This window comes from Lentisalinibacter orientalis (assembly GCF_040706535.1).
Classification (GTDB): Bacteria; Pseudomonadota; Gammaproteobacteria; order Steroidobacterales; family Woeseiaceae; genus Lentisalinibacter; species Lentisalinibacter orientalis.
The window spans coordinates 173,015-228,384 of record NZ_JAPDRJ010000006.1; the positions used below are offsets into that span (position 1 = coordinate 173,015).

A 55,370-nucleotide genomic window follows, 5' to 3' on the forward strand; every position below is an offset into this window, starting at 1 on the left:
GGCGGGCTGCCGTGGGGGGCCGCGTACTTGAAACCGAAGATGAACAGGGCATAGCAGGCACCGGCGAGCAGTCCCTCCGCCACGCCCAGGAGCGTCACGTCGGCCGCGCCGGCATCGTAGACACGCGTGAGCAGTACGATGCCGACCATTACCAGCGCGATGGCGATCCACTTGCGGACGCTGGGTGTTTCCAGCCTCAGTGCGAAGGACACCAGGAAGACGAACACGGGCGCGCAGTACATCAGGGTGGCCGCGACCGCGACGCTGCCCTCCGCGATGCTGACGAAATAGAAGGTGAAGTTACCGGCGACCCCCAGGCCGGCGACCACCGACCAGAACCACAGACGCGGGTCGGACAGACCGGTGCGGTGGGGATGGACCACGAGCCAGCCCAGCACGAACAGGAGGCCGATGGCGCCGCGATAGAACGAGACCAGGTAGGCGTCCCAGCCGGCGGCGATGAGCATGCCGCCGATCCCGCCGGAGAGCCCCCAGCAGAAAGCGGCCAGTACGACGAACACCGTGGCCGCGATCGTGGTGCTGCCCTGTTCGCCCGTCACGGACGACCTGCCGACGGTCGGACAGGGCAGGTCGGGCAGGTCGCGGACAACAGAGCGCTGGCCCCCTAGCCCGTTTCGTCGTCGGAGTAGGTAGCGGCGAGGCGCAGCGCGCCATAGCCCTGCCACAGCGCCGCCTCGAGATCCTGCGCCGCGGCCGCCACCGCATCCGCGCCCCGATCCTTCTCGACGGCCTGTCTGAAGGCGACCAGTGCCTGCCAGATGTCCGGATAGGTCACGGTGGCCTTCGTCTCGATGGCGGCGTGCACGCCCACCTCTTCCCAGTGCCCGATCAGTTCGTCCACGCCGGGGCCGTCGCTGCCGCCGTCGGCGCGGGCGCCCACGATGCCGCGGACGTCGGCAATCAGTGCCTCGACCTCTTCTTCATAGTCGTCCAGATGCAGGTGAAACTCCTCGAGGTGTCCCTCGTCCATCTCACCGTGCGCCAGCGCGGGCGAGTCGGGGTGCACTGCCAGGCACAGGAGTATGAGAGCGGTGATCCAGTATTGCCGTGTCTGCATGGTGATCCTCGCTGGTGGGGTTCATGGTATGACTCCGCGGCAATCTGCGTCTGCCGCGGCTGTGGAAGTCCCATCAGTATAAACCGTAATGCGAATCATTTGCATCTAGATGGTATGGTCGGTGCCGATGAATGGTCTCAGCCCCCATGCCCGCGTAACAACACCCATGGCCGCGACAACGGTGCCGGACATGACCTTCGATCTGCGCCTGCCGGGCGAGGACATGGGCCGCGAGAACCCGTTCCGCTGGGAACCGACCGACACCGCGGAACTGTTCGGCGGGCGCCGCGTGCTGCTGCTTGCCTCGCCGGGCGAGATCCGCCCCGGGTGCGCCTCGACGCTCCTGCTGGATTACGAGAAACACTACGGGCAGTTCCTGCGGGCCGGGATCGACGAGATCTACTGTCTCTCGGTGAACACGGCGCCGGTGGTCTTCCAGTGGGCCTACAGCCTCGATATCTGGAACGTGCTGATGCTGCCGGACGGGGATGCGGAGTTTACCCGGGGCATGGATATGCTGGCGCCCGACGCTGCGGGTGAGACCGGCATTACCACCCGGCCGTACGCCGCGATTGTGGATGATCGGCGGATAGAACGAATATTTGCGGGGGGCGGTCCCGCCTGCGTCTGCCGGGCGGAGTCCTGCGATTCGCTCGGCGCCGACCGGGTACTGGACTGGCTCCGGCGCGGACCGGTGAGGCGGGCGTCGGCCGCCTCCTGGAGTTACGCCAGCTGCTAGCCGGGCGGTCCTGCCGCCGATAGAGGTGCCGGCGAGGCTGGTACGCTCATCGAGAACCGCACACCAGCCGGCGTATCAGGCTCGTGTTCGATACCATTGCCGGGTTCGTCTCGGAGCTCCAGGACCGCGTTACGGGTACACAGCGGGGCGGACCGTATCTTTCACAGGAGGATAGTCATGCGCCGAATCGTCTTTCTCGTCAGCCTGATCATTGCGACTGCCGGTGCCGCAGGCGGCGCAACGCCGACCGAGACCTCGGCACGGGACGCGGCCCCGGAGGCGCTGCGAATCTGGGTGGATGCCCGTGCCGGAACGGGAGAGCCTGTCCACTGGATTGCCGAGGGCGGAGTCTATTCCTACCCCTCCGGCGAGAAGCTCTTCGGCATGGTCGGGTTCGACAGCTCGACGGTGATCTGGCCCGACGAGCCGGGCGGTGAGGTCATCCATCTGACCCGTAAAACGTTCGCCTACACGGATCCCGTGACCGGCGACATCCTGACGGATTACCAGGGACGATCCGTCGAGCCCATTGCCTACCCTTACCAGCTCATCACTTATCGGCTGGAAGACGGAAAGATCTACGGCGACGTCGAACAGGGTGTCGGTGATCACATCCAGAAGATCAGGGCGAAGGACGGGATGCGCTATCGCATGCTGGGCGACGATACGATGGCGGTGACGGCGGCGATTTTCCTGGATTTCCCCTTGCCCGACGGACGGCGATACGAGGCCTGGGAGAATTATGATTTCTTCCTGCATCTCGACGACGGCATGGACGAGCCTCATCAGATGAGCTGGCAGCGCTACGGCGCGCTGCCGGCCTTCGCCGGCGAAGGCAAGGCCATTTATCACCTCCTGTCCTGGCGCGTGGAAAGTGAGGAGGAGTTTCCCCCCGCGTTGCTCGAATGGGCGAGGGCGGAAAAACCCATGTGGCTGAAGCCGCCGGCCGACCTTGCCGAAGTGCGGGCGCTGCAGTCGGGGGAAGCGGGCGAGGGATGGGCCCGGTAGAGTGCGCGGACCCTTGCCGGTGCCGATCCCCTTGTGACGAACTGCCATCGTGAGAACAGGCGTACGAATCTTCTGGCTGGCGGCAGGCCTGACGTCTCTCGCCATCGGCGCCGTCGGCGTGGTGTTGCCGTTGTTGCCCACGACGCCGTTCCTGCTGGTCGCCGCCTTCGCGTTCGCCCGTTCCTCGGAGCGGTTGGACCGCTGGCTGCGAGATCACCCTTCCTTCGGGGCTCTGATCGAGAACTGGCACCGCGAGGGCAGCATCGACCGCAAGACGAAACGGGTGGCCCTGGTTGTCCTGTTGCTGACGCCCATAGCCACCTGGCTTATCGGCGCTCCCTTGTGGATCATCGCCGTGCAGGTAGTGATTCTGAGCGGGGCGGCGCTATTCATACTCACACGCCCGTCGCCGTCGGCGGTTCATCATGAATAGAGATGATTTTCAAGACATGAAAGCTGTATTTCTTCTGCTCATCGTGCTCAGTCTCGCGATACTCGGCGCGCATTACCTGCGCTACGGTAACGTGTTCGGCGTTGCGGTATCGCTGGCACTTATCGGACTTCTCCTCGTGCGCAGCGCCTGGGCCGCCCGCGTCATCCAGGTGGCCCTGATTCTGGGCGCGGCCGAATGGGCGCACACTCTGTATGAGCTCATGCAGAGTCGTCTGGCACAGGGCGCGCCCGCCGCGCGGATGGCCGCTATCATTGGAAGCGTTATCGTCATTACGCTCGCTTCGGCGCTGCTGTTCCAGACCGGGACGATGAAGCGGATGTACGGCCTGCAACCCGGCGGCAGCACCTCCCGCAGCGAAGCAAATGGAGGGCAACACGAATGAGCAGCCGTGACGAGATTCGACGAAACGAACGCACCGTCGATGCCGGCGTGGCCGACGATGCACGGCTTCGCTTCATCGGCGAGATCCGCACGCCCTGGCCCGATCGGGACTCGTGCCCGCGGCAGGGCAGTTACGATGGCCCCGAGTGCCGCCTGGTGGTGGCGCCGATCTGGCGTCCCGCCCTGGAAGGGCTGGAAGGCAACGAGAAGCTCGAGGTGCTGTACTGGCTCGATCGCAGCCGACGCGACCTCGTGGCGCAGAGCCCGGGCAACGACGGCCGGACCGTCGGGACCTTCGCGCTGCGCTCGCCGAACCGGCCCAATCCCATCGGCACGTCGCTGGTGCGGTTGGTCGGGATCGAGGACGGTGTGGTCACCGTGCGCGGTCTCGACTGTGTCGACGGCACGCCGCTGCTCGATATCAAGCCGCACCGCTGTCCGCATGGCGGCAAGGCGGGATGAGGCCGGTAGGGGTTCTTACCTGTATGGCGCTCCGCGTTACCCGCCCGACCAAAGGCCGGGGTAGTCGACCGCGAACCCGAATTCATCGACCGAGATCTCGGCGCTGAACCCGCTGGCGCTTTGGTAGAGGACGGTGGAAGCGCTCCTTCGCGTGTACGTCTGGCGGGCAGGCCGGAGTTCGAGGTCCGGGAATACCAGCCACGCCGCATGCACCGCCACGCAGGCTCCGGTATCGCCGCCCAAGCGACGGACCGGCATCAGATTGGTGACCGGGGAGAAGCCGAAATCCACATCGGTGCAGCCGGAAAGAGAGTGATCGCTCGCGTTGTCACGTGACCATCGACCGGCCGCGTCGCGAGCAAGATCGAGTTGTCCGGAGGCGTCGCCGTGTGACCATCTGACCACCGCGTCGCGAGTAAACCACTCGTCGTCCAGCCGCACGCAGTAGTCCAGGCGCCACAAGCCCTCGGCGAAGCGGATCGCCATGCCCTCGAGGAGATACGTACGACCGCTGCGCCACAGGCTTGCGTACTCCGTGCCGCCGTCTTGCAGTGAGCGCCAGCACCGCTGTGCGATGAGGTTCACGGTGGATTCCCGGACTGATGATCGTCCATCTGGTTATCGCTTTCGGTGACCACGGCATCCATGCGGAAATCGTGCGCCTGAGGATAAACAGTAGGCATGTGCCCGAACTCATGACAAATGCCCACGGCAACGGGCCGCGGCTGCATGGCCGCGAGCGTACGATCGTAATATCCGCCGCCATTGCCCAACCGATGAAGACCCCGGTCGAATCCGATCATGGGGACGAGGAGCAGCGTCGGCTCCACCCGGCGTCGGCTGCACGGCCGCGGAATCGACCAGGGTCCATCTTCGGTCATCCGCATATCCGGTCGCCACGCCCAGAACGTCAGGGGCCTTCCGGGCTCCTCGATGACGGGCAGGGCAACTTCAATTCCCTGTTTCACCCAGGGATGCGCGAGCGGTCGGAGGTCAATCTCCCCCGGTAGTGGCCAGTAGAGTCCGATGCATTCATGACCCTCTGTCAGACGGGACGCGTGGAGTTCTCCGATGATCCGTGATGACGCATCCGCCCTGGCGTCGGCAGACAGTTGTTCTCGTCGGGCACGAAGGCGCTTTCGTTGGCCAGCTCGCCAGCGCCTGATGTCCTCGGCGCAGGATGACCGCGGAGTCTGCGCATCGGCGAGGAGATCACCGCCGTAATCGGGATCCATCTCGTGAAGGAAACACGGCGGTGAGGCGTATTCGTGGGGCTCCGACCGAGATTCGGAGGCTACCGACGCCGATTTATCACTTGAATAGACGGTCATTCTGCCGGATCCATGAATCCTGGACCTGCAACTCCCGGATAATGCGATGGTGTGCCGTTTGGCGGGAGTGCGCAACCATACCGATAGTCGAGAGGGTACACTCGGACGGCGAGCGAGCAACGCAACGAACGCGCAAAGTGCTCAGGGTATCGTCCGGACCCAGGATGCCGATTTCAAGGATCTCGATGGCGTGCACTTCCGGCACATGTCCAACGGGGAGTTGTTTTGGACTTCGCAAGATGAGCGGCTTGCATCATGATGCCCATGGGTGAGAGCCATGTGTACAGGCCGGCCATATGCTCGTATGGTCGGACGACCGATTGCAATGGAAGTCACAGGAGCGGCAGATCATGCTCAGACCGCGCGCGATTCTGGCGTTAGCGGCGTTACTGACCATCGTCGGCTGCAGCGATGAACGCGCCGACTCACTCTCGTTGCAGCACGCGCGTGTCGCAAATCCCCCCTGGCCGATCGAGACATTCGATCTCCTCGATCAGACTGGTGCATCGTTCTCGCGCGATGACCTGGAAGGTCGATGGACGCTCCTGTTCTCCGGCTTCACGCACTGCCCGGATGTCTGTCCGACCACCCTAGGAATCCTGAGAGCCGCGCAACGCGGACTCGACCGGAGTCAGGCGCTCCGGACGGTGTTTGTCAGCGTAGACCCGGAGCGTGATACCCCGGAACGCCTGGCCGAGTATCTGGCCTGGTTTGATGAAGACTGGGTCGGCCTGACCGGCGAACGCGAACAACTCGACCGACTCCTGGGCAGCCTGCAGATGGCCCACGTGCGCGTGCCCACCGGCGACGGGGAATACACCGTTGATCATGCCACGGCCGTGGCGCTGATCGACCCGCTGGGTCGAATGGCGGCCTACTGGCGACCGCCCTTCGACGCGGCCAAGCTGCGCGACGACCTCGCCGCGCTGCCTTCGCCCTGATTCCGCGCCCGGTGGGGCGTTCGGATTACAGCCGCGTCGAGACCAATTCGAAGTCCGCATGCGCCCAGGCGCGCTCGAAGCGCTCGGCCGCTGTGCGGGCCTCATCGTCTCGCTCCTGAGCTGCCAGCGATTGCTCCAGGCCCTTGAGCGACCAGCCGTTTTCCGGGTTGCGCTTCAGTTCGGCGCGGTATGCATTCTCGGCTTCGGCGGGCCTGTCCGCGTCCAGCAGTATCGCACCCAGCACCAGGCGGCCGGGGTGGTGCCACGCCGGCGGTTCGTCGTAGGGAAGTTCGTCCTCGATCGCAATGGCTTTGTTCATCGCATCCGTTGCGGCGTCGAGCTCTCCGGCATGCCAGGCGAGCTCGGCGGCCAGCGTGCGTTCGGCGATACGCACGCCGTGGATCAGCGAATAACGGTCCCAGGCGGTCATGGCCTCGATCGTCGGGCTATTCGCAAACTCGACCAGGCGTGCGTGATGACTCGTCGCGGTGTCGACGTCGCCCGTACGCAGCGCAGCGATTCCGCGGCCGTAGTCCCACATCGCGACCATGTATGGCAGGTCGTCGGCCGGTTTCGGCATCTCCAGCAGCTCTTCCCAGCGGCCGAACCGAACCCGCGCGAACAGCGGTGTGAGTGCGAAGTTCTGCATGGGCTCGAAGCCCGGCGTGCGCATCAGGTCCGGATCGCTGGTGCGCTCGCGGGTGGATGCCGCGGCCTCCATGGCGACGTCCTGCTCTCCGGCCATGGTTGCGGCAAACCACAGGAAGTGATGGTTGTGCGGCACATAGCCCAGCGGATAGATGCCGGGTCCCGGCCTGCATGCGGCGAGGTAAGCATCGTCGGCCTCGATCGCGCGGCGGTTGGCGATGACGGCATCGTGCCAGCGCCCGACCCGGGCGTAGATGTGCGCCGGCATGTGGACCAGGTGGCCCGAGCCCGGGATGAGCGTGCGCAGGCGGTCGGCCGCGGCGACACCGCGCTCGGGCTCGTTCGACGCCTCGACCGCGTGTATGTACAGGTGCAGGGCGCCGGCATGATCGGGGTTTCGCTCGATGACGCCTTCAAGCACGTCTACGATATGCAGCGTCTCGCCAACCGGTGCGCCCTCGGGCGTCCAGTAGTTCCATGGCTGCAGGTTCATCAGTGCTTCGCCGTAGAAGGTCGCGGCGTCGAGGTCGTCCGGGTAAGTTGCGACGATCCGCTTCATTGCATCGGCATAGGCGCGGTCGAGCGCCGTTCGGTCGCCGCCGGGGTTTTCCGCATAGCGTGCGCCCAGCGCGTCGATCCAGGCCTGTTCCCAGGGCTCGGCCGATCCCGCCAGGCTGCGAGCACGCTGCAGTCTTTCCCAGGCCGCGGCATTGTTGGCGGGGTCCATACCGGCATTGACATGCGGTCCCAGCACCAGCGCCGCTCCCCACCAGCACATGGCGCACTCGGGGTCCACCGAGATCGCCTGGAGGAACGATCGCTCCGCAGCCTGGTGGTTGAAGCCCCACGTCAGCATCAGCGCCTGGTCGAACCAGCGCTGCGCCTCTTCGCTGTCGGTGGTGATCTTGCGGCTATAGTTGCCCAGTCCGTCGAGCAGTGTTGCGCCGACCGGTGCAATGGGCGGGATGAAAGTCCCGGATTCTTCGGTCTGCCGTTCCGGGCCCGGAGAAATATCCGACAACTGGATGGCGGAGACTACAAGGGCGCCGGCAACGACGACGACAGCAAGCGTGAGAAGCGGGTGTTTCATGACGGCCCCCGTACAAATCCCCCTACAGAGACGCTTTCTATTGTCAGGTTGGTATACGCCTGCACAAATATGAAGTCAAACCGGGGACAGGGCGACGCTCGCGCCCGGGCATCATCGCGCTGGCGAAATGAAGTCGCTACGCGAGTAGCTGGCGTCACAGTTCTTGATTCACTGGCCGGATTGCCGGAATGTGGCTGTTACCATGTGAAGCACACCATGTCCGGAAACCCGAGTCGTTCCGCTCGCTTGATCAGGTAGTCCGGGATGTCGGCATATTGATTGGCGCCGGACATTGAGCCGAATTCATCGAATACTGGCATCACAGGGGATCAATAATGCCGAGGATCGCAAAAGCAACCGCCCTTGTCCTTGCCCTGTTCGTTACGGGATGCAGTCCCGAACAGGAGAACGCTGACGTCGCGCCGTATTCGTATTCCTGGCCTGATGATGACTGGATCGTCTCAACACCCGAGGCCGAAGGCTTCGACTCTGCCGCGATCAATCGCTTCGTAGAAGACCTGCGCTCGGGCAGGTATGGCCTGGTCGATCATTTCCTGCTGATCCGTCATGGGCGTGTCGTCGTCGACGAGAAATTCGTACGTGACTATGGGTCCATCGCTGCAACGGTTCGTCCGGATCAGAAGGTAGGCATCAATACGCGCGATCCGCAGTACGATTACGACAATACCGACTTTCATCCGTACTACGACGGAACGGACCTGCATTCCCTGCAATCGGTGACGAAGAGCGTGACCTCGGCGGCGCTCGGGCTTGCGCTGGAGGCAGGATATATTGAAGACATTGATGTACCGGTACTGCCTTTTTTCGCGGAATACGAATTCGACAATTCGGACCCCCGCAAGGCAGCGATGTCGCTTGCAGAGCTGCTGACCATGCGTAGCGGCATCGACTGGAAGACGGAAGGCGGTTATCAGGACAGTACGCACAGCACGGTGGCACTTGAGAACTCGGAGGCCTGGATACAATTTGTGCTCGACCGCCCTATGGATGCAGATCCCGGAACCGTCTTTGAGTACAACGACGGAGTGACTGTCCTCCTCGGCAAAATCGTCGGTGTCGCGACGGGGAAGAGAATCGACCAATGGGCAGAAGAACGGCTGTTTGCCCCCATTGGTATTGATACCTACTACTGGAAAATCACGCCGGACGGCGAGGCTGACAGTATGGGCGGCCTTTATCTGACTGCCCACGACCTCGCACGGATCGGCTATCTCTTTCTGCGCGGAGGAATCTGGCGAGACGAACGTGTGCTTTCGGAAGGCTGGGTTCGCCAATCGGTCACGTCGCATGTCGCCGACATTGCGCCCGAGAACAATGAAGAGAATACCGGCTACGGCTACCAATGGTGGCTGCCCGAGCGCAAGGTCGGTGAACCAATGGCGTATTTAGCGGGTGGTTTTGGCGGTCAGCGGCTGACAGTGATTCCCGAACTTGACCTTGTCGTTGTGTTTAACGGATGGGACATCCGCGCCGACTATGGCGTAGCGGAGCGAACATTTCGGCAAGAAGTTCTGCCCGCGGCGTTGATGCAGTAGCGATCGATAAAGGGCTCGTTGCGCGATGTCGCCAGCGTTGAACGAAGGTGCTGACAGTCGCGCAGCTTCGAAGACAGCATCATTTGCCCCCGCTCATCTCGTGCAGTTTCGCGACCGTGCGCCAGTTCCGCGCGGTTACCGGTGATCCTGCCAGCCGCTCGATGACGGCTGGCACGAGTTTCGAGCGGGCAATGCCCTGCGGGTAATGTATCCAGAGGGCATCGCCCTCCCTCAAGACGTGCTCCCCATGGGCAGCGCGTTCATTCAGCTTGGCCGCCACGTCGCTGTCCGGCGGGTGCTTGCTCAACGTGAGGACGACCCGATTGGCGTGCCGTTTCGACTCCTCGGGGAAGGGGTTGCTGTCAACGTAACGGCTCCAGTCGGACGCTGTGCGGACCAATACCGGCACGGAGAGCCGGCACTGTTGCTCGATAGCCTGCTCCAGACGCTGTTCGAGCTCCGTGGCCGCCAGTGCGGACGTGACCGCCAGATTGCCACTCTGAATATAGGTCTGGACGTTCTCGCACCCGATCTCGATACACAGGGCACGGAGGTCGGCCATCGGCAACTTGTTCTTGCCGCTGACATTGATTCCGCGAAGAAGTGCTACGAAGGTCTGTCGGGACATTCAGGATACTCCTCTGCCTGGAATCGGTTGACTATCCCCGCACTCGAGGGGGCCGGGGAACGGGTTGTTCGGCAATCTGCCTCAGTGCCCCCATATGGCCGGCGAAGGCCCTCTCACCGGCGCGCGTCAGGGCGAGCCAGGTCCGCTGTCGGCCATTGGCGGGACGTTTGGTGATCTGCAGGTATCCCGCCGCGGAGAGCGCGGCGGCCTGCTTGGAGAGCACCGAATCCGAGATGTTCAACTGGTCCGTTACCAGGGTGAACTCCGCCTCGTCGAAGGCGGAGAGCAGCGCGCATATTCGAAGGCGCGTCTCCGCATGAATGAGAGGGTCGAATCGCGCGCGGCTCACTGATTTTCGAGTTCGTGGCGGAGCGCCCGCATCCACGCGCGGGACAACCCCCAGGACAACAGGACCGCCCCCAGTGCGCCGGCAGCAACGGGCCAGAGCACGGAGTGGTAATGAGCGGCGAACCACGCCATCACCATGGTCAGATAGATCAGAACCGAGAGGGCGATCGCGATGCGTCGTGTCCGCCCGGGCCGAAATCCGGATATCCAGAGGCCATAACGGTTCCGATACGCCGACATCAGCCGATTCAGCAATGACACCAGCAGGGCAACGAGGAGCAGATTGAGCGGAAACGGCAGGGCCACCGCCACGACCAGAGCGCCGATGATGCCGAGCCATGCGGCCTCGTACCATAGCGGGGTCGCGGGGATGACGCGCGCGGAATCACGGCGGACTTCTCGGGCGGCTGCTTCTGTGCGTGCGGCAGCGTCGGGAGAAAGCGGTTCCTGGTTTGTCGATTCGGTCATTTCCGGCTGGTCTGTCCGTGACTTGCCAATCTGGAAAGTCTAGATTTTCACTTTCTATTCCGTCAAGTGACGATCGGGCTCTACGCGGGATGAACGGGAATCGTCGGGCGAAGCCAGGTCGATCCAAGGCGCCGCGTCTGGATCGTGGGGAGCTGAACAGATTGGGACAACGCGGATTCCAGACTATGGAGTTCTGGCTGGAGTCACTCGGGGCTCTTTCGGAAGCCCAACGCAGTCCACTCCTCGCGTACGAACCGGGAATGATCCGAGTCGGGACCGAACTGCGTCTGTATGCTGCGGCTGAAATCCGCCTGCCGTTCAAGGAAGCGCCGGCAGGCGGAATGTATGGCCACCTCGTCCCGTTCCTCCGGCACGCTTACATCGGCGCATAACAGAGCGTACGCGTACCACTGATCGATCTCCGGTCCCAGACCGGTCGGGTTCTGATCGCGGAGCTGTACGACACGCTGAACGAGCGTTGGCCGGGTGGAGAAGCAATCCGCCATGCCCTCATGCGCGACGACGGAGCGATCTTCCTCGTAGAGACACAAAGTCGCAACTACGTGCTCGGTATCATCGCGACCAAGCCGCTTGATGCTGTCCATGCTGTCGACGAAGTAGACAGCGAGGTGCTGCGCTGTCGGACTGTTCCAGGGCGCGCGCACCTGTTCGCTCTCTTCCAGCCATTTTCGAAAGAGCGCTTCGTCGTAAGCGGTGGGTGTGTAAACCCAGGCCTGATCCTGACCTTGCTGCTCGCCCCGCATGCTGTAGCCGTAATGGAACACGTGACCCGGTTCGACGCCCTGGGACTGGTATCCGAGCACATTAAAGGCGATTACGGCGACGGGTATTATCGGCGCAAGTGCGCTCTGGGCGAGGCTCGGTGCGGCGCCCCTGGCGATGGCGTAGATCAACACCCAGAAGGCATCACTGGCGACAAACAGGAAAACCGCCGTTCCCTCGAAGTCGATCGGGAAGCCGTGTGGCTCATAATCGGTGTACAGCCACAGGTTCAACTCACGGAAATCGATCTGAAGGACCAGCGCCGAGAGCATCACCGTTGCCGCGATGGCGCCAACCCAGCGTGAGCGTGACCCTTCGTTCGAATTCCGCAAGTAGCGCACAGCGAGCACTCCCACGGCGAATGAGGGCAGGTGGAGGAAGCCGCCGGTCACAGTGGACGGGATCAGGTAATCCAGGAACGCCGAGTTCGTGCCCCAGATACCGGTCCAGCCGAGTGCTCCCGCGATGATCGCCGGTGTGACCCACATCAGGACGAGAAAGATGATGTACATGCGCATACCTGCGAGATGGCGTGTTTGCTGATTCGGGGGATGCACCTTCTCCGGCGCCCGGTCACCAGGCAGACCGAGGTCGGCGATGAGCGTATGCCATTGGGGTAGGCTGCGCAATTTCCGTCGCAGCTCGCTGCGGCAGGCGGGCATATGCGCCGGACTGCATAACCCAATAACAAGAAATACGTTCCCCGCTCGACGCCGGGCCCGTACCGTGCGCAGACGGTGATGGCCGAGGCCATCGAAACGGGCCTTGCAGGACGGCGGAACATGAGCGGACTGGCAGCAGACAGGCTTGAGCCACCACTTACGGAGGGGCGGCGTGGGCAACTGGACTCGGCGGTCGCCGGGTTATCGGCGGACCAGCTGACCTGGGCGAGCGGCTACCTGGCGGGACTCGCCGCGGCGACGGGGCAGCCGCAGGGGGGCGCACGCAGCAACCCGACGGCGCAGAGCCGCGAGCGGCTGACAATACTGTACGGCTCGCAGACCGGGAACGGTCGTCGTATCGCGGAGGCGATGCAGAGCGAGGCGGATAAAAGCGGATTGACGGCCCGGCTCGTCAGCATGGCCGACTACCGGCCCGCCGAACTGCGACGCGAGACGCTCTTGGCCGTGGTGGTGAGCACCCATGGCGAAGGCGACCCGCCCGACGACGCCGAGATGCTGCACGAGTACCTGGCGGGGCCGAAGGCGCCCCGCCTCGAGTCCCTGCATTTCAGCGTGCTCGCGCTCGGCGACTCGAGCTATGCGGAATTCTGCCGTACGGGACGGGATTTCGACGAGCGGCTGAGCGCGCTCGGCGCCGTCCGCTTCGGGGAGCGCGTGGAGTGCGACGTCGACTACGACGAACCGGCCGCCCGCTGGCGCGAAGCCGTACTCAACTCCGCCCGTCAACGGCTCGGCGAGTCGCCGACGCCGCGGCTGCATGCGGTACCGTCCGGGCAGGATGCCGACGGGCTCGAGTCTGGGGCCGCCGCAGGCCCGGTCGTCGGGGAAGTGGTCGCCAATCAGCGCATCACCGGGCGGGACTCCGGCAAGCGCGTCCACCACATCGAGCTGGCGGTCGAGGGGCTTGCGTACGAGCCCGGGGACTCGCTGGCCGTAGTCACCCGCAATCCGCCGGCGGTGGTAGAGGCCATACTGATGCGCACCGGCCTGGACGGCGACGCCGTGCTGGCGGACGGCCGCATCCTCGCAGAAGCGCTCGCCGGCGACTGCGAGATCACCAAGGTCAGCGCCGGATTCCTCGAGCGCTACGCGCATGCGAGTGGCGCCTCTGCCCTCACGGCGCTGCTCGATAACGGAAATCGTTCGCAGCTGGCCGCGTACCTGGCCGACCGTCAGGTGATCGACGTGTTGCACGACCACCCGGCCGACCTGTCGGCGGAGGAGTTCGTCGGCTGCCTGCGCGGCTTCAAGCCACGGCTTTACTCGATCGCATCGGGTCCGCTGGCGAACCCCGAAGAAGTGCACCTGACGGTAGCGGCGGTCGAGTACGAGGCCTACGGCCGCGATCACCTCGGATCGGCGTCTACCGCACTCGCGGCGCTCGAGGTCGGGACGACGCTGGAGGTGCGCGTCGAGCCGAATCCGCGGTTCCGTCTGCCCGCCGATCCGTCGGCGCCGGTGATCATGATCGGACCCGGTACCGGGGTGGCGCCGTTCCGCGCCTTCCTGGAGCATCGCGAGGCGACCGGATCCCGAGGGCGCAACTGGCTGTTCTTCGGCGACCGGCACTTCTCGAGCGATTTCCTCTACCAGATCGAATGGGCGCGCTTCCGCAAGCAAGGCGTGCTCGAGCGCATGGACGTCGCTTTCTCGCGGGACCAGGCGGAGAAGATCTATGTCCAGCACCGCCTGCGCGAGCAGGCCCGCGACATCTACGGCTGGCTGGAAGAGGGCGCCCACGTCTACGTCTGTGGCGATGCCAAGCGCATGGCACCGGACGTGCATGCCGCCCTGGTTGAAGTCATCACCGCAGCGGGCGGCCGTACGGCGGCCGCGGCGGAGGATTACCTTAAGGAACTCCGTCGCGCCGGCCGCTACCAGCGCGACGTGTACTGAGGAGGCGGCATGAGCGGCATACCGAGCGACGTCGAACGGATCAAGACCGACAGCCGCAACCTGCGCGGCACCCTGGAGCGGAGTCTGGAGGACCGGCTGACCGGCGCCCTGGCCGTGGACGATACCCAGCTCTCCAAGTTCCACGGCATCTATCAGCAGGACGACCGCGATGTGCGCGGTGAGCGGCGTCGGCAGAAGCTGGAGCCGGCGTATTCGTTCATGATCCGCGCCCGTGTCCCGGGCGGCGTCTGCACCCCGGACCAGTGGCTGGCCATGGACGAGCTCGCGCGCACGCATGCGAACGGTACGCTGCGGCTGACGACCCGCCAGGCCTTCCAGTTCCACGGCGTCATAAAGACGCGCCTGCGCGAGACGATCCGGGGCATCAACGACTGCCTGCTGGATACGCTGGCCGCCTGCGGCGACGTCAACCGTAATGTAATGGCGGCGGTCAACCCGTGGCGCTCCGCGCTGCATGCCCGGGTCGCGGCACTCGCCGATCAGGTCAGCGCCCACCTCACACCCGCAACCGGCGCGTATCACGAGATCTGGCTGGACGGCGAGAAGCTGAACTCCGCGGCCGAAGAAGACGAGCCGGTCTACGGTCGGACCTATCTGCCCCGCAAGTTCAAGATGGGCTTCGTCGTGCCGCCGGAGAACGATATCGACGTGTTCTCCCAGGACCTCGGCTTCATCACCATCGAGGAAGACGGCCAACTCGCCGGGTTCGACGTGGTCGTCGGCGGCGGCATGGGCGCGAGCCACGGCGAGCCGGAGACGTGGCCGCGGCTCGGCGACGTGATCGGCTATTGCACGCCGGAGCAGGTGGTGGCGATCTCGGAGGCGGTCGTCACCACCCAGCGGGACTACGGCGATCGCACCAATCGCAAACACGCGCGGCTGAAATACACCATCGAGGATCGCGGCGTCGAATGGTTCCGCGGCGAGGTCGAGCGGCGGGCCGGTGTGCCGCTGGCGCCGGCACGGCCTTTCCGGTTCAAGACGACCGGTGATCGCTACGGCTGGATACGGGGCGACGACGGCAGCTGGCACCGCACGCTTTTCATCGAGAACGGACGCATTGCCGACCGGGAATCCGTAACGCTGATGACGGCATTGCGGCAGATTGCAGATCTCGGGCGCGGTCGCTTCATTCTGACGCCCAACCAGAACGTCACGGTGAGCGGGCTCGACGACGATGACCGCGAGCGGTGCGCGGAAATACTCGTGAGCAACGGCGTCGATGGGGCCGGGACGCCGTCACCTCTGCGCAGCCACAGCCTCGCCTGCGTGGGACTGCCGACCTGCGGGCTCGCCATGGCCGAGAGCGAGCGCTATCTGCCCGAACTGGTCGGCCGCCTCGAGGAGCGGCTGGCCGCCCACGGACTCGCGGACGTGCCGATCGTCATACGCATGACGGGCTGCCCGAACGGTTGCGCGCGGCCCTACGTGGCGGAGATCGGCCTGGTCGGCAAGGCGCCGGGCCGCTACAACCTGTATCTCGGCGCGGCCTTCAACGGCGAGCGGCTGAACCGGCTGCACCGTGAGAACATCGACGAGGCGACGATACTCGCCGAACTCGACCCCCTGTTCGCCCGGTACGCCGCCGACCGCTGGCCGGACGAGCACTTCGGCGACTTCCTCGTGCGCGCGGGCGTGATCCGCGCCGTGACCTCCGGGCCGGACTTCCGCGCCGACGAGGACAAGGTGGCATGAGGGCGCTCGGCGAGCACGACAGTCGGCGAGTCGCAGCGGAGGCGGCGAGCGAGCGACTGGCGCCGCGGAGTGCAGCCGAACGCATCGAATGGGCGCTCGAGTACCTGCCGGGCCAACACGTACTGAGTTCCAGCTTCGGCGCCCAGGCGGCCGTGAGCCTGCATCTGGCCACGCGAATCAAGCCGGACATCCCGGTGATCCTGATAGATACCGGTTACCTCTTCCCGGAGACCTACCGCTTCGTGGACGAACTCGCCGACCGCCTGGCACTGGACCTGCGCGTCTATCGTCCCGAACTGAGCGCCGCCTGGCAGGAGGCGCGCCACGGCCGACGCTGGGAGCAGGGCGAGCGGGGCATAAACGCCTACAATCGGGAGAACAAGGTGGAGCCGATGGAGCGCGCCCTTGCGGAACTGGGCGCCGGTACCTGGATAGCCGGCCTGCGCCGCCAGCAGTCGGCGACGAGGGAGCGTCTGCCGGTGGTCTCCGGCGACGGCGAGCGCTGGAAGCTGCACCCGATTATCGACTGGAGCGATCGGGACGTGCATCGCTATCTCACGCGTCACCGTCTGCCCTATCACCCGCTGTGGGAGGAGGGCTATGTCTCCATCGGCGACATCCACACGACCCGGCCGATACACGAGGTGGTGGACGCAGCCGGCACCCGCTTCTTCGGCCTGAAGCGAGAGTGCGGTCTGCACGAGATGGACTTCGGCAAGACCGGCTGATCGTCTGTGGGTGGGGTTACCCCGCGCAGCCGCCGCGCAGCGGCAGTTCGATATCGGCGAAGATCCGGTCCACCTCGCTCTGGTCGCCGGCTGCGAGACAGCGGCTCACCAGGGAGTCGCTCAGGTGGGGCGCGAACAGCTGCATGAAATGGCTCATGTAGCGTCGCAGCACCGTGTCCCGGCGGAAGCCGATCCACGTCGTCGATCGGGGGAACAGTCCTTCGGCATCGATGGCCACGAGTTCCTCACCGCAGTCGTGGGCCATGCTGGCGACGATACCCACGCCCATGCCCATGCGTACGTAGGTCTTGATGACGTCGGCGTCGCGCGCAGTGAAGACGACGTCGGGCGTGAGGCCCTCGGCTGCGAATGCCCGCTTCAGGGAGGATTCGCCGCTGAAGCTGAAGACGTAGGTGACCAGCGGGTGCCGGGCGAGCGTCTCGAGGGTGAGCGGCCCGTCGAGCTGCGTCAGTTCGTGATCGCGGGGCACCAGGATCGCCCGATCCCAGCGGTAACAGGGGAGCATGACCAGGTCGGAGAAGAGGTCCTGGCCGCCGGTGGCGATGGCGAAGTCGATCTGTCGCGCCTGTACCATGTCGGCAATCTGCTCCGAGGTGCCCTGGTGCAGCTCGAGCGTGACGTTCGGGTAGCGCTCGCGGAACTCTGCCACCACGCCGGGCAGCACGTAGCGCGCCTGCGTGTGCGTCGTGCCGATGGCCAGCGTTCCCTCCGCCTCGTGCCGCGTATTCAGCGCGAGCGTGCGGATATTCTCGATCTCCTGCAGGACGGAGCGAGCGCGCGCCACCACCTCCCGGCCCGCCGGCGTGACGCTGGCGAGACTGCGGCCCTTGCGCTCGAACAACCGCAGGTCCAGCTCCTCCTCCAGCAGACGGATCTGCTTGCTGACGCCGGGCTGCGAGGTGAAAAGCTTCTCCGACGCGGCGGTGATGTTGAGGCCGTTGTCGACAATGGCCAGCAGATAGCGGAGCTGTCGCAGTGTCATGAGTCACTCCCCGTCGCGCATGCATGAGGCGCTGTCCCTCAGCCGGGCCAATCATACGGGCTCCGTCCCGGGGACGTTATATCGCCTCGGCATGTCGCCAGACTCTTTCATTATTTCCGTGCAGGAGCATGGGTACCTATAGTCGATGAGGTCTGAAACGCCGAGCGACAGATGGACTACCTGCCGATTTTCCTGCAACTGCGCGCCGTGCCCTGCCTCATCGTGGGTGGCGGCGCGACGGCCGCACGCAAGTACCGCCTGCTGGCATCCGCCGGCGCCCGGGTGACGGTGGTGGCACCGTCGCTGGTGGCCGAGCTCGAGGCCGCGGCAGGCGCGAATGCCCTCGAGCACGTTGCCGCCGGGTTCGAACCGGCGCACCTCGACGGCCAGCGGCTGGTGATCGCAGCCACCTCCGATCAGGCGCTCAACCGCTGGGTGGCCGAACTCGCCGACGGGCGAGGCGTCTTCTGCAATGTGGTCGACGATCCGGACGCCTGCCGCTTCATCATGCCGGCCATCGTCGACCGCTCTCCCGTCATGGTGGCGATCTCCTCCGGCGGCACTGCGCCGGTACTCGTCAGGCGCCTGCGCGAGCAACTCGAGTCCCTGTTGCCCGCGAGGCTCGGTGACCTCGCCGCGCTTGCCGGGCGATGGCGGAGGAGGGTGGCAAAGCGCCTGGAAGAGGGCGCGGCAAGGCGGCGCTTCTGGGAGCGCGTGTTCTCGGGGCCCGTCGCGGATGCGGCATACGCGGGCAGGACCTCCGCGGCCGATCACCTGCTGTCGCGGACGCTGTCCTCGACGGTGCGTGGCGGTGGCGCACCGGCGGCAGGTATCGCCTGGCTCGTCGGCGCAGGGCCGGGGGACCCGGGACTGCTGACCCTGCGCGCGCTGCAGGTGGCCCAGCAGGCGGATGTTGTGCTGTACGACCGGCTGGTCACGCCGGAAGTGCTCGAACTCACCCGCCGGGATGCCGAGCGCGTACCCGTCGGCAAGACACCCGGCGGCCGCTGTGTCTCTCAGGAGGAGATCTCGGACATGCTCGTTCGGCTCGTGCGGGAGGGGCGCAAGGTCTGCCGTCTGAAGGGCGGCGACCCTTTCATCTTCGGCCGAGGAGGCGAGGAGGCGGAGGCGCTCGCGGATGCCGGGCTGCCCTTCGAGGTGGTGCCAGGTATTACCGCTGCCGCTGCCTGCGGAGCCTACGCCGGTATTCCGCTAACGCACCGCGATCACTCCCAGTCGGTCGTACTGATCACCGCCCACGGCAAGGACTCCATCGACCGGCTCGACTGGGCCTCGCTCGCGCGTGACCGCCAGACTCTCGCCTTCTACATGGGCGTCGGGCGCCTGGACGCCATCCGCTCGAGATTACTCGAGCACGGCCGGGCGGCGAGCACGCCGGTGGCGCTCGTCGAGAACGGCAGTACCCCGCGGCAGCGGGTCATCCGGGGAACGCTGGCGGAACTCGGCGAACTGGCGGACCGTTACCGGGTGCAGCCGCCCGCCGTTGTCTTCGTTGGCGAGGTGGCATCGCTTGCGGGCAGGCTGGGCTGGTTCGAGGGCGAAGCGAACCGGCTACCGGTGGCGCTGTCGGCTTGATGCAGCCGGACAGGCTACGGAAGGGTACTCGATCGGAGTTCACAGGCTGCGCATCCTCATGACATTGCTGCCATGAGCGACATGAGTAACTACCCAGATCGCCGAGAAATACAGGCTGCGCTGAAGATGGATCGAACGGAAGGAATCTGAATAGCGATTTAGTATCAGCGGCTTACGGACTCACTTTATCGGCAAGTCGCACCGATGTCGCACCCTGTTCTCCAGCCCTTTTGCCATGAAATTCGGGTTACAGCCGGGACCAGAATCTCTGCTTGCTATGGAGCCTGGTTCCCCAGGCCACTCAGCTTATCGAGCGTATCAGGAAACTTTCTTACCATTAAAATCAGGGCAGCAGCCTGGACGTTAGGCCGGGTCCGTCCCTGCTCCCAGTTTTTCAGGGTACGAGTAGAGACCCGTAGACGCCGGGCGAACACGGCGCGGGAGACGTTCAGACGTTACCGGGTTTCGCGGATCAGTTCGTCGAACAACTTGCGCTTTTTGTTCATGATTGCTGCCTCCTGGCGTCGAGCTCGGCATGGATGGCCATTCTCAGTGCTCTTTTCTCATCGGTCTTAAGATCGGTTGCCTCGTTCTTTCCGCAAATCGTGAAGAACCAGATCTGGTGAGCGCTTGTGAAACAGTAGTAGATGATTCTCAATCCACCACGCTCGTGCAACCGCCCGGATGATCGCTCGGGATGGTCTCGGTTATGCTCCCCTCTGGCAGGAAGAGGGGAGTAGCAGACATGTCAGACCGTTTCCCGGGCCCGAAGACGCGCCGGATGCTCGAGCGTGGCATCCCCCTGTTCCGCAACGGGCTGAAGTTCGATGCGGAGATGGAGAAAGCCGGCCGGCGCGGATTCCGTACGGCCAACCAGATCGTGATCGACCGTGCCGCGGGCGACTTCATCTGGGATCTGGACGGCCGCCAATATATTGATTTCCAGAACGGCTGGGCCACCAACCCGCTGGGAAATGCTCATCCGGAGGTGGTCGAGGCGGTCGACGCCGCCCATCGGCGCTACGGATTCCACTACGACCACCCGCTGCGCTACGACCTGGCGGAGAGGCTGGCGGATATCATGCCGGAGCGCGCGCTGCCGCGTTTCAGCTACGAGGTGTCCGGTACCGAGGCGGCCGAAGCGGCGGTGTATCTGGCGCTGACCCACACGAAGCGCCGCTACGTCATCACCTTCGCCTCGGCCTATCACGGTTCGGCCCTCGCGACCAAGCTCATGAGCGGCTACGACCCGGGCGCCATGCGCTATCTGGAGGCCTGGGACGGCGGCATCATCAAGGCGCCCTATCCTTACAGCGACCGGCGCCCGGCGGGGATAGAGGCGGGGCAATACGCCGAATACTGTCTCTGGTACCTGGACAACCACATCCCGGGCTGCATCGCGCCCCGCGACAACATCGCCGCCGTGCTGGTGGAGCCGGGCCTCGCCGAAGGCGGCAACTGGATACCGCCGCGCAACTTCCTGCAGGGCATCCGCGAGATCTGCGACCGTAACGGCTGGCTGATGATCGTGGACGAGGTGCTGACCGGTCTCGGCCGTACCGGGAAAATGTGGGCGGTGGAGCACTACGGCGTGGTGCCGGATATCCTGGTGGTGGGCAAGAATCTCTCGGGCGGTATCGCCCCCTGCGCCGGCATCGCGGCGCGGGACGAGATACTGGGCGACGCCGACGACTTCGTGAGCGGCTCCACCTTCGCGGGCACGCCGGCAGGCTGTGCCGCCGGCCTGAAGACACTGGAGATCTTCGAGCGCGACGGTGTCGTGGAACACGCGGCTCGGCTCGGCGCGCTCGCGGCCGACATCATGGCGGGCTGGCAGCGCTACGGCATCGTGAAGGAGGTACGCGCGAACGGGCTGCTCATGGGCGTCGGTTTCCGGAGTCCGCATCCCGGGGAGAAGGACTGGTGGTATGCCCGCGCCGTGCGCAGCAGAATGCTGGACAATGGCGTCTGGGCGATCAGCGATCGCGAGTCCGCGATCCGGCTCTATCCGGCGCTGAACATGGACGAGGCCGTGCTGCGCGAAGGGCTGGGGATCATGGAGGAGGCCATCGCCTGGGTGGACGGACACGGGCAGGACTACGGGGACAGCCCTGCCTGGCCGACGGGGGTGGCCGGCTTTTGAGCTTACGCATACTCCAGCTCGCTATGCGTCGCAGTCGATGGATTTCATGGCGAACAGCTACGCGCATGGGCGGAAAGAGCGATCGCCCAAAGTTCAGAACGGGCTGCACTACGCAAGTGCAGCGGCCCGCGTCAGAAAGACACCCTAGCGGAGAACGCCTTGCGCCGATGATGGATTGGGCGAATGGGATCGAAATTCCCGTGATGATTCAGTAGCGTACGAATCGAGTGTGATCGGAAGTCGCACCCATGTCGCACCAGTGTATCTGGCCGGAAACCCGAAAAATTGCGATTGCAGAATATGGAATATGAATCGAATTCCGACTGGAGCCTGTCGGTACAATTCGATCGATGATATTATCGTAAAACGAATAGCTGATCGATTGTAGAGGCTCGGCCCATGGAAACAACCAAGGTCTCCCCGAAGTATCAGGTGGTGATTCCGTTGAAAGTACGCGAATCGCTCAACCTGAAGCCCGGGACACGATTGCAGGTCGTTCAGTTCGAGGACCGCATCGAGTTGATTCCGTTACGCAGTGCCAGGAGCCTTCGGGGATCGCTCCGCGGACTGGATACCGATGTCCCGCGAGATGCGGACCGCGTCTAGTGCCCAATGAACATCGTCGACTCCTCGGCATGGCTGGAGTATTTTGCCGACGGGCCAAATGCTGAACACTTCGCCGACGCCATCGAGGATACGGCTGCCCTGGTCGTGCCATCGATCACCTTGCTGGAAGTCTTCAAGCGGATCGCACAGCAGCGCGACGAAGCGCTGGCATTGAAATATATCGCAGTCATGCAGCAGGGTGAGGTCATCGACCTGGATTCTGCTCTTGCCCTTCGGGCAGCCGCAGCGGGTCTGCGTCACAAGCTTCCTCTTGCTGATAGCATAATCTACGCCACCGCACAGAGTGTTCAGGGCATCGTCTGGACCCAGGATGCCGATTTCAAGGGTCTTGATGGCGTGCGCTTCCGGGCCAGGCAAAAGCGTTGAGTCGCCTCAGGATCTGAGGCTGTTGCTTTGTACAGTAAACTGACCCGCGATTTGCATTGAGTCTTCACCCGGGTCATCTGTCCCAAGCGACTGAGGCAGAACATCTAGTTGGCGAGCCATCCGGGTCAATAGACGATGCAAATATTCGGTGAATTCGGCTCGGTATTCGGCGCAATTCAACAACTATGTGAAGCAGCCTGTATCCGGAAACCTAGGCCAGTCCAATGTGCCTGATCATCTGGTCCGAGACAATGGGGCCAGACCCGACTGAGATATGAAAACCCGCAACTTGTCTTCGACTGATCGCCAGGCAATCCTTCGCCGGGCGATCATCCGCGCCGAGCCCGAATACTACGCCTGGTCGCCTGCGCAGCAAGAGCAGTATCGACTGATCATCCCCGAAGAGCGAAAGTTTCTTATTCGCCAATCCGTGTTGCGTTCCCTGTTTGGACTTGACGTCGAGACAGAGGAAGCAATGAAAGACGTGTTGGAGGGATTCGATGACGAAAAATATCTACGGCTGAATAGCACGCTTCTGCCCTTTCAAGGCATTGGTGACAATGATTTCTTTTTGAATGAGTGCTTTGCAGAAGGTGTCACGCTGCTGGATTTTGCGACGGTGGGTGAATATGCCCGCCATGATCATGAGTTCCAGGAGCAGGCGCGAAAGACGGAGGATCCGGCGTATGAGATACGTACCTTTCAGGGTGACCTGTACCCATGCTGGGCCAGACTGAATATCGACGGGGAGTTTCACTATGCCACGATCGTCTCGCTCGCGAGATACCTGACGGATAGTCTCGATAACGCCGGGGCGGAGAGAATCCGGTCGCTGATACCGCATCGATACGTTGCGGGGAGCGATCACGGCAAGCGGGAGAAAGGCGGATCGTTTTGGGATATGCGTGTGGAAGCAGGAGGCATGGAACCTCAATTGGATGAGCTGCAACGTCGGTATTACGAGTATCTTCGGAACTGTCATTCGCGACTCCTGGAACGATTTAACGACCAGGGAATGCAAAGGGTGTATATCCAGCGCACAGAGCGGGGCGTTGAGCGCAACATCGAGTTTGTTTTCTCCGACCAGCGCGCCCTCGATGCGGTAAGGTTTCGGCGGTTTTGCGCCGACTGCCAGCGTATTGCTGGTGATTCGTCGGAGCTTGCTGCGTTGATCGACGAGGAAGAACAGGCGGCTTTTCGGTTCCTGGAAGAGCAATTTCGGGATATTCAGACTAACTACGATCCGTCCATAGTGCCGTTTCGTAAGAAGAGGAGAATAATCGTGGCAGACGGTGCTCTGGATGATCTCTCATAGTCCAGTCTCGTTGCCTCTTGGGACGGCGGTGTGACCTGCTCATCCACGAATTCGCGGGATAGAGGACCGACCGGTCCGGGACAGCATAGAAAAATTCGCCTCGCGACTTCTCTGGGAAAAAATCCCGCGCTCTGCGACAGGTGGTCGGTAAATGGGTCGGGGAAGATTCCACCAAAGAAATAGGTATAATCACCCAACAAGTAGGTGAGTACCATGCAGCAACCCCGGATCTCAGAACGTCCTTTAGTCGGCTTGTTCGGCAGCGAGTCCGCCTACCGAGTACTGATGTACCTGGAAAACTACGGCAGGGGTTACGCGTCGGAAATGGCGAGAACCTACGGCATTTCTCTGAATCAGGTTCAGAATCAGCTGCGCAAGTTCGAGGAATTGGGACTCCTCGTCAGCCGAATGGAGGGCCCGACGCGGGTCTTCTACTTCAAGCAGGGTCCGGTTTCCGACGCCCTCAGAGTCTTTCTGCGGGAGATGCTCGAGCGGCTCCCGGAAGAGACAATCAGAAGATACTATCGGGAAAGGCGCCGCCCCCGAAGGCAGGGGAAGCGGTAGGCTTGTCCGATGATTTCGGAGGACACGAGTTTGACGGAACTGGCGACCGTTGTCTCCGAGGCGTTGGAGAAAGCCTGCATCGTCGCGACGCTGTCGGGTGGTGCCGCAGTGTCGATCTATTCGGCGAATCGCTACCTGTCCGAGGATCTTGATTTCGTTACGAATGCGCTCGTCGACGACCTCGAGCGTGCGCTGTCACCGCTAGGCTTTGTCAGGAAAGGCAGACCTCGGCTCTCAGTGTTCGAACATCCTCTTACCGCGTGGTATCTCGAGTTCCCGCCTGGCCCACTCGGATTCGGCAGTACTTGTGTGGATCCGTCGCAATGCACCGTCCTCGAGACTTCTGTCGGGCGTCTGAGAATCATCACGCCTACACATTCGGTAATGGATAGACTGATCGCGGCAGTAGTCTGGTCGGAACCGCAGTCATTGGAGCAGGCTGTCCTCGTCGCAATTGAGCAGTCGGAGAACATGGACTGGTCTGCACTGGCGACGTGGCTGAGGGAGGAGGGTATCGAAACGGCGCCGGAGGTGAGGCTCTTTTTGGAGCGAACGGCGACCGAGAGAAAGTGATGGGGTAGCGCTCATGTATTCATCTACGATGTCATCTCTGCCATGCCCCACATGAATAGCTGCCCACATCGCCGAGAAATACAGGTTGCGCCGATGATGGATTGGACGGAAGGAATCGGAAAAGCGATCCAGGATCAGAAAGTTACGAGTTCAGTCTATTCGCAAGTCGCACCGATGTCGCACCCGACTTCCTCGACGTTTTACCGGGAAAAGGGATTGCAGAGCTCGGTTCAAATTCGTCCCCCAATTTCTTGATTGCAATTCGCAGTAACCTCACTGTATCGGGGAGCGAGGACCACAGCGCCTTGGTATCGGCGCTGCCGCCGGCGATGAGATTATTGAGGGCTGCGCCCCACACGGTCGTATTGCGCTACGCTTATGAGTAACACCTGGGTCACCGATCTTCGGCACTACCTGACGGCCAGCGGCGCCATGGCGGAGATGCCGCCTCGCGCTCGACGGCTCGCAGAATACTTTGCCAGCATCGTTGTGGATGCTACGACGGGTATCGATGGCCCGCCCACAGTCCGCTGCCGTCGCCGGCCCGGGCATCGTCCGTGCCCTGGTATCGTGGTTTCGTATCCGGCCGTGGACGACCTTGATAGCATTCACTGGCATTGCCCGGTCTGTCACGATAACGGGAGGATTACGGGGTGGCAGGGCACGTTATGGGACGGCTTCGCCGATCCGGCGTTGGTGAAGTCTGCGGAACCGCACTGAGGTGTGCGTCAGATCGTCAGCGGCTGCAACCTGGGCTGAACGAGTGAGATCAGCGATGATTGACGTTATGCCGTAAATTCCGTATTATCCGGCATATACGGATAGTCAGAGCCCCCTTATGATCGCGACCACCGCCACAGAATTTGCCAAACGTTTCGGGCGCTACAAGGAAGAGGCACAGCGGGAACCGGTGGCTATCACGAGCCACGGGCGGATCAGCGGCTATTTCGTATCGGCCCGCGAATATGCCGAATTGGAGCGCCTGCGTGCGTTCGAGCGGCGCGTCTACAGGCTCGATAATTTGCCGGCCGATATTGCCGATGCCATCGAGGGTGCGCAGATGGATTCGGCCCATGATCATCTCAACGAACTCCTGAACGAAGACTGATCGGCAGGCGAAGCGGCGGCGATGGCATACCCGGATCCGGAGGTCGGCCTCGTCGTTTCTTATTCCTATCTCTGGAGCGATGAGGCAGCCGCCGGCCACGCAGAGGGTCGCAAGCCTCGACCTTGCGCGGTCGTCATGGCTGTGAAACGCGCCGAGGAAGATCGACCGTTTGTTGCCGTGTTACCCATCACGCACAGTCCGCACTCCGATCCGGAAACGGCGATTAAAATCCCCCGGCCAGTAGCCGCACACCTGGGGCTGGACAGCGATCCCTGCTGGGTCGTACTCGAGGACGTCAATGTCTTTACCTGGCCGGGCTATGACTTGCGGCCAATTTCCGGTCAACCCGGCCGTTACGACTATGGCTTGTTGCCGCCGCGGTTCTTCGAAAGGATCGTGAAGCGGTTCGCGCAACTCAGGCGAAGTGGGCGGATTACCGAAACGTCTCGTGATGACGAAGCTTGATCGGTGGGATAACGTTTAGGGTGGGCACGCAAAGAGTTCTGATATTCGATATCACTGGACGTCGCCAAGGCTCTGGCGACCTCCCCGATTCTTTGGATGAATCCGCAGGCGACTAATGATCCTGCCAGAGCGATGAAAGATTCGCTCTGTCGCCTGACTCACGGAGGCGGTCTCTCGAACACGGGAGGCGGCTCAAGTCGAATACGCTGTCGAATTGCGCCGAATAGTGAGCCGAGTTCACCGAATATTTGTATCGTCGATTGGCCCGAATGGCTCGCCCGATTGACGTTTTGCCTCAGTCGCCTGGCGCAGATTATCCGGGTGAATACTAAATGCAAATCCCGGATCAGTTCTCTGTATGAATCAACATCTGAGCCTCCAGCTCCATCAGCCGCTGCAGCATCCACTGCCCCAGCTCCCTCAGAAAATCTCCGTCTGCGTGCTTCTCACCGAGCTCGAGCAATGCCATCCTATCCTCGGTCATCGTGGTGCCTCTCCGTTCTTTGAATGTGTCGCAACATCCAGTTTACGGAGACCCGCGATGGCCGCTCCCACCGCCCTCGATTTACACCACTCCCGGGAACACTACCCAGATTGCACCCATACCCATGGTCGCATCACATTGAATCGCTGCATCGCCTGATCAGGCCGGTATCGTGAAAGACCAACCGCATGCCGACGTCGACACGAAACGCCTTCCGAAGGTGCTGCTCGATCGGCTCGCAAGGCCGGTCAGGCAATTCCTGGCGATTGAGGCCTCAAGCGGCGCGGTTCTCCTGGTTTTCCTCGTTGCCGCTCTCGTCCTTGCCAATTCGCCCTGGGCGCATTCCTTTTTCAATTTATGGGAAACACAGGTCGGGTTCCGGGTGGGCGCCTGGGAGTTCACCCGTACGTTGAGAGATTGGATCAACGATGCGCTGATGACGCTGTTCTTCTTTCTGGTCTCGCTTGAGCTCAAGCGCGAGCTGGTACTCGGCGAATTGCGCAATCCGCGCATGGCAGCGCTATCGATATCGGCCGCACTGGGAGGAATGCTGGTGCCCGCCTTGCTCTATCTGACGATGCAGGCAGGGCAACCGGGCCAGCACGGCTGGGGCACGGTGATGGCCACCGACACCGCGTTCGTCATCGGCTGTCTCGCGTTGCTGGGTTCACGCGTCCCACAGTCTCTGCGGGTTTTCATGTTGTCGCTGGCTATCGTGGATGACATAGGTGCCATTCTCGTTGTTGCCGTCGGCTACAGCAGTGAAATCGCTGTCCTGCCCCTCGGCCTGGCTGCTCTTGGCATCGCCGTGGTGCGTGCAATGGCGCTTTCAGGCTTCCGCGGTTTTCCGCTCTACTTTCTGATCGGCGCCCTGATCTGGCTTGCCGTCGACGCGTCAGGAGTTCACCCGACGATCACCGGCGTGGTGCTCGGTTTGATGACGCCGGCGCGCAGATGGGTCAGCGACGAGCGGTTGTACGCCATTCTCGATCAGGTCATAGCACATCCTGACAGCGGGGAGGGTGTTGGCGGCACTGAAGATCGTCAGACGCTCCAGGTCGCGGAGGTCGCGGCACGCGAAACACTGTCTCCTGTCGAGCGTTTGGAGATCGCGTTGCATCCCTGGGTCGGCTTTGTCGTCATGCCCTTGTTCGCGTTTGCCAACGCTGGAGTAACACTCTCTCTCGACAGTCTTGACGGCGCCGTCATGATCGCCGTGATTGTCGCCTTCGTCATCGGCAAACCCGTCGGTATCCTTGCGTTCAGCTGGCTGGCCGTGCACACGGGGATTGCCATACGCCCGCCGGAACTCGGCTGGGCGACGGTCGCCGGCGGCGCTCTGCTCGCCGGGATAGGCTTCACGATGGCATTGTTTATTGCCGGTCTTTCCTTTGGCGATGACCTCATCGACAGCGCCAAACTCGGTATCTTCCTGGGGTCGATCGTTTCCGCGCTGGCGGGACTTGCGGTGCTGACATGGGTGACCACCGGCAAGGCCCGGACCGCGCGGCCGGCGTGACCGCGCACCGTAGCCGCCGGAAAGTCGCTTCGACAAGGCCGATGCCGGAGCCCGGCACCGTGTGACCTGCGCGGAGCGGCCGGTGGGGGTGCGCCACCGCACAGAACTCCCTGTGTCAAAGGCGGAGGATGCTCTGGCATACCGCATTCTTCACAGGACACCAGACATGCACAAACAACATCCCGCCATTCGGGCGATCCGCGGATCGCCTTTCTTCATTGCACTGTCCGCTGCCGGCCTTCTTGTGCTGGCAGGCTGTGCCACGGCACCCGTGCCTCCAACCCAGGCGCTGCAGGCAGCCGAGTCGGCGATTTCCAATGCCGAACAGGCCCGCGTCGCCGATTATGCGTCCTCCGAACTCACGACGGCGCGCACGAAGCTGGCTTCGGCCAACACCGCGGCGCGCGAAGAGCGGATGATCGATGCCGAATACCTGGCCATCGAGTCGCGCACGCATGCCGAAGTCGCCCTGGCCCGGGCCGAGGAGCTGAAGGCCAAGGCCGTCAACGACGACATGCAGCAGAGCATTGACACTCTGAAGCAGGAAATGCAGCGCGCCACAGGAGAAAGTCAATGAACGCCACAGCCATGACATCAAGCCGAGCGGCGCTGGTCGTCGCGGGTTTCTTCCTTCTGTCTGCCTGTGCGACGACGCCGGAGGCGCCGGAAGCACCGCTCGATTCCCGCGTCAAGCTGACCGCACTCCAGTCCGATTCCCATCTCGCCACCCGTGCGCCGGTGGAGATGAAGGCAGCGGAGGCAGCCGTCAAAGCAGCCGAAGCGCCTCATCCGGATGGCAAGTACGCTACCCACCTGGTTTTGCTGGCTGACCAGAAAGTCGAGATTGCCCGCGCGCGCGCCCAGAGCCGTCAGTACGAGGACCAGCGTCAGGCCCTGAGCGAGAAGAGCGAACGCGCCCGACTCGAGGCCCGTACACAGGAAGCCGACCGCGCGCGCAGTGATGCGCAGTCCGCTCGCGCCGACGCCGACTCCGCCAGGGCGGACGCATCCAGCGCACGCGACGAGGTTGCCGCTTCAAGGGCGGCGCGCCTGGAATTGCAGCGCCAGATCACGGAGCTCAATGCCCGTGAGACCGATCGCGGTCTGGTCGTCACCCTGGGCGATCTTCTGTTCGCCACGGGCAAGTCCGATCTGACCGGTGGCGCGGGGGCCAACCTCGACAAGCTGGCGGCCTTCCTCGACGAGTACGACGATCGCACCGTTCTGATCGAAGGCCACACCGACAGCGTGGGCAGCGAGGAGTCGAACCAGTTCCTGTCGCAGCGTCGCGCGGAGTCGGTGAAGAGCTACCTGGTCGGCCGCGGCGTGCAGGCGGATCGCCTGACCACCCTCGGGCTCGGTCAGGGCTCGCCGGTGTCCAGCAACGATACCGCTACGGGCCGGCAGCAGAATCGTCGCGTCGAGGTGATCATCTCGAATGCAACGACGCTTTCCAGCACCAGTTGAGTCTTCTGGCAATGTTCAGGCCCGTCCGGCGCAAGCCCGGCGGGCCGTTTTTCACCAACCACCACTGAAAGCAGGCTGTAATCATGAACAAGCAAAAGATCAAGGGCGAGTTGCACAAGGCCAAAGGCAAGATCAAGGAAGTGACCGGCCGCGCCATCGACAACGAGGAAATGGAGCGCGAAGGCAAGCTCGAGCATGCCAAAGGCTCGGTACAGGAAAGTTACGGCGAGCTTAAGAGCGAGGTCAAGGAGGTCACCGAGTGAGCCGCGCGACAAGCGAACTGCCTGACGGTGCTACCGCCGGCACAAACGCGAGGACGGACGGAGTTGACAACCTGGCCGCCGGCGCCCTTAGCGGCATTCATGCGGCGGCAGAGGCGGCTCACCCCGCCATAGATCGTATGGCGTCCAGTGCACACGATGCCGTCAGCAGGGCCGATGAGGCGGCCAGTCAGGCCACCGATGCTGTGGCGCGGGCCGGCAACAAGGCGGGCGTGAAGGGCGAGGAGCTTTACGCGGCGGGAGCCGGCTACATGCGGGACCACCCCGTGTTAACGATAGGTGCAGCGGTGGCCACAGGCTACTTGCTGAGCCGGTTGCTGGCCGCGCGCTAGGTTCGGCGGCAGCCCATGTCTTTGCAGGAAGACGACCGTCCGGTGGCGGCAAGTGACACGTCAGCGCCGCCACCGGATCTTGTCGGACACGCCGCCAGTCTTGCCCGCGAGGTCTGTGGGCTGGTTCACGATCACCTCGAACTGGCCACGCTGGAGAGCCGCCTGTTCATCGGACGTGTTCTCTGGATGGCAAGTATTGCAGTCTTCTCTGCCCTGGTGCTGGCGAGCGCATGGCTCGTGCTAACCGGCGCGGCGGTGTTGGTGTTGATCAGTGTCGGTGTGGCGCCGGCTATGGCCATGACGTTACTTGCCGCAACCAACGTCCTGCTGGCTCTCGTTGGCTGGCTGCTGCTCAGACGCACCAGTGCGCGGTTGGGCTGGCCCGCCACACAGCGCAAGCTGAGGCCGCTGGCCGCATGTCCCTGAGATCTAGCATACGGGAGACCGAGCATCGCATTGCCCTGCGGCATGCTCGTATCGGCGTCGCCGTCGGTGGCGTCACGAACTCTGCCGGCAGGCGCATGATATCGCCCGGCGCCCTGGTCGCGGCCGCTCTGTTCGGGGTGGCTCTGCACCGCAGCGAACGGCTGCACGGCTTGCGGATTCTGGCTTTGATCCAGGCGGCGAATGCCGGCCTGAGGCTCTTGCTTAACCTTTTCCTCCGATCGCGAGCCGTCTCGGCGGGTCGCTGAGCAAATCCGGGACCGCCGACGCCAATCGGCGCACCGGGATACGTCCAGGGGGTGCAACTACAACCAATAGGCGCCGAATCGCGCGAAGCGCTCCTTGATCCGCAGCCACAGGGAGCGGCGCCGCCACTCCGCGAGCACTATCTGCTCGGACTCCGCCAGGTCTTGCGCGAACATCGCGTTCATCTGCCGCGCAAACTCCCCGCCCAGCACCACGGCGTTGATCTCGTCGTTATGCAGGAAGCTGCGCCAGTCGAGATTGCTCGAACCGATGGTCGACCACACGCCGTCGATGACGGCGGTCTTGGCGTGCATCACCGCGCCCTGGCGCTCGTGGATCTCCACACCGGCCTTCAGTAGCGTCGTATAATACGAGCGGCCGAGGTGGAAGATCGCCGCCGAATCGGTATGGCTGGGCAATACCAGCCTGACCTTCACGCCGCGTTGTGCCGCGTCGGTCAGCGCCTTGAGCAGGACCGGGTCGGGCCCGAAGTAGGCAACCGTCAGGTGGACTTCGGCCGCCGCGCGTGAGATCGCGGACACCAGCGTCAGGTAGATCGGGCTGGCTTGCTCGTCCGATCGGCTGCCGATGGCGCGCACGATCTCGTCGCCCTGCGCGGGCAGCTCCGGATAGTACTCCCTCGGTGCCGGCGGAGCTTCGGCCTGCCGGGTCCATGAGTCGAGGAACAGCCGCTGGAACTCGGCCACAGCGGGCCCCTCGATCTGGATGTGCGTGTCGCGCCAGCCCTCGCCATCGTCGGGCGCAACGGTAGGCTTAAGCGCGGACGCCGGCTTGCCCAGCGGGACACTCGAATAACCGACGCTGATGTTCACGCCGCCGATAAACGCGATGCGGCCGTCGACCACCAGCTGCTTGCGATGATCGCGGTTATTCATCCGCCAGGTCTTCGGGTCCTTCGCCAGCGGGTTCACGGGATTGAATTCGAGCACCGCGATGCCGGCTTCGCGCAGCGTGTCAAAGAATGACTGTGGCGTCAGGAGGCCGCCGACGCTGTCGTACATGACGTTGACCTGCACACCGGCCGCCTGCTTTTGCAGCAACAACGCGGCAAACTCCTGGCCGAACTCGCCATCGTCAAAGATATACGTCTCGAGATTGACGTGGTCGGCGGCCGCCCGGATCGCTTCCAACATCGCCTCATGAGTATCCGGGCCATTCTGCAGCAGCGTGACTTTGTTCCCGAGTACCAGCGGGCTGTCGATGGCGACGGACTGCTCATAGGCGAGGTGCGTTCGCAGCATATCGGGGGCTGCCGTTTCCCGTTCAAGCTGCCCGAGCAGCTGTTCGCCGCGTGCATCCGAGACGGTGCCATGCTCGCCCTGGAACTCGACCTCCACGGGAACCGGCACGTCCAATTCCACCATCGGCAAGGCCGCGCAGCCAGCCAGGGCCAGCACCAGCAGGCCACCTGCGAACTGCGCCCTCCGGTCGGCCAGTCTATAAGGACCGTCGGCCACTGATGATCTGTAACAGCACCATGACCACCGCGATCACCAGCAGCACGTGGACGAAACCACCGATGGTGGTGCCGGAGACCAATCCCAGCAGCCAGAGAACGAGAAGGACGACAGCAATTGTGTACAGCATGCTTGTGCTCCGTTAGGTGTGTGTCCGGTGGGAGTGCGTTTACTGCCTCCCCCATATCGAAATTGTGTTCCTTTTCCGCCTTTCCCTCTGTGCGGTCTCGCACCGATGGCTTCGCCCGCAGGTGGACTTCCGGAGTCAGGTATTCTGCCCGCGGGGAAGGCCCTAAGGACTGCCGGCGGATTCCATTGAACCGGCATTCGTTTCCTGGCTGGCCCCATCCCCCGCGTTCGCGAGTTCGGCAAGGGTCTGCGCGAGGTTATTGCGGGCCGTGGGAAAGCCCGGTTCCAGCTCGAGCGCTTGCCGGTAGGCCGCTGCCGCCGCCGCCAGGTCGCGCTGCAGGTAGCGCACGTTTCCCAGCGCTGTCCATGCCATGGCCTCTCCCGGCCAGCGCGCAACGGCTGCCGTGTAACCCTCCGCGGCGAGCTCGAGGTTTCCCGTCGACTCGAACGGTGCCACCGCTCGCAGCCAGCCGAGCACATCGGCGCTGGCGGGCGGTTCGCCGGCTTTGACCGCTATCATGGCCCAGCGCCCGCCACGGTCCCAGCTGGCGAGGAACGGAACGGCCCCGCGCTCCGCGCGGCGGGTAATGCCGGAGCGCAACAGGAGTTTCTCCGCGGCAGGGTCGAACCCTACCAATACCGAGTAATGCCATACCGGCCACCGATCGAGGCCGAGGTTCTGCAGCAACAGGACGGGGTGCCCGTCCCGCAGCTCCGCGAGTATCGGTGCGAGGGTCTCGGGCAGCACGTAGGGGACGCGCCCGTGAGTGCGAGCCGCCGCGAGCATTTCGGCCTGAAGGCTGCCCCGGCGGTCGGGTACGTAGACGTGTGAGACCAGTTGCGCAGGCGTCACATCGACGCCGCTGTGGGTCAGCACGGTGGCGAGCGCGGCCGGTCCGCACTGGTATTCATCCTGCGGGAAAAAGGGTACCCGGACGAGTTCGACGGGCGACCCGGCCTCGCGCAGTACCTGGCGCTCGGGGCCCACCGCGCAGGCGCTAAGCACCAGCGGGGCGATAGTCGCCAGGATCAGGATCTGCGCACGCATGGCAGAGCGCGACCGTGGCGCGGCAGCGTTTGTACGCGGCCGCGGCCATCGCGAACCAGGAATTCAGATCCGGGTGAAAATATTGGTGACGCCTGTCAGTTCGAGAATGAACAGAACCACGAACACCACGCCGATCACGGCCAGTACGCCGCCGGCAGGATCAGTCTCCATGCTGGTCGCCAGCTGCTGCAGCTCGGCGTCCGACATGGCCGCCATTCGCGCCTGGACCATTTCGGGTGCCACACCCCAGTCCGCGAGCTGGGAGGCGACCGTCTCCTGCGCGAGTATCAACTCGATCCGGTCCAGCGTATGCGCCCGGGTTTCCTGCGCCACCATCTGTTCCGTGCCCACGATGCCCGCACGGGCGGGCAGTGAGCTCACCAGCATGGCGGCGAGGGTGAGGGCTATCACGACACTATTCATATTTTTCATGATCCGACTCCTGGGGGGATGGCTGCGAGGTGCGCCACGCGCCATGCATGGCAATGGAATCGCAGCGATCGATTGTCTTCAGCGCTGAAGATAACCGTAGCGACGGGTAGCTATCTGTGCGCTAGCGAACTTAGCGGGGCTGTCCGGACTTCTTGTGCTGCAACAGACGGTCGGACTCTTTTTTGACAACCGCATAGCATTCACAGCACAGACCCTCGAGTCTTTCGCGGTCCAGCACCTCGATGCGACCGCGGTGATAATCGATCACCCCGAGCCGTTGCAGCTTGCGTGCGGCCTCGGTGACGCCTTCCCTGCGCACGCCGAGCATGTTGGCGATCAGTTCCTGCGTCATGGTCAGTTCGCTCGACCTCAACCGATCGAGGGACAGCAGCAGCCAGCGGCAGAGTTGCTGGTCGATGCTGTGATGGCGGTTGCAGACGGCGGTCTGCGCCATCTGCGTGATCAGCGCCTGGGTATAGCGCAGCATCAGCACCTGCAGGTCTGCATGTCGGTTGAACTCGTCCTTGAGCAGCTGGCCGGCCAGCCTGTAGGCGTGACCCCCGCTCTGCACGATTGCGCGGCTGGTGGTGCTCTCGCCGCCCATGAACACCGCGATGCCGACGATACCCTCGTTGCCCACCACGGAAATCTCCGCCGATGCGCCATTCTCCATGACGTACAGCAGGGATACGATCGAGTCGGTCGGGAAATGGACCTGCCGTGACGACTCGCCCGATTCGTAGAGAACCTTTCCGAGGGGCATTTCCACCGGTTCGAGATGCGGAAACAGGCGTAGCTGCGCTTCCTTCGGCAAGGCGGCGAGCAGGTGGTTTTGTTCCGGGGCAGGGCTGGTCGGCATTGAGATCGCCTGTGGGCTATTGTTCGTGCCTGACAGGCTATTGCCGGGGCATTGTCCCGTCCGTGCGCCATCGTACATACAGCGCGCATCGCCTGAGCCACGTCGCCGATCCCCGGGGCAGGCGTGTGCGTCATCGAACCGAACTCTCCGCCCGTATGGACGATCCTGTCGGCAGGTGGCGAAGTGCCACGTTACGACAGCACCTGGTGCTGTAAGAGGAACCCCGATGAACAGGATTCTGACTGGAATGACGTACTTGGCAGCCGGAGTGGTCGTCGCGTTGACTCTCGGTGCCTGCGCCACTGCGCCGGCGTCGGACGAAGGTAAGGCGGCGATCGAGAAGGACGCCGGCGCGGTGCTGGCCGCGGCGAAAGCCGCCGACCCGACACTCGGGCTGGTTTTCAGTTCGGCCGCCGGCTATGCGGTTTTCCCGACGGTCGGCAAGGCTGCGGCGGGCCTCGGTGGCGCCTACGGCAAAGGCGTGCTTTACGAGGGTGGCCGCGCAGTGGGTTACTGTGACCTGACGCAAGCGACCATCGGCATGCAACTCGGCGGGCAGTCCTACTCGGAAATCATTGCCTTCGAGTCGAATGAAGCGGTTGAGATTTTCAAGCAGGGAAATCTCGGTTTGACCGCCCAGGCCACCGCTGTGGCCCTCAAGTCGGGCGCCGGCGCCAACGCGAAGTACACCGACGGCGTAGCCGTGTTCACCATGGACGAGGCCGGGCTAATGTACGAGGCCGCGGTGGGTGGGCAGAACTTCAGCTACCAGGCCAAGTAAACGTGCGGATCGCATGGCCGGGCTTGCCCGGCCATGCAAAGGGGTAACTGTCCTGAGCGGATCCAGATATTCAGCAATCGGTATCGTCTGCGTTGACGGAGTCCTTGATGTCTTCACAGGCATCTTCAATCGCGTTGCCAGTGTCTTTGGCTACATCCTTGATCTTTTGTCCCGTCTTATCGATAGCCTCGCCCGCATTCTCGGCCGCGCCGTCATTCGAATCACAGGCGGTGACCGTGAATGATGCCACGGTCAGAAGAAGTAGCAGTTTTGCAATGTTCATAAAGAGACCTTCCGGAAATAAGAGAACTGGGTCTGGCCGATTGCTGGTGCGGCCACGGATCAAGCATGGCCCGGCGCCGCTTCCGCAGTCGGTGCGCTGGAGCACATGGCGCCACCAGGAGGCGACTTGCGGCGGCGCAACCGGTCCGCCGAAATCTTCGGAGTTCCCGGGGAGTACGGCAGCGCCCCTCCCTCGTTCTCCCAGTCCTGCATGGCCAGGAGGGTAGGTGAGGCAGGTTTCTCGACTAACGCCGCGTTCCACCTCGCCACGTACCGTGCGCGATCGGCATGAGGCGGAGATAAAAGTATGAACTTTGCCGACGCGACAAATGCCGCGGAAAAATGCTCAACGGGAGATCTCGCAGGACCGATAATCCGCTCTGCAATAACTGTGGATGTCCTGCCTGGATAGCTAGCGTCCGCGTTACTGTGTGTCATATGTATTCCTGCGAGATGGAGTGATGCGGAGCCGGGAATCGCAGGACAGTCGCTGCGATTGGCCAAAACGGCGATCTACAGTGGCGAGGCATGGGCAGCTGCTGGCGGGGCGAAGCGGAAACCCTCCTGACCACTGCCGGCTTTAACGTCGTACATGGCGAGATCGGCGCGCCGCATCAAGGCGTCTATGTGGTGACCGTGGTCGGGATAGAAACTGATGCCTATGCTGGCGCTGACCCCGGCGCATTCGTCACCGATTGTTAGTGGCGCGGAAATGGCGGCCAGCACCGACCTGGCTACCCGCGCCGCGTCCCGTCGGCACGCGATCTCAGTTAAAAGAATTACGAACTCGTCACCGCCCCGCCGACAGACCGTGTCGCTGTCCCGCACGCAAGCCTCGAGGCGGCGGGCGATCGTCCTGAGTACGTCGTCGCCAAAATCGTGGCCGTAGTTATCATTGACTGCCTTGAACGAGTTCAGGTCGATGAACAGAAGAGCGAGCTTCTGACGACGACGGCGTGCGAGGCTGACAACCTGGTTCAGGCGTTCTTGCAGTAGCACCGTATTGGCCAGCCCGGTCAGATGGTCGTGCAGGGCGAGGTGGGCCATGCGCTCGGACATGAGCCGTGACTGGACCACATCGCGGAAGACGATCACGGCGCCGGTCACGGCACCGTCACGGTCGTGGATGGGGGCCGCAGAATCCTCGATGCCGAGCTCGGTCCCATCGCGCCTCAGGAGCACGCAGCCGATCGCCAGGCCAACCGTGCGGTCTTCGGCGATGGCACGCTCTGCCGGATTGGGAGCGGTATCACGTGACGTCCCGTCGATGAGGCGAAAGATCTGCTCCAGAGGCAGGCCCAGCGCCTCTTCGCGCGGCCAGCCGGTCAGAGTCTCTGCCTGCAGGTTCAGAAAGGTGAGGTTGCCGGCCAGGTCGGTAACCAGCACCGCGTCACCAATGGAATCGAGCGTCACCAGTGCTCGCTCTTTCTCGGCGAACAGCGCGGCTTCCGTCCGCTGCAACACGGCGTCGGCAGATCTGCGCTCCGTAATATCCTCCAAAATTAAAAGGATGGCGTCGGAATCGTGCGGGTCCGGCGCCATCGAGGCATGCAGCCGTGTCCACATGGCGCGACCATCCGGTCGATTGATGCTGACCTCCGTCTGAAACGGTTGCCTGGTCCGGACTGTATGCAGCCACCTGGTATTCACCCGCTCGCGGTCATCCGCTTGCAGCGACGCACTCCACCGCGCGCCACGGGCCTGTGCAGGCGTGAGTCCCGTGATCGCAAGGTAGGCGGCGTTCGCGTAGAGGCATCGTCCCTCCGTGTCGGAGACGCAGACGCCCAGCGGGGAGAATTCGCAGAGCCGGAGTGCCAGCTCCGGGCCGAACAGATCCGGCCCGGAGCTGGCAGCCGGTGTGGTCGCAATGCTTCGAGCCGTCCCTGTCTCGCTCATGTGCCGCTCGTCATGACCTCGCCACGGCCGCCTTCAGGTCCTGCGCCCGGTGCGCACGGCCAGGGCTCCCAGCAGCGACAGAAATCCGCCAAGAGCCAGCCAGGGCAGCGGGCTGGCAGTGGCCGGCAGCATTTCCGCACGGGTCTGCGTTGCGGCGACGCGAGTCGCTGCCGGCGGCGTTACCGGTGTTGCCACCTCGGCGATCTGCTCGGGCGGTGCCCCGGGCTGGGTCACGAAACCATACGTCCCCTCCGGGACATAGAGATTGACGAGCTGGTCACGACGCAGCCGCGCAAAGGGGGTAGCCCGATTGTCGATGTAGGCGACCTGGTTCATCGCGGGCTGCAACGTCACGGCCTCGATAGAGCGGTCGCGCCTGTCGCGGATGCTGAAGGTGACCTTGCCGTCCGGCTCGACACGCACGAACTTCGCCTCGAACCGCGCCCAGTTCTCGCCACTGGCGATGACGACTTCACGGCACGCCTCGATCAGTCGGGGGTGGTTGCGGAGCATTTCCGGGTTCCAGTCCACCTCGGCGCAGCTCTTCGTCTGTTCCCGTTCTCTCGGGAATTGCTCTTGCTGTGCGTTGGCGACACCGGGCAATGAGGCGCTGAGCACCATTGCCGTCAGGCATACGAGAGTTTTGCTGTGTGTAGTCTTCATCACGTCCTCCTTGTCTACAGGAAACCACTCGGCATAGTCACAACGGCGTGTACGATGAAGCGCTGTGGCGCATTGCCGACGAAATAGAATGGGTAGCAGGTCACCAGCGTAAGCATCGACTCGCCGGTATCGTCGAGCACATGCACATCACCCGGGTCGACGACCTCCAGTGCGGTGATGCGATAGAAGCGGGTCTTCTCCGGCGTGTTCAGCTCAACGAGATCGCCGACCGCTACGTCCTTCAAGGCCCGGAAATGGGTATCACGATGCGCGGCGATGCCGACGTTGCCCGTGCTGCCGGGAAAAGCCGTGCCCTCAACGAGCCCCGCACCGCGACGGAGCACGTCTGCCGTAGTGCCTTCGTAGACGGGCACCTCCAGCGCGATGCCGGGAATCCGGAGTACCGCGATCACCGCATCCGGAACGGGAGCTGCTGCGGCAGTGAGCGGAATCTCGCGGGGCCGCGGCTCGTTCGCCGGCGGGGGAACGAGCCACTGTTCGGGTGCGGGCTGCTGCGCCGTTGCCGTTGCCGTTGCAAATGAGGCCAGCCCTTCCTGGCGCTGCTGCTCGCCCCAGTAGAGAGCGCCAACGTAGGAGGAGAGCAGGGTTACGCCCGCGACCCACAGTAAAGTTTCCAAAATTTTCATAGCCCTTGCCCGCCGCCGGTTGTATGACCCCGGGGAGCAACTGTCAGTGTCGGGCACAAGGCGATTAGCCGTCTGTGCGAAAGCGCACGCAGGCCGGGGTGGCGCAGGGACGGATCACGGATCCTGGACGGCCACTGGGACGGTGCCGCACGGTCGGGTCCGGTTCAGTTGCCGGAGGGGGCGGCGGAGTAAGGCAGTAGCCGATCGGTTTCTTTCTTCACCACCGCGTAACACTCGCAGCACTGGCGCTCCAGCGCGGGCCTGTCCAGCACGGTGATGTGGCCACGGTGGTAGTCGATGATGCCCAGCTCCTGGAGTCTGTGGGCGGCTTCGGTGACCCCTTCACGACGTACGCCGAGCATGTTGGCGATCAGTTCCTGGGTCATGACCAGCCGGTTGTCCGGCAGGCGGTCCAGGGAGAGCAGCAGCCAGCGGCATAGCTGCTGGTCGATTTTGTGATGGCGATTGCACACCGCCGTCTGCGCCATCTGGGTGATCAGTGCCTGCGTATAACGCAGCATGTAGTGCTGAAAATCGCCATGGCGATTGAACTCGGCCATGAGCGCCTGCCCGGGCAGCCGATAGGCCTGGCCGGCACTCTGCACGATCGCCCGGCTCGGCGTGGACTCACCACCCATGAACAGCGCCACGCCGGTGATCCCTTCGCGGCCGATCACCGAGATTTCCGCGGAGGCGCCGCTTTCCATTACGTACAGCAGGGAGATAATCGAGTCTGTCGGAAAGTAGACGTCCCGGACTTTGTCTCCGGACTCGTACAGGACCTTGCCCAGCGGCATGACCACCAGTTTCAGGTTCGGAGCCAATCGCTCCCGCACCGGCGCGGGGAGGGCGGCCAGAAGAGAATTTTGCTGGACGGTACGGCCAGCGGACATTGAGCGGCTCCGGTCGATACCTGCCGTCTATTGTACGATCTTCGGACTCCCTGTGTACGCTGACATACAGAAGCGTCCCTGACCGCGCCGGCACGATACGGCGAACGATCCTTGCCGGAGTCTCAATGCCCGGCAATCTCCCCGACCCTGCCCTCGATCGCGCTGAGTCGACCCTCGCCCTGTTATCCGCGATCAGGACTGCCCCTGAAGGCTACGTCCCTGAAGCTGGTCCCGGCGCCCGTTCAGCTTCCCGAAGCACTCGCACGATGCGGATTCCAAAGCGGGACGATCGAGGATCGTGATCTCCCCCCGGGAATAGCCGATGACCCCGGCGGCCTGCAGCGTTCCGGCCGCCACGGTCACGCCGCTCCGACGGACCCCCAGCATATCGGCCAGCGCCTCGTGAGTGAGGTGGAAACTTCCGGTGCGGCTGCGATCATGGGTTAGCAGGAGCAAGCGGGCGAGCCGCTGATCGATCTGGTGAAAACGCGTGCAAGCCGCATTCATCGAAACTTCCAGCAGCCGGAGATACAGATATCGCCCCAAAACCTTTCGCAGTCCCCTGCTGTTGCGCAGTTCCCGACGCAGCAGGCCAATCGGAATGCGCATGGCAATGCCCGGGCTCTGGACGACAGCCCGCATCGGCACCTCGTCAACGCCGAGCAGCACCGTGGCGCCCAGCATGCCCTCCCGGCCGATCAGTCCCATGTCGAGGGGTTTGTGTCCGTCCAGCGCCGTCACCTGGGAGATCAAGCCGCTGTGTGGAAAATAGGCGTAGCGTGAGCGTTGTCCGGCCTCGCACAGCACCTCGCCGAGCAGTAATTCGACGGGTTCACAGGCGCTCGCCAAGCCCGCCTGCTGCCTGCGCGGCAGCGCGGCGATCAGGTCGTTCGGCTGTGTTGGGGGCGGCAGGGTGGCCAATACGGGTTCCTTTTTCGTGCTGCCAGACACGTCCTGCGACTATCCACCGCCCGGGATCGTCCCCTGGCACTGTCGATGCGTTAATTCTGTATGAATCGAAGTGGTCCGTCTGTGCCTTGGGGCACCAAGCCGAAACTGACACGACGTTCTGGACGCCCGCTACCGGGAGTCCGGCTCCTTAATCGTCCCCTCATGCCTGCCCCCTTCAGCCTCATCTGCCCGCCGATTTACCAAACACCAGTAGCCCGACACCGGCCACCGCGGAAGCCGCGCCAAGGATCAGGAACCAGGTGGTGGAGTCCGTGAAGCGCCCAGTGACGGCCTCCGTCACCTGGTCGCCCAGGCTTTGGGACGACTGGTACGCAAAGAAGAGCAGAATCAAGCCAACGACAAGAAGGACAGCAGCGAGAATTCTGTTATTCACTGTTTCAATCTCCTGTTGACGGAGGAGGGAGCATTTTCGGATGAACTGCATGTAGATGCAGGGTGAAGCTCAAAAGATAATCGAAGCTCGAGACCTGGTCGGTACGGTGTCCAACATATGCAGCCTCACAGGCAATAGAGAAGTCGCCATTTTTCTGCGGAAGTGAACCGCCCAGGCTGTCCCGGAGACTCTCTCGTGTGAGTCGGGCAGCGATTGCCTGACCTCTTTCTTGCTCGTAGTAGGCTGCCTCGAACTCAACCGACGGCATATTACCGATCGGCTCCAGCAGCCGTTGGTTATGAGTCACAGCCGCGGCCGACCGATGAGTCGATGCCAGCCTCGGCCAAGCGCTCGGTGTATCGGATTGAAGGTGTAAGGCTGAAGACTGGCCTGCAGCGAAGGTGTATGGTCTTGCCTCGACACGAGGTACAGCTTATGAAACTCGCTATCCTGTCCTGCGGGCCCCGCGCCTACAGTACACGCCGCCTGAAGGAGGCTGCGCTGGAGCGCAACTACGAGGTCAAGGTGCTGAATACGCTGAAGTTTGCGATTGACCTGCAAAAGGGCGCGCCCGACCTATACTTCCGCCAGAAACTCCTTAGTCACTATGACGCGATACTGCCGCGTATCGGCGCCTCGATCACCTACTACGGCACCGCCGTCGTCCGGCAATTCGAGGAGATGGGCGTCTTTTCCGCGAATACGGCGAACGGCATCACCAACTCGCGGGACAAGCTGCGCAGCCTGCAGATTCTGAGCCGTCACCAGATCGGCATTCCCAGGACGACCTTCGTCAGCGACAAAAAGGACGTGCTGCTCGCTATCGAAAGAGTCGGCGGCGCGCCGGTCGTCATCAAGCTGATCGAGGGAACCCAGGGCATCGGCGTGCTGTTGGCAGAATCACTCAAGGCGGCGGAGTCGATCATCGAGCTGCTGCAAAGCCAGAAACAGGATGTTCTGATCCAGAAGTTCGTGGCCGAGAGCAAGGGCAAGGACATCCGTGCGTTTGTCGTCGGCGACCGGGTCGTCGCGGCAATGCGGCGTGTTGCTCAGGGCCAGGAGTTTCGCAGCAACGTTCATCGTGGCGGCAGGGCCGAGCCGGTCGACCTGAGCGAGGAGTACCGGGAAACGGCCGTACGCGCCGCGCAGATTCTCGGGTTGAGGGTGGCTGGTGTCGACATGCTCGAGGGCGCGAAGGGCCCGCAGATTATGGAGGTCAACTCCTCACCCGGGCTGGAGGGCATCGAAAAATGTACCCAGCTCGATATCGCCGGTGCTGTCGTCGACTATATTGCGGCGCGCGTGGACTTCCCGGAGATCGATATTCGCCAGCGCCTGACGGTTAGCAAAGGGTACGGGGTCAGCGAGATTTACATTCGCAAGGATTCGAATTTCGACGGCAAGACGATCACCGAAACGAGATTGCGGGAGAGCGATATCAACGTGCTGACCCTGTACCGTGGACCGACCGTAATTCCGAATCCGCGATCCGAACGACAGTTGCAGGCGGATGACCGACTGTTGTGCTTCGGCAAGCTGGACGGAATGCGGAATCTGCTGCCACCGAAGGCGCAGCGCCGGAGGCGCCCTGAAATCCTCGACTTGCCGGCCGGCTGAGGCAACTGACTGGGACATCCCGAATCGGGGTGGGGAGCGGCCTCGCAAGAAGGTCAGAATGCCGGGGACGTTCAGTGCCCCCAGCGACCCGATGCAGAGCTCGTCGCTCGGGTTATTGTTGCGTAGGGTCCACTGCGCCCCGCTCGCCCTGAACGCTCCTCCGTGCTGCCGAGGTTTAAGCCGAGCACCCGGGATTTCAACAATTCATGGCTGTGAAATCGACCCGGTGTAGAAAACTTCGCAGTCGGCACCTGTGATCTTCCGCACACCGCGCTTGATAAAGTCAAGCAGCGGCCCGGCGGCAGCTATCAGGACGTTGGGCCGCTCGATCTCGGGTTCGCGGAACGGGCCGGTGATCCGTTGTTCAACGACCGCGCAGCCATCCCGGTCGAGCACCGCCACGCGCATGTCTTCGAAACGGTAATCGCCGAAGTCCAGTGCTCCAGCAAGGGCAAGACGGTTTTCCGGTGTGCGGAAAGCGACGTCGCGCGCCCGCACCACACCGTCTTCGACGGACCAATCCGATATCAACTGGTCAATCGTAGTGCTGCCTCCGCTGCCGCCGAGCAGACCGCTGAACGCATAACCACGGCTAGCTGCGATGCCCAACGGGCCGGCCAGGAAAATGGCGCCGACATCGACAAGATTGAAGCGCTGGGTCTCGGCATACTCGTCGAGTTCCTCGTCCAGGTCATACCCAGCGAGGACGAGCTTGCCCGAACCCAGGCTGATTGTGCCCGCGGCGCTTTGCCGGGCTTCCCGCCAGGTTGCGCCGTGCGCAATCAAATCCAGTTCGAGTTCCATCTGGCCGCTCGCGGAGTGTTCCGGCTCCAGCATCGTCACAAAGGCACCAAGATCAAGTTCGGAGATAGTGCTTTTCAAGGTGTACTGCGGTGTGCCAGGGGAAAGATCGATTCCAAGACTTGCCGAGGCCTGACCCCCGAAAGCCGTTGCAGTGACGGGATCGAGATCGAATATACCGTTCTCGCCGCGAATCTGCGCTGCCAGATCGGTAGCTGCAAACGGCTCCTGGCTGACGGTCCGGCAGGTCAACTCCCCTTCGGCGGCAAGCGTTGCCAGCACCTGCTTCAGCGTGGCGCCGGCGTGCCATACACTACGCAGGTCCAGATCGCAGTCTTCAAACAGCAATTCCAGCTCGGAAGCCTGATCAAAATATCTCACCCGTGCTTCGGTCACCCGAATCCGCCGCAACGACAGTTCATCGAGCTCCCTCGGTTCGGGTTCGGGTCGGTGAATGTTGTACGCTCCGGGGCCGTAGCGCTCGACCGACAGCGTCGGTCGCTGAATGTACAGGTCAATCAACCGCACTCTGCCGGTCAACAGACTGAACAGGGCGAGCCGCGCGCCGCCCTTCTCGGCAGTGCCCACGACCTGTCCATCCCTGCTCACTTCAAGATCTGCGAGTGTAACGGTCAGGCCCCGCCGCAGCCCGAATCGTGCCGGCCGTCCGATGTGGACATCCATGCCGAGTGCTTCGGCCAGCCCGTCCTCCAGGCGTCCTGTTGCCCAGTCGGACCCGAGCAACGGCCAGACGAGCAACGCTGCTGCCGCGATCAATGCAACCAGGGCAGAGACCATCAGAACCGCTTTTCGCATTGGTGTTGTCATCACCCTGACCGTACCCCTGAACGACACAACCCTGCCTTCGAATCTGGACCCGCCACTTCCAGGGCTCGACCTTTGAAAAGGTCGCCTTCGCTTCTTGTTGTCGTCAGAAGGGAGTGTGACAGAAAACTGCCAAACGCTTTCGAAGGGGTTAAACTCGAGTGGACAAGTAGGACTCCTGAATCAGAGCCCGCGTGCTACGCATCCCTATGACATTCCTGCCAAAATAGCCACATGAATAATTGCGTCAATCGCCGAGAAATTCAGGTTGCGCCTATGATGGATTGGACGGAAGGATTCGGAATAGCGATTCAAGATCAACGGCTTGTGGATTCAGTTTATCGGCAAGTCGCACCAATGTCGCACCGATATTTGTGGCATATTTAGCTAGATTAACTGCTTGCAAGCGGCCTGTTCTGGCGTCATTATCTTCGAGTGTGAATAGTTCATACCGAGTCTGAGGGCGGCTACCATGGGTTCTGCAGTCAAGAAGACCATCTCACTTCCACCGGACCTGGCGAAGCAGATCGAAGAGATCGCCGAAACTGAAGGCAAGTCGGTCAGCGCCGTCGTCCAGGACGCGCTGCGACTGGCGCACAGGGAGTACCTGAAGCGGGAGTATGCCGGGATTCAGGGTTTCTGGAGCAGGAAGGCTCGAGAGAAGGGCGTCCTTACTGAGAAGGACCTGCGCCGGTATCTCAGCGATTGAGGGTCGTCTTCGATACCAACATTTTCGTTTCGGCTTTCATGTTTCCCGGGAGCCGCGCGGACGTCGCGATCCGGAGAGTGCTCGATGGCGCGGATGAGTTAGTCATCTCCCGACCGATCATCGACGAACTCCTGACCGTGCTGGCTCGCAAGTTTGCGCGTGATGCCGATGAGCTGGGGCGGGTTGCACTATTCCTGACCGATATGGGCGATGTGGTCCGTCCACGAGGTCGGATTACGGTACTGTCCGACGAAGCCGACAATCGCATCCTCGAGTGCGCCCGCACGGGGCAAGCTGATCTGATCGTCACCGGGGACAGGGCGATGCTCGCGCTCGGGCATTATCGGGATATCGAAATCAAGTCGCTACGCGAGTACCTCGCGTCTTAGTTTTCAGATTCACTGGTTGGATTGCGGGAATGCGACTGTGGCTATGTGTAGCAGCCTGTATCCAGAATCACGGGTCACTCCGTGGGCTCAATCAGGTGGTTCGAGCTATTGGGGCCAAACCACCGGGTCGGAAGCGGACATGGATCGCGCCTACATCAATTTAGCCGAACTGGTTTGCCACGGTTCGTTTGAGAGAGCTCCGAATCACTCGTCAGGCGGCGGAAGTAAGCCCTTTACTACTAAGTCCTCTATGATCTTATCCCCCGCAGATCGACGAACCGTGCGCCAGTCAGCCCCCGTGTCGCCTTCGGTCTTAGCGGTCCCTGTCAAGACCTTAGTACCTGTCTCGACCTCGTACACCGCAACATCAGCTTGGGCCCACGGAGATTCGCTCGTATAGACCCCATATTGATTCCCGCTTACAGTTTGGGTGACACCAGAGTCGATAAAGGCAACTACAAGTACTGCGTCGGCGCCTGCCGCACGCAGCACCTGAAACATCTCACTTGTATCCAAATCCCGTGTAGGCGGCACGATGTCCACCATACGCATAGCTCTCGCACCCGTGGTCGCAACGATGCGGTCGTGCATGATCGTCTCTAGATCTTGGCGCCACTCCAAGTCACCACTGTCCGCGAACACCGCCAACGATTGGAACGTCGCGTCGGTGAATGCCGGGTCTTTATACGAAGAGAATGAAGTTGTCGCGCATGCTCCCAGCATCGCGAGACTGATCAATATTGTCGCTATCCGAAACATCCGTACCATTTCCTCGTCCCCAGAATGGACTGCTGCCTCTGGTCGGAAGCGGTCATATTACCGCGATCGGTTGTCCGCTTGAGGCCGTGGACCCAGGATACAAGGCACGCGTTTAGGAAGAACATCCGCGGATAGAGCAGGGGCACTCCCCATTAAGTTGTCGTGGCTGTCCAAATCTCCAATTAATTGGCACAACCGGAAAACAAAAGTGCGACATTGCCGGTGCGTCACGGTGCGACATTGGCCATTTTCGGCCCGGAATAGGCCCGCACGAATTCTGGAGCCGGGCCCGCGAGCTACGCATCCCTATGACATTCCTGCCAAAATAGCCACATGAATAATTGCCCACATCGCCGAGAAATACAGGTTGCGCCGATGATGGATTGGACGGACAGATTCGGAATTGCGATTTAGGATCAGCGGCTTACGAATTCAGTGTATCGGCAAGACGCACCGATGTCGCACCCTGTTTTCTCAGCAGATCTTGGAGATTTATAGGTTGCATAGGATGAAGCGCCTGCCAAGTCCCAAGGTGGTTATCCGTCTACGAAAGCGGGTCAAGACCAATCAACGCGATCATTCATGCAGTATGGGATCTCGAACGCGAGCCGAGCAAGCCGAGGGACCGCATCTAGCTATAGTATTGTCCATGCGACCATGATCACTCTTTCCAGCGAGTAGCGTAGAAACCTGTATACCAGTCGAATAGCTCCTTTAACCGCGTATCGGAGAAAAAGTGATCATCGACACGAGTTGCCCCGTGGGCTTCGGTCCTACTTGTGACCATATCCTCCGGGTGCAACTCCTCCGTTCCCAGATAGCCAAGGCTTGCGTCGATCTCGGATGCGACTTCTCGGCAAAGATCCGAGAAGGCAACGAGCCTTTTAATGTCAGCATTTTCGGCGTTCACTTCGAATCGCCATAGTACGTCCTCGGGCACGCTGACGACAACAACTTGCTTTTCCAGATCAAGAAGGACGCTCAAGCTTGTCTGAGTATCGAGCAGTGTTCCGTCAAGATTGGCTATGCATCTGCGGCTTTCCTGATGCTCCATGGTCTCAACGAACGCGGCTAGACTCTTAGCGTGGTCGACAATTTGGGGATCGACGAGATCGTCTCCATAAGCGAGCAACGACTCGTGATCGATCAACTTGAATCCGTGCCGATGGCAAATTCCGATCAGCGCCGGCAACTTTGTCGGAGCGAGACCCTCACAAGTAAGCAGACACTCAAGGTTGGCTCCCCCAAGAGGCGGGCCTTTAGAGTTTCGTGCGATCGATTCTCCGCTAGTCATGGTCGAATCCTGGAAGTTGGTCCTTGAATGAGCGTGTCGAACGTGCCATCGGCTCGGATGCGGACAGTGAAACCTGTCTCTCGGCTAAACACATCGACAACCGTATTGCCCCCTCGCGCGGTCGCAAACGGCCCCACGATGTCGGTCGGATTTCGAAGCGTCCTTGCGACGGTCGAAAGTGCTTCGTCGAATCCAGCCCTTCCTCTTGCGAACGGAAGACGTCCCTGCCCGATTTTCGCACCGAGCTTTTCTTGAAGACGTCGGGCATTACTTGCGAGAAAGTTACTAACCCCACCAGGCGTCAGATCAAGGTTGCCAACTCCGCGTATGTTGTAAAACCGGACTGCGTTCGGGACACCACTGCGTAGAGTGCGAGCGCCAGAAACAAATGTCGCACCAAGAAGTCCAACGTCAGGCCCCGGCGAGAGCATTGTGTTCGCGACGTCAATCCCGATCAAGCCCCAACCAGCGATTTCCCAGGCGACACTTGTCACGAATCGCCAATCGACATTCACGTCACCGAAGATCCAGCTGTCGCTACCGTCCTGAGAATCACCATCATTGGACCTGTCATTCGAACAAATTCCAAAATTGACGCAGTCTTCGTAGTCCTCCCTCCGGTCGAGATCGTCAATATCACGCTCGGTAATCGAACCGGGCGGGTTAAAGAAGTCTTCGCAGCCGCCGAAGAGGCGACAGAAATCCCGAAACGTGAAGCGGCGCTCACCTTCGTCTGGATCGAACCCACTCGGATCGATAAACGCCATCGGATTGTTATAGACGTAGGAGTAGCGATTGAATGCCTGGGAATTCGAAGGGTCAGGCACGAACGGATCTGCGCTGACCATGCGCCCGATGATCGGATCCTGCACGCGTCCATTCATATGAACCAGTCGGACGGAGTCCAGGTGCTCATGTCCGGTATACCCTCGCTCGGTCGCGTTGGGCACACTGAACTGGCTGTCGGTGGGATCAGCGCTCCAGTTGGGATAACGCCGTTTGCCAAAGGCATCATAGCTGAACGTCTGATCGACGTTGCCGGACTCATCAGTCACTGATACGACGCTTCCCAGGTGATCCCTGTGCAGGTAGCGTGTCGTGATCGAGCCGCTAGTCGGCCGGGTGTAGACGGCAACGGCGCGATTGCCGGCGAAGATGTTGTGCCGGTACTCGGTCACGCCGCTCTTCGTCTCTTTCTCGAAATGAGCGCCCACATAATAGGTGGTAGCGGTTACGCCGCTGTTCACGGCGACCTGCTTGAATCGAGCCCGCGTGGGTCCATAGGAGAACTGCGCGTAATCACTCCCGTAGTTGATCCGATTCGGTTTGTTGTAGGAGTACCAGGTGATCGGATCGCCGTCGCGCTGGGTCATGTTGCCGTTGGCATCGTAGCTGTAGGTTCCGGAGCGTGATCCGGTGATGCTAGTCACAGCCCCGGGTCCCGCGGCCCCGGCGCCGTAGGTGTACGTGCCGACATCCGACTTGTAGGTAATCCGGCCAGTGGCGTCGTAGTTGACCGAGAGGGTCAGGGCGCCATTGAGATGGGCGGTCTTCAGGCGATTGAGGTCGTCATAGGAAAAGACCTCGGTCTTGGATTGATTGAACCACCCCGGGTATTCCGGAGACTCTTTTGTGTGAGTCAGGCCGCCATCGCCTGACCCTTTTCTTGCACGTAGTAGGCTGCCTCGAACTCGACCGGCGGGACGTCACCGATCGGCCCTAGCAGCCGTCTGTTGTTATACCAGTCCACCCATTCCAGAGTCGCGTATTCGACCTGGTCGATGTTCTTCCACGGCCCTCTCGGCCAGATGCTTTCGGTTTTGAACAAGCCGATGATGCTCTCGGCCATGGCGTTGTCGTAGGAGTCACCGGTGCTGCCAACAGACGATTCGATGCCGGCCTCGCCGAGACGCTCGGTGTAGCGGATCGAGAGATACTGGCTGCCGCGGTCGCTGTGATGGATCAGGCGTTCCGTGACATTCCTGGCGTGCAGCGCTTGCTCCAGGGCGTCGAGCACGAGATCGGTCTTCAGCGAGTTCCAGACGCGCCAACCGACGATCATGCGCGAGAACACATCGATGACGAACGCCGCGTACACCGGGCCCCGCCAAGTGGCTACGAAGGTGATGTCGGCCACCCACAATCGGTTGGGGCGGTCGCGGTGAACGAGCGCTCGACCAGGTCTGCCGGCCGTTCTGTGCCCAGGTCCGGCACCGTCGTCTTGTAGCCCTTGCCCCGCACCAGGCCGCGGATACCGAGTCTCTGCATCAGCCGCTCAACCGTGCAGCGCGCCACCCGGATGCCTTCCCGATTGAGCTGCTTCCAGATCTTGTAGGCGCCGTAGGCACGGAAGTTCTCGTTCCACACACGCACGATTTCGATCTCGAGTATCAAGTCGCATCGCGCACGGGCGCACAGCAACGAGGGGTCCGCCTCGCGGGCCTTGCAGGCGTAGTAGGTGGACGGGGCAATCGGCAGCTGCGCGCAGATCGGCTCGACCCCGTACTCATCACGGTGATCGTCGATGAACGACGTCATCACTTCGGTCGGCGGTCGAGCTCCGCCTGGGCAAAATAGGCTGACGCCTTTCTCAGGATCTCATTTGCTCGCTTAAGCTCGCGGTTCTCGCGCCGGAGTTCCTTCAGCTCTTCGGCCTGCGTGGTCGTCAGACCGTCTCGCATACCCTGGTCACGCTCCCATTGCCGCACCCAGCGGCGCAGCGCCTCCGGCGTACAACCCAACTTCTGCGAAACCGACCGCATTGACCCCCATTGCGTGTCCCCTGCCTTCTGCCCTTCGACGACAAGCCGAATCGCCCGCTCCTTAAACTCTGCGGAATATCGTTTTTGTGCACTCATGACTCAATCCTCTCAAAGAACTGAGCCTCCGCGAAACCCGGGGTGGTTCACTTTGCCAGCAAGGCAGGAGATTCCATGTGGTATCGGCACCGATTGTCGATATGGGCGGCCGGGTTCCAGATGCGATCGGCGAAGACCGGAGGGCAGCCCACAAACTACAGCTGAGGCAGAGCGTCCCGCATATGGGAAACCCGGACTATTTCGAGACTTTCCGGCGTGGAAACGATATATATGGGTTGAATAGAAAGAACGGAGTGTTGCTGTTTAGAGGTGCGACAACTCACGGACCAACGTACGTCGCTCACAACGTAAGGGCTCGGGGGAGAACGTTGTTTTATCTATTAGACTCCCATTCACGCATTCCATACGGATGAGTGAGGAGGACTCTATGATCAATAAGGCGCGGTCAGGGCGAATGGTCGGTATAGGCTTTGGGGTTGTGGCGCTCTTAGCGGCTGCCGCAATCTTCCATCTTTACTCGTCTTTTCTGACTGCAGACGAAGAAATCGCAAATTTCGCCGATCGGCCGGCTGCCTCGCAACAGCAACCGCAGCCCAAGACCTACGCTCAGCCAGCCGCAAGCAATCCTAATCCGCAATCTGCTGAGGCAGACCGCGAGTTAGCTCCCAACTCGGTAGCGACCAAACCTCAGATACCGAGGGAGGAAGCTGAGAAACAGTACCGCTGGGAAGCGGAGCATGGTTACGTCTATACAAGCGATGAGGATTATCGACTGCTATCGGACGCCGAGCTAGAACAATTGACAGTTGCCGGCGATGTCGCCGCGATGCAGCAGCTCGCTGTGCGCTCGATGCTTAAACGCCCGGAAGAGGCCCTCGAATTGTATCGGCAAGCTGCAATTCACGGTTCCACGTACGCGCTAATTGCAATCGCTGATACTTGGCGCCTACACGCGACTTCCGACACTTCCCCAAAGTCGACCATAGGGGAAGAGAACCCGTACGTGAACGCTCTGACGTACACCTTCACTGCGCAGTTGAGAGGAAACAACACTGCCGCAGGTACCAAAGCGTCCGAAATCGTAACCGAGGGCGAACTCTCTCGAGAGCAGGTAGACAACGCCTGCGGTCTGGCTAAAGGCATCCTAAGAGAGTTATCGACTGAGAGGCAGAGGATAGGACTACCACAATTTGACAACAGCCCTAGCCCCTCCGGAATCAGCTTTTCAAACTTTGAGTACACGTGCCGAGAGTAGGTTTCGACCTACAAAGGTGATCATTCGCAACCAGAAGAACTAGGGAGGGAGGGTTATGCGAAGACTCGTGTTTGTGCTGCTGTTACTTACTGTGCGACAGGGTGTTGCATGTTCAGTCGAGGACGCCGACTCGTTGGGGGCCATCGAATCTGACATTGGACTTTGGGATGCTGTGTGGGCGGGGTTCAGTTACACCCAAGCTGCCTACTCTGAACTTGGTGAGGACCTCGACTGTTGACTTGCGTCGAATATTGAGCCGAATTCACCGAACATTTGCATCGTCGATTGACCCGGATGGTTCGCCAAATTGACGTTATTCCTCACCCGCTTGGCGGAGATTATCCGGGTGAATATCAAATGCAAATCGCGGGTCAGTTTTCTGTGCAAATCAACATTCCCGAGGCAGGTTCTTGGCCTATGGCTAGCTGCAGCCGCTCAAGAGGCTCACATTCAGGAGGTTAACGCGTGATCCGTTACACGTTGGCAGGACTGTTCTCACTAGTTCTTCTGTGCTTCGCGTTGAATCCAGTCTCTGCGAACGATGAATTCAGCGCCTCTCCGGAACAGATCGCCCAGGCGAAAGAAGACCTTGGAAGGAGCCTCGGTGCGACGCTGGGTGAGAAGTTGGCGAATCACCTCGTTGGGCGCGGTTTGGCGGAGCAAGACGCTGAAAGAATCGCGACGCGAACGGTCGAAACCTACGCGGTTTGTATCGTTGACGTATTGGTGGATCAGGCTGAGAAGCAAGGGCAGCCGATAGTACCCATCTTGGATTCTATGAAGGATCTTGCTGTGTCACCGGAATTGCAGGAAATCGGTGACAGATGGGACAAGGATGCAACTCGACAAGCGCTACTCCCATGTGCAGCAAGCATTGCGTCGGCCGCGGGAGTCCAGGTTAGGGAGTGACCGCTACTGGAACCGGCGCCTCGAGCTCAGCCCATTGACGTCCGGTAGCGGGGCGGCTCCAGGCCGCAAGGCTAAGCTAGCTGCGCTCTGAACTAGGATTCTCGTTATCGGTTCGGGCCATACATTGTCCGGAGCGCGGCGCTCTGGATGGAAAGTTAAACGCGGATCTTAAGCACAAGTGCCAACTGACATATTGATGAGGTCGCACAATTGAACTCACGAAAAGCCCTTCGGATTGCAATAGTCGTCTTTTGGCTTTCCCAAGCAATCGGGCTACTTATCTCATACCCGCTGGAGTCTGATCTCCCGTCCCACCTTCAGGAATACATCGCCTGGGATATGGAGCAAGACTTATCTCAGTGGCAAGTTGTTGTCGTCATTTTCGGCCTACTATCGATAGTGGCGATTTTCATCGGGTCTATCGGCCTCTTTGTATTTCGAGAATGGGGGAGAAGTCTGTTCGCCATTTCATGGGGCGTTCTATTGATTATCTCTCCTTTTTTGGGTCCCACAGTCGAACATGGTGTTGTGTCATTCTTCTCTTATCTAGGAACATTGAGCATCGGGATCATCCTGGGGATTGCGTTTTTCACTGACGCTATCAAGTCTAATCCAAGGGTTGCTTAGCGCGCTGAGAAGACCCTACAGACGGCTTGTGGTGGCGCAGCGACCCTAGTGTCACAACGAGAAAGTTGATTCCTCGGGCCAAGCCCTGGTGATCGGTCATGAGATGTAACAAGAGACTTGGATCGAGCGCTATGCAAAGTGGTCCGACCGAGTTCCGCGAGCGCACGGGTTAGGTCCCGATCTCCCGGACGGGTTAGGCCCCGATCGGCTGGACAGTCTCGGTTCGCCGGTAGAGTGTCGGGAAATGCAGGGGCCGGGTCATTCCGGATGCTCTGATTGTCGCAGCCATTCCGGGATGTCACGTTGTGCGTGAAGTACGCGCCAGACGTGGATACGGTCAGGTTGCTCGACGTAGAACACAAGGAAAGGATAGCGATTAAGGCCCCAGACACGCAGGCCGGGTAGGTTCAGTTCGTGGGCGTAGCGGGGGGATCCTATTGCCGGATTCCGGCTGATGAGCTCGTAGGCCTCTTCTATAGCATCGATCAAGCCGAGCGCGGCCGATCGGGCGTCATCGTTCAGATAGAATGCAATCCCGGCATCCACATCCCGGTTGGCCTGCTCACGCGGGACGACCGGCTTCCCGGTCACTCTTTGGGGTCGGGTTCGGCGTTAAGGCGCACCCGGCGGCGCAGCTCCTCGAAATAGCTGGAATCTGCCGGAGCCGCCGGTGAGGAGGCGGCTCCGGCCAGGAGCAGACCGCGCAACTGCAGACGGTCCTGATCTTTGCGGATCAATTCGCGTACGTACTCGCTACTGGTGCCGTAGCCGCCCTCGCTCACCCGCTCGTCGACGAAGGACTTCAGGGCCTCGGGCAGTGAGATGTTCATCGTGCTCATGCGGCGAGATTAGGGGCTTTGGCAAAAATTGGCAAGACTGATCCCTGCTGTAACCTTTGGCGCCCATATATCTGGACTAGCCGGAAAACAAAAGTGCGTCATTGCTGGTGCGTCACGGTGCGACATTGGCGATTTTCGGTCCGGAATAGGCCCGCACGAATTCTAGACCCGGGCTCTCGGGCTACGCATCCCTATGACATTCCTGCCAAAATAGCCACATGAATAACTGCCCACATCGCCGAGAAATACAGGTTGCGCCGATGATGGATTGGACGGAAGGCTTCGGAATCGCGGTTTAGGATCAGGTGCTTACGAATTCAGTGTATCGGCAAGACGCACCAATGTCGCACCCTGATTTCTAGGCAAAAGGCCTAGATTCTCCGCTTGCTGGCGCAGCTCTGTGCCTAGCGCTTAACGCATGGTTCTCTATCGGACTGCCTGTACGGCGACCGTACCTCTCATTGGATCTTCGAGAGAAACTCGATAGTCGAAGCCATCCGATTATCGTATTCGGGGTACAGAGCGATAGAACTGAACTCGCCGTCGATGCAGCCCTCTATCCAGAGTTGGTAGCCGTCGGGCATCCATAGGTCCGATCGGGGC

At 61.9% G+C, this 55,370-nt stretch carries 60 protein-coding genes, 1 pseudogene and 1 other annotated feature (2 of these 62 running past the window's edge); of the genes and pseudogenes, 29 read left to right on the top strand and 32 right to left on the bottom strand.

Features of this window, described 5'->3' with window-relative positions:
* Both ACJMK0_RS18270 and ACJMK0_RS18275 read right to left on the bottom strand, forming a co-directional pair.
* Positions 1–560: the 5' portion of an EamA family transporter gene (locus ACJMK0_RS18270; RefSeq protein WP_405240555.1), read on the bottom strand. It extends 331 nt beyond the left edge of the window; 560 of the gene's 891 nt are visible here — the first part of the coding sequence; its start codon is at positions 558–560; the stop codon falls past the left edge of the window.
* Positions 561–625: 65 nt separating this feature from the next.
* Positions 626–1,078, bottom strand: coding sequence for a hypothetical protein (locus ACJMK0_RS18275; RefSeq protein WP_405240557.1), 453 nt, complete (start codon positions 1,076–1,078; stop codon positions 626–628).
* A gap of 166 nt (positions 1,079–1,244) precedes the next feature.
* Between ACJMK0_RS18275 and ACJMK0_RS18280 the strand changes: the two genes are divergently transcribed.
* From ACJMK0_RS18280 to tsaA, 5 genes are all read left to right on the top strand, one after another.
* Positions 1,245–1,817 (top strand): redoxin family protein, encoded by a 573-nt coding sequence (locus tag ACJMK0_RS18280; protein ID WP_405240559.1) that lies wholly within the window; start codon positions 1,245–1,247, stop codon positions 1,815–1,817.
* A 177-nt stretch (positions 1,818–1,994) separates the two neighbouring features.
* On the top strand, positions 1,995–2,825 hold the full coding sequence (locus ACJMK0_RS18285; RefSeq protein ID WP_405240561.1) for a DUF1838 family protein: 831 nt from the start codon (positions 1,995–1,997) through the stop codon (positions 2,823–2,825).
* 49 nt (positions 2,826–2,874) lie between these two features.
* On the top strand, positions 2,875–3,258 hold the full coding sequence (locus tag ACJMK0_RS18290; RefSeq protein ID WP_405240563.1) for a YbaN family protein: 384 nt from the start codon (positions 2,875–2,877) through the stop codon (positions 3,256–3,258).
* Positions 3,251–3,661 (top strand): hypothetical protein, encoded by a 411-nt coding sequence (locus tag ACJMK0_RS18295; protein WP_405240565.1) that lies wholly within the window; start codon positions 3,251–3,253, stop codon positions 3,659–3,661. Before ACJMK0_RS18290 ends, ACJMK0_RS18295 begins: the two co-directional genes overlap by 8 nt.
* A complete protein-coding gene (gene tsaA, locus ACJMK0_RS18300) occupies positions 3,658–4,122 on the top strand; it encodes a tRNA (N6-threonylcarbamoyladenosine(37)-N6)-methyltransferase TrmO (protein WP_405240567.1) in 465 nt (154 codons plus the stop codon). The genes ACJMK0_RS18295 and tsaA overlap by 4 nt, the downstream gene beginning before the upstream one ends.
* Positions 4,123–4,158: 36 nt before the next feature.
* Here tsaA and ACJMK0_RS18305 read toward each other — a convergent pair whose 3' ends face one another.
* A complete protein-coding gene (locus tag ACJMK0_RS18305; RefSeq protein ID WP_405240569.1) occupies positions 4,159–4,707 on the bottom strand; it encodes a putative glycolipid-binding domain-containing protein in 549 nt (182 codons plus the stop codon).
* On the bottom strand, positions 4,704–5,453 hold the full coding sequence (locus tag ACJMK0_RS18310; RefSeq protein WP_405240570.1) for a 5-formyltetrahydrofolate cyclo-ligase: 750 nt from the start codon (positions 5,451–5,453) through the stop codon (positions 4,704–4,706). Before ACJMK0_RS18310 ends, ACJMK0_RS18305 begins: the two co-directional genes overlap by 4 nt.
* A gap of 350 nt (positions 5,454–5,803) precedes the next feature.
* Here ACJMK0_RS18310 and ACJMK0_RS18315 point away from each other — a divergent pair, with 350 nt between their 5' ends.
* Positions 5,804–6,394 (top strand): SCO family protein, encoded by a 591-nt coding sequence (locus ACJMK0_RS18315; protein WP_405240572.1) that lies wholly within the window; start codon positions 5,804–5,806, stop codon positions 6,392–6,394.
* A 25-nt stretch (positions 6,395–6,419) separates the two neighbouring features.
* Here ACJMK0_RS18315 and ACJMK0_RS18320 read toward each other — a convergent pair whose 3' ends face one another.
* Entirely contained in the window at positions 6,420–8,132 is a 1,713-nt protein-coding gene (locus ACJMK0_RS18320; RefSeq protein WP_405240574.1) for a tetratricopeptide repeat protein, read from the bottom strand.
* A 335-nt stretch (positions 8,133–8,467) separates the two neighbouring features.
* On the opposite strand from ACJMK0_RS18320, the gene ACJMK0_RS18325 reads away from it, so the two are divergent.
* The gene (locus ACJMK0_RS18325; RefSeq protein WP_405240576.1) at positions 8,468–9,688 is read left to right on the top strand and encodes a serine hydrolase domain-containing protein; all 1,221 of its coding nucleotides are present in this window, start codon (positions 8,468–8,470) and stop codon (positions 9,686–9,688) included.
* Positions 9,689–9,767: 79 nt separating this feature from the next.
* Here the strand turns inward: ACJMK0_RS18325 and ACJMK0_RS18330 are convergent, their stop codons facing one another.
* The 4 genes from ACJMK0_RS18330 to ACJMK0_RS18345 all read right to left on the bottom strand — a co-directional run bounded on the left by ACJMK0_RS18330 (position 9,768) and on the right by ACJMK0_RS18345 (position 12,427).
* Positions 9,768–10,316, bottom strand: coding sequence for a DUF1697 domain-containing protein (locus ACJMK0_RS18330; protein WP_405240578.1), 549 nt, complete (start codon positions 10,314–10,316; stop codon positions 9,768–9,770).
* 31 nt (positions 10,317–10,347) lie between these two features.
* Positions 10,348–10,665 carry a transcriptional regulator gene (locus tag ACJMK0_RS18335; protein WP_405240580.1) on the bottom strand — a complete coding sequence of 106 codons (318 nt, stop codon included), beginning with the start codon at positions 10,663–10,665 and terminating at the stop codon, positions 10,348–10,350.
* A complete protein-coding gene (locus ACJMK0_RS18340; protein ID WP_405240582.1) occupies positions 10,662–11,132 on the bottom strand; it encodes a hypothetical protein in 471 nt (156 codons plus the stop codon). The genes ACJMK0_RS18335 and ACJMK0_RS18340 overlap by 4 nt, the downstream gene beginning before the upstream one ends.
* A 203-nt stretch (positions 11,133–11,335) precedes the next feature.
* A complete protein-coding gene (locus ACJMK0_RS18345; protein ID WP_405240584.1) occupies positions 11,336–12,427 on the bottom strand; it encodes a hypothetical protein in 1,092 nt (363 codons plus the stop codon).
* Between the two features lie 270 nt (positions 12,428–12,697).
* On the opposite strand from ACJMK0_RS18345, the gene ACJMK0_RS18350 reads away from it, so the two are divergent.
* From ACJMK0_RS18350 to ACJMK0_RS18360, 3 genes are read left to right on the top strand one after another with little or no spacing between them, the layout of a single operon-like run.
* A complete protein-coding gene (locus tag ACJMK0_RS18350) occupies positions 12,698–14,494 on the top strand; it encodes an assimilatory sulfite reductase (NADPH) flavoprotein subunit (protein WP_405240586.1) in 1,797 nt (598 codons plus the stop codon).
* A gap of 9 nt (positions 14,495–14,503) precedes the next feature.
* Positions 14,504–16,210, top strand: a complete 1,707-nt coding sequence (locus tag ACJMK0_RS18355; protein WP_405240588.1) for an NADPH-dependent assimilatory sulfite reductase hemoprotein subunit — start codon at positions 14,504–14,506, stop codon at positions 16,208–16,210.
* Positions 16,207–16,938 carry a phosphoadenylyl-sulfate reductase gene (locus ACJMK0_RS18360; protein ID WP_405240590.1) on the top strand — a complete coding sequence of 244 codons (732 nt, stop codon included), beginning with the start codon at positions 16,207–16,209 and terminating at the stop codon, positions 16,936–16,938. Before ACJMK0_RS18355 ends, ACJMK0_RS18360 begins: the two co-directional genes overlap by 4 nt.
* A gap of 16 nt (positions 16,939–16,954) precedes the next feature.
* On the opposite strand, the gene cysB is transcribed toward ACJMK0_RS18360, so the two are convergent.
* Complete coding sequence (gene cysB, locus ACJMK0_RS18365; protein ID WP_405240592.1) at positions 16,955–17,941, bottom strand: HTH-type transcriptional regulator CysB; 987 nt, start codon at positions 17,939–17,941, stop codon at positions 16,955–16,957.
* Between the two features lie 171 nt (positions 17,942–18,112).
* Here cysB and cysG point away from each other — a divergent pair, with 171 nt between their 5' ends.
* Entirely contained in the window at positions 18,113–19,537 is a 1,425-nt protein-coding gene (cysG, locus tag ACJMK0_RS18370; RefSeq protein WP_405240594.1) for a siroheme synthase CysG, read from the top strand.
* A gap of 275 nt (positions 19,538–19,812) precedes the next feature.
* On the opposite strand, the gene ACJMK0_RS18375 is transcribed toward cysG, so the two are convergent.
* Positions 19,813–19,989 (bottom strand): helix-turn-helix domain-containing protein, encoded by a 177-nt coding sequence (locus ACJMK0_RS18375; RefSeq protein ID WP_405240742.1) that lies wholly within the window; start codon positions 19,987–19,989, stop codon positions 19,813–19,815.
* 293 nt (positions 19,990–20,282) lie between these two features.
* Here ACJMK0_RS18375 and ACJMK0_RS18380 point away from each other — a divergent pair, with 293 nt between their 5' ends.
* From ACJMK0_RS18380 to ACJMK0_RS18410, 7 genes are all read left to right on the top strand, one after another.
* Positions 20,283–21,680, top strand: a complete 1,398-nt coding sequence (locus tag ACJMK0_RS18380; protein WP_405240596.1) for an aspartate aminotransferase family protein — start codon at positions 20,283–20,285, stop codon at positions 21,678–21,680.
* Positions 21,681–22,079: 399 nt separating this feature from the next.
* A complete protein-coding gene (locus tag ACJMK0_RS18385; protein ID WP_405240598.1) occupies positions 22,080–22,286 on the top strand; it encodes an AbrB/MazE/SpoVT family DNA-binding domain-containing protein in 207 nt (68 codons plus the stop codon).
* A 6-nt stretch (positions 22,287–22,292) separates the two neighbouring features.
* On the top strand, positions 22,293–22,673 hold the full coding sequence (locus tag ACJMK0_RS18390) for a type II toxin-antitoxin system VapC family toxin (protein WP_405240600.1): 381 nt from the start codon (positions 22,293–22,295) through the stop codon (positions 22,671–22,673).
* A 274-nt stretch (positions 22,674–22,947) separates the two neighbouring features.
* Complete coding sequence (locus tag ACJMK0_RS18395; protein WP_405240601.1) at positions 22,948–23,988, top strand: hypothetical protein; 1,041 nt, start codon at positions 22,948–22,950, stop codon at positions 23,986–23,988.
* 594 nt (positions 23,989–24,582) lie between these two features.
* The gene (locus tag ACJMK0_RS18400) at positions 24,583–25,125 is read left to right on the top strand and encodes a hypothetical protein (RefSeq protein ID WP_405240603.1); all 543 of its coding nucleotides are present in this window, start codon (positions 24,583–24,585) and stop codon (positions 25,123–25,125) included.
* An 838-nt stretch (positions 25,126–25,963) separates the two neighbouring features.
* Complete coding sequence (locus ACJMK0_RS18405; RefSeq protein WP_405240605.1) at positions 25,964–26,233, top strand: type II toxin-antitoxin system prevent-host-death family antitoxin; 270 nt, start codon at positions 25,964–25,966, stop codon at positions 26,231–26,233.
* Positions 26,234–26,254: 21 nt separating this feature from the next.
* Positions 26,255–26,698 (top strand): growth inhibitor PemK, encoded by a 444-nt coding sequence (locus ACJMK0_RS18410; RefSeq protein ID WP_405240607.1) that lies wholly within the window; start codon positions 26,255–26,257, stop codon positions 26,696–26,698.
* Positions 26,699–27,044: 346 nt separating this feature from the next.
* Here the strand turns inward: ACJMK0_RS18410 and ACJMK0_RS18415 are convergent, their stop codons facing one another.
* Positions 27,045–27,182 carry a hypothetical protein gene (locus ACJMK0_RS18415; protein WP_405240608.1) on the bottom strand — a complete coding sequence of 46 codons (138 nt, stop codon included), beginning with the start codon at positions 27,180–27,182 and terminating at the stop codon, positions 27,045–27,047.
* A 172-nt stretch (positions 27,183–27,354) separates the two neighbouring features.
* Between ACJMK0_RS18415 and nhaA the strand changes: the two genes are divergently transcribed.
* From nhaA to ACJMK0_RS18440, 5 genes are all read left to right on the top strand, one after another.
* Positions 27,355–28,701 (top strand): Na+/H+ antiporter NhaA, encoded by a 1,347-nt coding sequence (nhaA, locus tag ACJMK0_RS18420; protein ID WP_405240610.1) that lies wholly within the window; start codon positions 27,355–27,357, stop codon positions 28,699–28,701.
* Between the two features lie 166 nt (positions 28,702–28,867).
* Positions 28,868–29,278, top strand: a complete 411-nt coding sequence (locus tag ACJMK0_RS18425) for a DUF4398 domain-containing protein (protein WP_405219973.1) — start codon at positions 28,868–28,870, stop codon at positions 29,276–29,278.
* Positions 29,275–30,168 (top strand): OmpA family protein, encoded by an 894-nt coding sequence (locus ACJMK0_RS18430; RefSeq protein ID WP_405240612.1) that lies wholly within the window; start codon positions 29,275–29,277, stop codon positions 30,166–30,168. Before ACJMK0_RS18425 ends, ACJMK0_RS18430 begins: the two co-directional genes overlap by 4 nt.
* An 83-nt stretch (positions 30,169–30,251) precedes the next feature.
* Entirely contained in the window at positions 30,252–30,431 is a 180-nt protein-coding gene (locus ACJMK0_RS18435; protein ID WP_405240613.1) for a CsbD family protein, read from the top strand.
* 365 nt (positions 30,432–30,796) lie between these two features.
* Positions 30,797–31,207, top strand: a complete 411-nt coding sequence (locus tag ACJMK0_RS18440; RefSeq protein ID WP_405240615.1) for a hypothetical protein — start codon at positions 30,797–30,799, stop codon at positions 31,205–31,207.
* Positions 31,208–31,530: 323 nt separating this feature from the next.
* Here the strand turns inward: ACJMK0_RS18440 and ACJMK0_RS18445 are convergent, their stop codons facing one another.
* The 5 genes from ACJMK0_RS18445 to ACJMK0_RS18465 form a co-directional block, all read right to left on the bottom strand.
* Positions 31,531–32,949 carry a phospholipase D-like domain-containing protein gene (locus tag ACJMK0_RS18445; RefSeq protein WP_405240616.1) on the bottom strand — a complete coding sequence of 473 codons (1,419 nt, stop codon included), beginning with the start codon at positions 32,947–32,949 and terminating at the stop codon, positions 31,531–31,533.
* Positions 32,930–33,079, bottom strand: coding sequence for a lmo0937 family membrane protein (locus tag ACJMK0_RS18450; RefSeq protein ID WP_405234529.1), 150 nt, complete (start codon positions 33,077–33,079; stop codon positions 32,930–32,932). The genes ACJMK0_RS18445 and ACJMK0_RS18450 overlap by 20 nt, the downstream gene beginning before the upstream one ends.
* Before the next feature lie 162 nt (positions 33,080–33,241).
* Positions 33,242–34,126, bottom strand: coding sequence for a PA2778 family cysteine peptidase (locus tag ACJMK0_RS18455; protein WP_405240618.1), 885 nt, complete (start codon positions 34,124–34,126; stop codon positions 33,242–33,244).
* Between the two features lie 63 nt (positions 34,127–34,189).
* Positions 34,190–34,558 carry a PA2779 family protein gene (locus tag ACJMK0_RS18460; protein ID WP_405240620.1) on the bottom strand — a complete coding sequence of 123 codons (369 nt, stop codon included), beginning with the start codon at positions 34,556–34,558 and terminating at the stop codon, positions 34,190–34,192.
* 130 nt (positions 34,559–34,688) lie between these two features.
* Complete coding sequence (locus ACJMK0_RS18465; protein WP_405240622.1) at positions 34,689–35,417, bottom strand: Crp/Fnr family transcriptional regulator; 729 nt, start codon at positions 35,415–35,417, stop codon at positions 34,689–34,691.
* A gap of 226 nt (positions 35,418–35,643) precedes the next feature.
* Here ACJMK0_RS18465 and ACJMK0_RS18470 point away from each other — a divergent pair, with 226 nt between their 5' ends.
* A complete protein-coding gene (locus tag ACJMK0_RS18470) occupies positions 35,644–36,198 on the top strand; it encodes a lipid-binding SYLF domain-containing protein (protein ID WP_405240624.1) in 555 nt (184 codons plus the stop codon).
* Between the two features lie 70 nt (positions 36,199–36,268).
* Here ACJMK0_RS18470 and ACJMK0_RS18475 read toward each other — a convergent pair whose 3' ends face one another.
* The 7 genes from ACJMK0_RS18475 to ACJMK0_RS18505 all read right to left on the bottom strand — a co-directional run bounded on the left by ACJMK0_RS18475 (position 36,269) and on the right by ACJMK0_RS18505 (position 41,924).
* A complete protein-coding gene (locus ACJMK0_RS18475) occupies positions 36,269–36,481 on the bottom strand; it encodes a hypothetical protein (protein WP_405240626.1) in 213 nt (70 codons plus the stop codon).
* Positions 36,482–36,993: 512 nt separating this feature from the next.
* A complete protein-coding gene (locus ACJMK0_RS18480; protein ID WP_405240628.1) occupies positions 36,994–38,376 on the bottom strand; it encodes a diguanylate cyclase domain-containing protein in 1,383 nt (460 codons plus the stop codon).
* Positions 38,377–38,409: 33 nt separating this feature from the next.
* A complete protein-coding gene (locus ACJMK0_RS18485) occupies positions 38,410–39,039 on the bottom strand; it encodes a hypothetical protein (protein ID WP_405240630.1) in 630 nt (209 codons plus the stop codon).
* A gap of 14 nt (positions 39,040–39,053) precedes the next feature.
* On the bottom strand, positions 39,054–39,686 hold the full coding sequence (locus tag ACJMK0_RS18490) for a class D sortase (RefSeq protein ID WP_405240632.1): 633 nt from the start codon (positions 39,684–39,686) through the stop codon (positions 39,054–39,056).
* A gap of 164 nt (positions 39,687–39,850) precedes the next feature.
* Complete coding sequence (locus ACJMK0_RS18495) at positions 39,851–40,579, bottom strand: Crp/Fnr family transcriptional regulator (RefSeq protein ID WP_405240634.1); 729 nt, start codon at positions 40,577–40,579, stop codon at positions 39,851–39,853.
* Between the two features lie 192 nt (positions 40,580–40,771).
* Positions 40,772–41,500 (bottom strand): Crp/Fnr family transcriptional regulator, encoded by a 729-nt coding sequence (locus ACJMK0_RS18500; protein WP_405240636.1) that lies wholly within the window; start codon positions 41,498–41,500, stop codon positions 40,772–40,774.
* 211 nt (positions 41,501–41,711) lie between these two features.
* The gene (locus ACJMK0_RS18505) at positions 41,712–41,924 is read right to left on the bottom strand and encodes a DUF3185 family protein (RefSeq protein ID WP_405240637.1); all 213 of its coding nucleotides are present in this window, start codon (positions 41,922–41,924) and stop codon (positions 41,712–41,714) included.
* Positions 41,925–42,359: 435 nt separating this feature from the next.
* Here ACJMK0_RS18505 and rimK point away from each other — a divergent pair, with 435 nt between their 5' ends.
* Positions 42,360–43,541 (top strand): 30S ribosomal protein S6--L-glutamate ligase, encoded by a 1,182-nt coding sequence (gene rimK / locus ACJMK0_RS18510; protein ID WP_405240639.1) that lies wholly within the window; start codon positions 42,360–42,362, stop codon positions 43,539–43,541.
* Positions 43,542–43,745: 204 nt separating this feature from the next.
* On the opposite strand, the gene ACJMK0_RS18515 is transcribed toward rimK, so the two are convergent.
* Positions 43,746–45,140: an AsmA family protein gene (locus ACJMK0_RS18515; RefSeq protein ID WP_405240641.1), complete on the bottom strand. Its 1,395-nt coding sequence runs from the start codon at positions 45,138–45,140 to the stop codon at positions 43,746–43,748.
* Between the two features lie 499 nt (positions 45,141–45,639).
* On the opposite strand from ACJMK0_RS18515, the gene ACJMK0_RS18520 reads away from it, so the two are divergent.
* Both ACJMK0_RS18520 and ACJMK0_RS18525 read left to right on the top strand, forming a co-directional pair.
* A complete protein-coding gene (locus tag ACJMK0_RS18520; protein WP_405240642.1) occupies positions 45,640–45,876 on the top strand; it encodes a CopG family ribbon-helix-helix protein in 237 nt (78 codons plus the stop codon).
* Positions 45,873–46,265 (top strand): putative toxin-antitoxin system toxin component, PIN family, encoded by a 393-nt coding sequence (locus ACJMK0_RS18525; protein ID WP_405240644.1) that lies wholly within the window; start codon positions 45,873–45,875, stop codon positions 46,263–46,265. The genes ACJMK0_RS18520 and ACJMK0_RS18525 overlap by 4 nt, the downstream gene beginning before the upstream one ends.
* A gap of 204 nt (positions 46,266–46,469) precedes the next feature.
* Here the strand turns inward: ACJMK0_RS18525 and ACJMK0_RS18530 are convergent, their stop codons facing one another.
* The 4 genes and pseudogenes from ACJMK0_RS18530 to ACJMK0_RS18545 form a co-directional block, all read right to left on the bottom strand.
* Positions 46,470–47,024, bottom strand: a complete 555-nt coding sequence (locus ACJMK0_RS18530; RefSeq protein ID WP_405240646.1) for a hypothetical protein — start codon at positions 47,022–47,024, stop codon at positions 46,470–46,472.
* Between the two features lie 661 nt (positions 47,025–47,685).
* The gene (locus ACJMK0_RS18535) at positions 47,686–48,174 is read right to left on the bottom strand and encodes a hypothetical protein (protein WP_405240648.1); all 489 of its coding nucleotides are present in this window, start codon (positions 48,172–48,174) and stop codon (positions 47,686–47,688) included.
* A 140-nt stretch (positions 48,175–48,314) separates the two neighbouring features.
* Positions 48,315–49,748 (bottom strand): RHS repeat domain-containing protein, encoded by a 1,434-nt coding sequence (locus tag ACJMK0_RS18540; protein WP_405240650.1) that lies wholly within the window; start codon positions 49,746–49,748, stop codon positions 48,315–48,317.
* Positions 49,749–49,957: 209 nt separating this feature from the next.
* Positions 49,958–51,176: pseudogene (locus tag ACJMK0_RS18545) on the bottom strand (IS3 family transposase).
* Positions 50,782–50,898, bottom strand: a sequence feature (AL1L pseudoknot). Its footprint overlaps the pseudogene before it by 117 nt.
* A gap of 388 nt (positions 51,177–51,564) precedes the next feature.
* On the opposite strand from ACJMK0_RS18545, the gene ACJMK0_RS18550 reads away from it, so the two are divergent.
* Both ACJMK0_RS18550 and ACJMK0_RS18555 read left to right on the top strand, forming a co-directional pair.
* A complete protein-coding gene (locus ACJMK0_RS18550; protein ID WP_405240652.1) occupies positions 51,565–52,392 on the top strand; it encodes a hypothetical protein in 828 nt (275 codons plus the stop codon).
* A 465-nt stretch (positions 52,393–52,857) separates the two neighbouring features.
* A complete protein-coding gene (locus ACJMK0_RS18555; protein ID WP_405240653.1) occupies positions 52,858–53,301 on the top strand; it encodes a hypothetical protein in 444 nt (147 codons plus the stop codon).
* 885 nt (positions 53,302–54,186) lie between these two features.
* Here the strand turns inward: ACJMK0_RS18555 and ACJMK0_RS18560 are convergent.
* From ACJMK0_RS18560 to ACJMK0_RS18570, 3 genes are all read right to left on the bottom strand, one after another.
* Positions 54,187–54,519, bottom strand: a complete 333-nt coding sequence (locus tag ACJMK0_RS18560; protein WP_405240655.1) for a type II toxin-antitoxin system RelE/ParE family toxin — start codon at positions 54,517–54,519, stop codon at positions 54,187–54,189.
* Positions 54,516–54,767 carry a type II toxin-antitoxin system ParD family antitoxin gene (locus tag ACJMK0_RS18565; RefSeq protein WP_405240657.1) on the bottom strand — a complete coding sequence of 84 codons (252 nt, stop codon included), beginning with the start codon at positions 54,765–54,767 and terminating at the stop codon, positions 54,516–54,518. Before ACJMK0_RS18565 ends, ACJMK0_RS18560 begins: the two co-directional genes overlap by 4 nt.
* Before the next feature lie 458 nt (positions 54,768–55,225).
* Positions 55,226–55,370 carry the final stretch of a hypothetical protein gene (locus ACJMK0_RS18570; protein ID WP_405240659.1) on the bottom strand. 374 nt of this gene lie beyond the right edge of the window, so 145 of the gene's 519 nt are visible here — the last part of the coding sequence; its start codon lies off the right edge, out of view; the stop codon is at positions 55,226–55,228.

Bases quoted from the DNA above. Each gene is read 5' to 3' on its own strand.
- ACJMK0_RS18340 (WP_405240582.1), bottom strand. From the start codon at position 11,132: ATGACCGAATCGACAAACCAGGAACCGCTTTCTCCCGACGCTGCCGCA.
- ACJMK0_RS18425 (WP_405219973.1), top strand. From the start codon at position 28,868: ATGCACAAACAACATCCCGCCATTCGGGCGATCCGCGGATCGCCTTTC.
- tsaA (WP_405240567.1), top strand. From the start codon at position 3,658: ATGAGCAGCCGTGACGAGATTCGACGAAACGAACGCACCGTCGATGCC.
- ACJMK0_RS18460 (WP_405240620.1), bottom strand. From the start codon at position 34,558: ATGAAAAATATGAATAGTGTCGTGATAGCCCTCACCCTCGCCGCCATG.
- rimK (WP_405240639.1), top strand. From the start codon at position 42,360: ATGAAACTCGCTATCCTGTCCTGCGGGCCCCGCGCCTACAGTACACGC.
- ACJMK0_RS18315 (WP_405240572.1), top strand. From the start codon at position 5,804: ATGCTCAGACCGCGCGCGATTCTGGCGTTAGCGGCGTTACTGACCATC.
- ACJMK0_RS18345 (WP_405240584.1), bottom strand. From the start codon at position 12,427: ATGTACATCATCTTTCTCGTCCTGATGTGGGTCACACCGGCGATCATC.
- ACJMK0_RS18440 (WP_405240615.1), top strand. From the start codon at position 30,797: ATGTCTTTGCAGGAAGACGACCGTCCGGTGGCGGCAAGTGACACGTCA.
- ACJMK0_RS18475 (WP_405240626.1), bottom strand. From the start codon at position 36,481: ATGAACATTGCAAAACTGCTACTTCTTCTGACCGTGGCATCATTCACG.
- ACJMK0_RS18325 (WP_405240576.1), top strand. From the start codon at position 8,468: ATGCCGAGGATCGCAAAAGCAACCGCCCTTGTCCTTGCCCTGTTCGTT.
- ACJMK0_RS18295 (WP_405240565.1), top strand. From the start codon at position 3,251: ATGAATAGAGATGATTTTCAAGACATGAAAGCTGTATTTCTTCTGCTC.
- ACJMK0_RS18550 (WP_405240652.1), top strand. From the start codon at position 51,565: ATGATCAATAAGGCGCGGTCAGGGCGAATGGTCGGTATAGGCTTTGGG.
- ACJMK0_RS18380 (WP_405240596.1), top strand. From the start codon at position 20,283: ATGTCAGACCGTTTCCCGGGCCCGAAGACGCGCCGGATGCTCGAGCGT.
- ACJMK0_RS18565 (WP_405240657.1), bottom strand. From the start codon at position 54,767: ATGAGCACGATGAACATCTCACTGCCCGAGGCCCTGAAGTCCTTCGTC.
- ACJMK0_RS18455 (WP_405240618.1), bottom strand. From the start codon at position 34,126: ATGCGTGCGCAGATCCTGATCCTGGCGACTATCGCCCCGCTGGTGCTT.
- ACJMK0_RS18465 (WP_405240622.1), bottom strand. From the start codon at position 35,417: ATGCCGACCAGCCCTGCCCCGGAACAAAACCACCTGCTCGCCGCCTTG.
- ACJMK0_RS18515 (WP_405240641.1), bottom strand. From the start codon at position 45,140: ATGGTCTCTGCCCTGGTTGCATTGATCGCGGCAGCAGCGTTGCTCGTC.
- ACJMK0_RS18385 (WP_405240598.1), top strand. From the start codon at position 22,080: ATGGAAACAACCAAGGTCTCCCCGAAGTATCAGGTGGTGATTCCGTTG.
- ACJMK0_RS18490 (WP_405240632.1), bottom strand. From the start codon at position 39,686: ATGAAAATTTTGGAAACTTTACTGTGGGTCGCGGGCGTAACCCTGCTC.
- ACJMK0_RS18360 (WP_405240590.1), top strand. From the start codon at position 16,207: ATGAGGGCGCTCGGCGAGCACGACAGTCGGCGAGTCGCAGCGGAGGCG.
- ACJMK0_RS18450 (WP_405234529.1), bottom strand. From the start codon at position 33,079: ATGCTGTACACAATTGCTGTCGTCCTTCTCGTTCTCTGGCTGCTGGGA.
- ACJMK0_RS18355 (WP_405240588.1), top strand. From the start codon at position 14,504: ATGAGCGGCATACCGAGCGACGTCGAACGGATCAAGACCGACAGCCGC.
- ACJMK0_RS18530 (WP_405240646.1), bottom strand. From the start codon at position 47,024: ATGTTTCGGATAGCGACAATATTGATCAGTCTCGCGATGCTGGGAGCA.
- ACJMK0_RS18310 (WP_405240570.1), bottom strand. From the start codon at position 5,453: ATGACCGTCTATTCAAGTGATAAATCGGCGTCGGTAGCCTCCGAATCT.
- cysB (WP_405240592.1), bottom strand. From the start codon at position 17,941: ATGACACTGCGACAGCTCCGCTATCTGCTGGCCATTGTCGACAACGGC.
- ACJMK0_RS18470 (WP_405240624.1), top strand. From the start codon at position 35,644: ATGAACAGGATTCTGACTGGAATGACGTACTTGGCAGCCGGAGTGGTC.
- ACJMK0_RS18435 (WP_405240613.1), top strand. From the start codon at position 30,252: ATGAACAAGCAAAAGATCAAGGGCGAGTTGCACAAGGCCAAAGGCAAG.
- ACJMK0_RS18415 (WP_405240608.1), bottom strand. From the start codon at position 27,182: ATGACCGAGGATAGGATGGCATTGCTCGAGCTCGGTGAGAAGCACGCA.
- ACJMK0_RS18405 (WP_405240605.1), top strand. From the start codon at position 25,964: ATGATCGCGACCACCGCCACAGAATTTGCCAAACGTTTCGGGCGCTAC.
- ACJMK0_RS18480 (WP_405240628.1), bottom strand. From the start codon at position 38,376: ATGAGCGAGACAGGGACGGCTCGAAGCATTGCGACCACACCGGCTGCC.
- ACJMK0_RS18275 (WP_405240557.1), bottom strand. From the start codon at position 1,078: ATGCAGACACGGCAATACTGGATCACCGCTCTCATACTCCTGTGCCTG.
- ACJMK0_RS18350 (WP_405240586.1), top strand. From the start codon at position 12,698: ATGAGCGGACTGGCAGCAGACAGGCTTGAGCCACCACTTACGGAGGGG.
- ACJMK0_RS18320 (WP_405240574.1), bottom strand. From the start codon at position 8,132: ATGAAACACCCGCTTCTCACGCTTGCTGTCGTCGTCGTTGCCGGCGCC.
- ACJMK0_RS18495 (WP_405240634.1), bottom strand. From the start codon at position 40,579: ATGTCCGCTGGCCGTACCGTCCAGCAAAATTCTCTTCTGGCCGCCCTC.
- ACJMK0_RS18280 (WP_405240559.1), top strand. From the start codon at position 1,245: ATGGCCGCGACAACGGTGCCGGACATGACCTTCGATCTGCGCCTGCCG.
- ACJMK0_RS18485 (WP_405240630.1), bottom strand. From the start codon at position 39,039: ATGAAGACTACACACAGCAAAACTCTCGTATGCCTGACGGCAATGGTG.
- ACJMK0_RS18430 (WP_405240612.1), top strand. From the start codon at position 29,275: ATGAACGCCACAGCCATGACATCAAGCCGAGCGGCGCTGGTCGTCGCG.
- cysG (WP_405240594.1), top strand. From the start codon at position 18,113: ATGGACTACCTGCCGATTTTCCTGCAACTGCGCGCCGTGCCCTGCCTC.
- ACJMK0_RS18285 (WP_405240561.1), top strand. From the start codon at position 1,995: ATGCGCCGAATCGTCTTTCTCGTCAGCCTGATCATTGCGACTGCCGGT.
- ACJMK0_RS18520 (WP_405240642.1), top strand. From the start codon at position 45,640: ATGGGTTCTGCAGTCAAGAAGACCATCTCACTTCCACCGGACCTGGCG.
- ACJMK0_RS18395 (WP_405240601.1), top strand. From the start codon at position 22,948: ATGAAAACCCGCAACTTGTCTTCGACTGATCGCCAGGCAATCCTTCGC.
- ACJMK0_RS18390 (WP_405240600.1), top strand. From the start codon at position 22,293: ATGAACATCGTCGACTCCTCGGCATGGCTGGAGTATTTTGCCGACGGG.
- ACJMK0_RS18410 (WP_405240607.1), top strand. From the start codon at position 26,255: ATGGCATACCCGGATCCGGAGGTCGGCCTCGTCGTTTCTTATTCCTAT.
- ACJMK0_RS18330 (WP_405240578.1), bottom strand. From the start codon at position 10,316: ATGTCCCGACAGACCTTCGTAGCACTTCTTCGCGGAATCAATGTCAGC.